Source organism: Paenibacillus humicola, from assembly GCF_028826105.1.
Classification (GTDB): domain Bacteria; phylum Bacillota; class Bacilli; order Paenibacillales; family Paenibacillaceae; genus Paenibacillus_Z; species Paenibacillus_Z humicola.
This window is the reverse complement of the sequence record NZ_JAQGPL010000001.1, coordinates 5207439-5265109: the sequence shown is the minus strand read 5'-3', so window position 1 is coordinate 5265109 and position 57671 is coordinate 5207439. Positions and strand designations below refer to the sequence as shown.

The 57671-nt window shown below is 55.6% G+C and carries 44 protein-coding genes and 1 pseudogene; 36 read left to right on the top strand and 9 right to left on the bottom strand.

What is annotated here, in order from left to right; translation table 11 throughout:
- The first annotated feature begins 41 nt into the window (after nucleotides 1-41).
- From PD282_RS24070 to PD282_RS24045, 6 genes are all read left to right on the top strand, one after another.
- Nucleotides 42-665, top strand: coding sequence for a zf-HC2 domain-containing protein (locus PD282_RS24070; RefSeq protein WP_274653936.1), 624 nt, complete (start codon nucleotides 42-44; stop codon nucleotides 663-665).
- Between the two features lie 136 nt (nucleotides 666-801).
- Complete coding sequence (gene cdaA / locus PD282_RS24065) at nucleotides 802-1641, top strand: diadenylate cyclase CdaA (RefSeq protein ID WP_274653934.1); 840 nt, start codon at nucleotides 802-804, stop codon at nucleotides 1639-1641.
- Complete coding sequence (locus PD282_RS24060) at nucleotides 1634-3196, top strand: CdaR family protein (protein ID WP_274653932.1); 1563 nt, start codon at nucleotides 1634-1636, stop codon at nucleotides 3194-3196. Before cdaA ends, PD282_RS24060 begins: the two co-directional genes overlap by 8 nt.
- A gap of 71 nt (nucleotides 3197-3267) precedes the next feature.
- On the top strand, nucleotides 3268-4617 hold the full coding sequence (gene glmM, locus PD282_RS24055; protein ID WP_274653930.1) for a phosphoglucosamine mutase: 1350 nt from the start codon (nucleotides 3268-3270) through the stop codon (nucleotides 4615-4617).
- 729 nt (nucleotides 4618-5346) lie between these two features.
- Nucleotides 5347-7179, top strand: a complete 1833-nt coding sequence (gene glmS, locus PD282_RS24050) for a glutamine--fructose-6-phosphate transaminase (isomerizing) (protein ID WP_274653928.1) — start codon at nucleotides 5347-5349, stop codon at nucleotides 7177-7179.
- A 442-nt stretch (nucleotides 7180-7621) separates the two neighbouring features.
- Nucleotides 7622-8170 carry a TetR/AcrR family transcriptional regulator C-terminal domain-containing protein gene (locus PD282_RS24045; RefSeq protein WP_274653926.1) on the top strand — a complete coding sequence of 183 codons (549 nt, stop codon included), beginning with the start codon at nucleotides 7622-7624 and terminating at the stop codon, nucleotides 8168-8170.
- A gap of 101 nt (nucleotides 8171-8271) precedes the next feature.
- Here PD282_RS24045 and PD282_RS24040 read toward each other — a convergent pair whose 3' ends face one another.
- Nucleotides 8272-9333 (bottom strand): LacI family DNA-binding transcriptional regulator, encoded by a 1062-nt coding sequence (locus PD282_RS24040; protein ID WP_274653924.1) that lies wholly within the window; start codon nucleotides 9331-9333, stop codon nucleotides 8272-8274.
- Between the two features lie 328 nt (nucleotides 9334-9661).
- Between PD282_RS24040 and PD282_RS24035 the strand changes: the two genes are divergently transcribed.
- From PD282_RS24035 to PD282_RS24005, 7 genes are all read left to right on the top strand, one after another.
- The gene (locus PD282_RS24035) at nucleotides 9662-11017 is read left to right on the top strand and encodes an extracellular solute-binding protein (protein WP_274653922.1); all 1356 of its coding nucleotides are present in this window, start codon (nucleotides 9662-9664) and stop codon (nucleotides 11015-11017) included.
- A 46-nt stretch (nucleotides 11018-11063) separates the two neighbouring features.
- Nucleotides 11064-11939, top strand: a complete 876-nt coding sequence (locus PD282_RS24030) for a carbohydrate ABC transporter permease (RefSeq protein WP_274653920.1) — start codon at nucleotides 11064-11066, stop codon at nucleotides 11937-11939.
- Nucleotides 11926-12765: a carbohydrate ABC transporter permease gene (locus PD282_RS24025; RefSeq protein ID WP_274653918.1), complete on the top strand. Its 840-nt coding sequence runs from the start codon at nucleotides 11926-11928 to the stop codon at nucleotides 12763-12765. The genes PD282_RS24030 and PD282_RS24025 overlap by 14 nt, the downstream gene beginning before the upstream one ends.
- 97 nt (nucleotides 12766-12862) lie before the next feature.
- Complete coding sequence (locus PD282_RS24020) at nucleotides 12863-13759, top strand: MTP-1 family protein (RefSeq protein WP_274655451.1); 897 nt, start codon at nucleotides 12863-12865, stop codon at nucleotides 13757-13759.
- 95 nt (nucleotides 13760-13854) lie between these two features.
- Entirely contained in the window at nucleotides 13855-14916 is a 1062-nt protein-coding gene (locus PD282_RS24015) for a BtaManbiosPhlase (protein ID WP_274653916.1), read from the top strand.
- A gap of 225 nt (nucleotides 14917-15141) precedes the next feature.
- On the top strand, nucleotides 15142-15543 hold the full coding sequence (locus PD282_RS24010) for an Rrf2 family transcriptional regulator (RefSeq protein ID WP_274653915.1): 402 nt from the start codon (nucleotides 15142-15144) through the stop codon (nucleotides 15541-15543).
- Between the two features lie 146 nt (nucleotides 15544-15689).
- Entirely contained in the window at nucleotides 15690-16607 is a 918-nt protein-coding gene (locus tag PD282_RS24005) for an NAD(P)/FAD-dependent oxidoreductase (RefSeq protein WP_274653913.1), read from the top strand.
- 143 nt (nucleotides 16608-16750) lie between these two features.
- On the opposite strand, the gene PD282_RS24000 is transcribed toward PD282_RS24005, so the two are convergent.
- Together PD282_RS24000 and PD282_RS23995 are read right to left on the bottom strand one after the other, a co-directional pair.
- On the bottom strand, nucleotides 16751-17137 hold the full coding sequence (locus tag PD282_RS24000; RefSeq protein WP_274653911.1) for a hypothetical protein: 387 nt from the start codon (nucleotides 17135-17137) through the stop codon (nucleotides 16751-16753).
- 369 nt (nucleotides 17138-17506) lie between these two features.
- Nucleotides 17507-18295, bottom strand: a complete 789-nt coding sequence (locus PD282_RS23995; protein ID WP_274653909.1) for a helix-turn-helix transcriptional regulator — start codon at nucleotides 18293-18295, stop codon at nucleotides 17507-17509.
- A 242-nt stretch (nucleotides 18296-18537) separates the two neighbouring features.
- On the opposite strand from PD282_RS23995, the gene PD282_RS23990 reads away from it, so the two are divergent.
- The 8 genes and pseudogenes from PD282_RS23990 to PD282_RS23955 all read left to right on the top strand — a co-directional run bounded on the left by PD282_RS23990 (nucleotide 18538) and on the right by PD282_RS23955 (nucleotide 33209).
- Complete coding sequence (locus tag PD282_RS23990; RefSeq protein ID WP_274653907.1) at nucleotides 18538-21429, top strand: glucuronyl esterase domain-containing protein; 2892 nt, start codon at nucleotides 18538-18540, stop codon at nucleotides 21427-21429.
- 268 nt (nucleotides 21430-21697) lie between these two features.
- Complete coding sequence (locus PD282_RS23985; RefSeq protein ID WP_274653906.1) at nucleotides 21698-23026, top strand: hypothetical protein; 1329 nt, start codon at nucleotides 21698-21700, stop codon at nucleotides 23024-23026.
- A gap of 229 nt (nucleotides 23027-23255) precedes the next feature.
- Complete coding sequence (locus PD282_RS23980; protein ID WP_274653904.1) at nucleotides 23256-23720, top strand: GNAT family N-acetyltransferase; 465 nt, start codon at nucleotides 23256-23258, stop codon at nucleotides 23718-23720.
- Between the two features lie 59 nt (nucleotides 23721-23779).
- On the top strand, nucleotides 23780-24295 hold the full coding sequence (locus PD282_RS23975; protein WP_274653902.1) for a phage tail protein: 516 nt from the start codon (nucleotides 23780-23782) through the stop codon (nucleotides 24293-24295).
- A gap of 25 nt (nucleotides 24296-24320) precedes the next feature.
- Nucleotides 24321-24821 (top strand): phage tail protein, encoded by a 501-nt coding sequence (locus tag PD282_RS23970; RefSeq protein ID WP_274653900.1) that lies wholly within the window; start codon nucleotides 24321-24323, stop codon nucleotides 24819-24821.
- Nucleotides 24822-24861: 40 nt separating this feature from the next.
- Nucleotides 24862-25377, top strand: coding sequence for a phage tail protein (locus PD282_RS23965; protein ID WP_274653898.1), 516 nt, complete (start codon nucleotides 24862-24864; stop codon nucleotides 25375-25377).
- A 270-nt stretch (nucleotides 25378-25647) separates the two neighbouring features.
- On the top strand, nucleotides 25648-30612 hold the full coding sequence (locus PD282_RS23960; protein WP_274653896.1) for an S-layer homology domain-containing protein: 4965 nt from the start codon (nucleotides 25648-25650) through the stop codon (nucleotides 30610-30612).
- 789 nt (nucleotides 30613-31401) lie between these two features.
- Nucleotides 31402-33209: pseudogene (locus PD282_RS23955) on the top strand (reverse transcriptase/maturase family protein).
- Nucleotides 33210-33545: 336 nt separating this feature from the next.
- Here the strand turns inward: PD282_RS23955 and PD282_RS23950 are convergent.
- The 3 genes from PD282_RS23950 to PD282_RS23940 all read right to left on the bottom strand — a co-directional run bounded on the left by PD282_RS23950 (nucleotide 33546) and on the right by PD282_RS23940 (nucleotide 36601).
- Complete coding sequence (locus tag PD282_RS23950; RefSeq protein WP_274653895.1) at nucleotides 33546-34682, bottom strand: polysaccharide deacetylase family protein; 1137 nt, start codon at nucleotides 34680-34682, stop codon at nucleotides 33546-33548.
- Nucleotides 34683-35084: 402 nt separating this feature from the next.
- Nucleotides 35085-35741 (bottom strand): DUF2306 domain-containing protein, encoded by a 657-nt coding sequence (locus tag PD282_RS23945; protein WP_274653893.1) that lies wholly within the window; start codon nucleotides 35739-35741, stop codon nucleotides 35085-35087.
- A gap of 209 nt (nucleotides 35742-35950) precedes the next feature.
- Nucleotides 35951-36601, bottom strand: a complete 651-nt coding sequence (locus PD282_RS23940) for a peroxiredoxin-like family protein (protein ID WP_274653890.1) — start codon at nucleotides 36599-36601, stop codon at nucleotides 35951-35953.
- Nucleotides 36602-36720: 119 nt separating this feature from the next.
- Between PD282_RS23940 and PD282_RS23935 the strand changes: the two genes are divergently transcribed.
- The 6 genes from PD282_RS23935 (at nucleotide 36721) to PD282_RS23910 (ending at nucleotide 40601) form a co-directional block, all read left to right on the top strand.
- Nucleotides 36721-37338, top strand: a complete 618-nt coding sequence (locus PD282_RS23935; RefSeq protein ID WP_274653888.1) for a TetR/AcrR family transcriptional regulator — start codon at nucleotides 36721-36723, stop codon at nucleotides 37336-37338.
- Nucleotides 37339-37683: 345 nt separating this feature from the next.
- Nucleotides 37684-38112: a MarR family winged helix-turn-helix transcriptional regulator gene (locus PD282_RS23930; RefSeq protein WP_274653886.1), complete on the top strand. Its 429-nt coding sequence runs from the start codon at nucleotides 37684-37686 to the stop codon at nucleotides 38110-38112.
- Between the two features lie 82 nt (nucleotides 38113-38194).
- Nucleotides 38195-39139: a thioredoxin-disulfide reductase gene (gene trxB, locus PD282_RS23925; RefSeq protein ID WP_274653884.1), complete on the top strand. Its 945-nt coding sequence runs from the start codon at nucleotides 38195-38197 to the stop codon at nucleotides 39137-39139.
- Between the two features lie 54 nt (nucleotides 39140-39193).
- Nucleotides 39194-39511: a thioredoxin family protein gene (locus tag PD282_RS23920; protein ID WP_274653882.1), complete on the top strand. Its 318-nt coding sequence runs from the start codon at nucleotides 39194-39196 to the stop codon at nucleotides 39509-39511.
- Nucleotides 39512-39551: 40 nt separating this feature from the next.
- Complete coding sequence (trxA, locus tag PD282_RS23915; RefSeq protein WP_274653881.1) at nucleotides 39552-39878, top strand: thioredoxin; 327 nt, start codon at nucleotides 39552-39554, stop codon at nucleotides 39876-39878.
- 378 nt (nucleotides 39879-40256) lie between these two features.
- Nucleotides 40257-40601: a hypothetical protein gene (locus tag PD282_RS23910; RefSeq protein ID WP_274653879.1), complete on the top strand. Its 345-nt coding sequence runs from the start codon at nucleotides 40257-40259 to the stop codon at nucleotides 40599-40601.
- A 60-nt stretch (nucleotides 40602-40661) separates the two neighbouring features.
- On the opposite strand, the gene mctP is transcribed toward PD282_RS23910, so the two are convergent.
- Together mctP and PD282_RS23900 are read right to left on the bottom strand one after the other, a co-directional pair.
- The gene (gene mctP, locus PD282_RS23905; RefSeq protein ID WP_274653877.1) at nucleotides 40662-42176 is read right to left on the bottom strand and encodes a monocarboxylate uptake permease MctP; all 1515 of its coding nucleotides are present in this window, start codon (nucleotides 42174-42176) and stop codon (nucleotides 40662-40664) included.
- Nucleotides 42177-42287: 111 nt separating this feature from the next.
- Nucleotides 42288-42497: a DUF3311 domain-containing protein gene (locus tag PD282_RS23900; protein WP_274653875.1), complete on the bottom strand. Its 210-nt coding sequence runs from the start codon at nucleotides 42495-42497 to the stop codon at nucleotides 42288-42290.
- A gap of 879 nt (nucleotides 42498-43376) precedes the next feature.
- Here PD282_RS23900 and PD282_RS23895 point away from each other — a divergent pair.
- From PD282_RS23895 to PD282_RS23885, 3 genes are all read left to right on the top strand, one after another.
- A complete protein-coding gene (locus PD282_RS23895; protein ID WP_274653873.1) occupies nucleotides 43377-44354 on the top strand; it encodes an ABC transporter permease in 978 nt (325 codons plus the stop codon).
- Between the two features lie 36 nt (nucleotides 44355-44390).
- Nucleotides 44391-45293 carry a carbohydrate ABC transporter permease gene (locus PD282_RS23890; protein WP_274653871.1) on the top strand — a complete coding sequence of 301 codons (903 nt, stop codon included), beginning with the start codon at nucleotides 44391-44393 and terminating at the stop codon, nucleotides 45291-45293.
- A 144-nt stretch (nucleotides 45294-45437) separates the two neighbouring features.
- The gene (locus PD282_RS23885; protein ID WP_274653869.1) at nucleotides 45438-47171 is read left to right on the top strand and encodes an extracellular solute-binding protein; all 1734 of its coding nucleotides are present in this window, start codon (nucleotides 45438-45440) and stop codon (nucleotides 47169-47171) included.
- Between the two features lie 313 nt (nucleotides 47172-47484).
- Here the strand turns inward: PD282_RS23885 and PD282_RS23880 are convergent, their stop codons facing one another.
- Entirely contained in the window at nucleotides 47485-48111 is a 627-nt protein-coding gene (locus PD282_RS23880) for a hypothetical protein (RefSeq protein WP_274653867.1), read from the bottom strand.
- 199 nt (nucleotides 48112-48310) lie between these two features.
- Between PD282_RS23880 and PD282_RS23875 the strand changes: the two genes are divergently transcribed.
- The 6 genes from PD282_RS23875 (at nucleotide 48311) to PD282_RS23850 (ending at nucleotide 57366) form a co-directional block, all read left to right on the top strand.
- A complete protein-coding gene (locus PD282_RS23875; RefSeq protein WP_274653865.1) occupies nucleotides 48311-50158 on the top strand; it encodes a helix-turn-helix domain-containing protein in 1848 nt (615 codons plus the stop codon).
- A gap of 6 nt (nucleotides 50159-50164) precedes the next feature.
- Nucleotides 50165-51958 (top strand): sensor histidine kinase, encoded by a 1794-nt coding sequence (locus PD282_RS23870; protein WP_274653863.1) that lies wholly within the window; start codon nucleotides 50165-50167, stop codon nucleotides 51956-51958.
- A gap of 5 nt (nucleotides 51959-51963) precedes the next feature.
- Nucleotides 51964-53526, top strand: coding sequence for a response regulator transcription factor (locus PD282_RS23865; RefSeq protein WP_274653860.1), 1563 nt, complete (start codon nucleotides 51964-51966; stop codon nucleotides 53524-53526).
- 105 nt (nucleotides 53527-53631) lie between these two features.
- Nucleotides 53632-55335 (top strand): ABC transporter substrate-binding protein, encoded by a 1704-nt coding sequence (locus PD282_RS23860; protein ID WP_274653842.1) that lies wholly within the window; start codon nucleotides 53632-53634, stop codon nucleotides 55333-55335.
- A gap of 224 nt (nucleotides 55336-55559) precedes the next feature.
- The gene (locus PD282_RS23855) at nucleotides 55560-56450 is read left to right on the top strand and encodes an ABC transporter permease (RefSeq protein ID WP_420832375.1); all 891 of its coding nucleotides are present in this window, start codon (nucleotides 55560-55562) and stop codon (nucleotides 56448-56450) included.
- 13 nt (nucleotides 56451-56463) lie between these two features.
- Nucleotides 56464-57366, top strand: a complete 903-nt coding sequence (locus tag PD282_RS23850) for a carbohydrate ABC transporter permease (RefSeq protein WP_274653839.1) — start codon at nucleotides 56464-56466, stop codon at nucleotides 57364-57366.
- Nucleotides 57367-57671: the final 305 nt, after the last annotated feature.

Sequence of the window (57671 nt, the reverse complement as noted above, 5' to 3'; positions counted from 1 at the left end):
ACTTAAGCCGGCTCCACAAACGTAAGAAAGGATTGGCTGCCATGAATTGCAACGTCGCCATCATTTGGATGCATGAATATTTGGACGGCGATCTGCCCCGGGAGGATGCGGAAGAGCTGAAGGGCCACCTGCAGTCGTGCGCAGACTGCTGCTCCCGCTTCGAACAGCTCGAACGTACCGAGGCGCTGACGCACCAGCTCATGGATGCGAAGAGCCCGCTTGAACCGGAGCAGTCCGCGGCGCTGACCGCCCGCATTATGAACGGACTGCCCCCGCAGCGCAGGAGAGCCGGCTGGATGCGCTGGATCCGCAATCATCCCGCCGTGACCGTAGCGGCCGTATTCGTGCTTGTCATGTTTACCAGCTTTACGGCGATGTGGCAGCAGGACCGTGAGCTGACCGTCCGCGGCACGGATTTGGCGGAGGTTGTCATCAACGGCGATACGGTAACGGTTCCCGAAGGCGCGCGCATAAACGGTGATTTGACGATCGAGAACGGCGAAGCGAAGGTGCTTGGCGACGTCGAAGGCAATGTAACCGTGATTGAAGGCTCCTTGTACCAGGCTTCGACCGCGCATATTTCCGGCCAGGTGAAGACGATCGACCAAGCGCTCGACTGGTTCTGGTATAAAGTGACAACAACATTCAGCAAACTGTCTTATTAATGGAGCGCCTCCCTCGTTCGGGAGGTTTTTTGTTCAAAATAAAGGATTTGCAGCCCCGGTTCTCGAAAATAATACAGTTAAAAACCTGTTATAATGTAGAAGAGATACTTGCAGCGGTTTTTATGGGGGTTCACAAATGAGCTACTTTAGCGACTTGACCTGGCAGGAATGGATCAAAGATATCATCGATATCGCGATCGTCAGCTATATTATATATAAATTGATTTTGCTCGTTCGCGGAACCCGCGCCGTCCAGCTGCTGAAGGGGATCTTCGTGCTTGTCGCGACGTGGGCGGTCAGCACCTGGTTCGACCTGTACACGCTGAAATGGCTCATGAACCAGATGTTCACGTTCGGGGTCGTAACGGTGCTGATCATTTTCCAGCCGGAGCTCAGGCGGGCGTTGGAGCAGCTCGGAAGGGGCAAGCTGTTCAGCCGCACGTCCGTCGTGGAGCGGGATATTAACGAACGAATCGGAGAAATTATTAAAACCGTTAATTATTTGGCCAAGCGGAAAATAGGCGCTTTGATCGTGTTCGAGCGGACGACCGGATTGTCCGACTATATCGAATCCGGGATCCGGATGGAATCGATACTGAGCTCGGAGCTGCTTATCAACATTTTTATTCCGAATACGCCGCTGCACGACGGAGCGGTGATCGTGCGCGGTAACCAAATTATGGCGGCGGGCTGTTATTTGCCGCTGTCGGAGAACCCTTTTATCAGCAAGGAGCTGGGTACGCGCCACCGCGCGGGCATCGGAGTGACCGAGGTGTGCGATGCCGTATCCATTATCGTTTCGGAGGAAACCGGACAGGTGTCGCTTGCGGTCGGCGGCATGATCGTTCGTGACATAAAGGAAGAATCGCTGATTTCGAAGCTCTTCGACGAGCTCAATCCGAATTCGAAGGAGCGGGATCCTCGCGGAACGAAAGCGCCTTTCTGGAAACGATGGGGAGGCAAACAAAATGGATAAATGGCTGAGCCACCCGACCTCGCTCAAAATCATTTCGCTTGTGATCGGCATTCTGCTGTGGGCGGTCGTCCATTTCGACTCGGAGAAATCGCCGAATACGGTCGCGTCGTTGACGGAGACAAAGGTGATCGATGCCGTCAAAGTGGAGGCCACCGGGCTGGACGATAAAAATTACGCGCTGCGGGTGATCGAACCTTCGACAATCCGGCTCACGGTGCGGGGAACGGCTTCGAATCTCGTATTTGCAACCCCGGACGACTTCCAGGTGACGGTCGACGTCAGCGGCGCGAAGGAGGGCCGGCAGGTGCTGCCGGTGACTGTGAGCCTGCCGCGCGGGATTGAGCGGATCGGCGTGGAGCCGAGCGTTGTCACCGTCGAGCTGGAAAAAATGGTGACCAAGGAATTCGAGGTGCAGATCACGACGGAAGGCCAGCCGGCGAACAATTACAAGCTCGGCGAGCCGATCGTGAAGCCGAACAATCGGGTACATATCACGCTTCCCGAAGACCGCATGGACGATGTCGGCTTCGTCGGCGCGAATATTTCGGTCGAAGGCGAAGAGGATACCGTCAACGAGAAGAAGCTGAAGGTAAACGTACTCGACAAGGACGGCAACGAGATGAACGACGCCCAAATCAATCCGAGCGTCGTCGAGGTGGAAGTACCGATTACGAAGCCGTTCAAGAAGCTTCCGCTGCAGTTGGGTCTCACCGGGAAAATGCCCGACGGTCTGGCGATTTCGTCCTTTCAGCCGAGCGTCGATCAGGTTACGATCTATGGGCCGCAGGAGATGCTGGACCGGTATGATTTCTACGACGGACTGAGCATCGACTTGTCGAAATTGAAGCAATCGGGTACGATGGAGCTCAACATCCCTCCCGAGGACGGCATTGCCAGCGTCGATCCGAACAAGGTTACGGTCGATTACACGGTTGTCCCGGCCGCAACGAAGGTGCTGCCGCAGCTGAAGGTCGGCCTGATCGGCCTTTCGGACGGACTGAAGGCAAAGCTCGTTACGCCGGAAAGCGGCATGCTGGATCTGCCCATCCAGGGGGCGCCGAATATGCTGAAGGATGTAGGCGTACAGGACGTTCAATTGATCGCCGATTTGAGCGGACTGGGACCGGGCAGCCACGTGGTGCCGGTGGAAATTCATCTGCCGCGTTTTATCGAGGATCATTTGGACGGCCCGCTCAGCGTCACGGTTGAGATAACGGACGCTTCGCACCCGCCTGACGCAGGGCAGACAACCGGCAAAGCCGATTCCGGGGCCTCGACCGGTGACGCCGCCTCCGGTACCGGCAGCCAGACAGGCGGGGCAGCGCTGTCCGGAGGCGGCGAGACGGCGCAAGGAAACGATCAGCAGCAAGCCGTCCAGCCGGGCGAGCCGAATGAGCAGACCGGACAGGAAACCGTTCCGTCCGGCGGGCCGAATGGGCAGGCAGCGCATACGGATGCTGCCGTCGAAGGGTCGGAGGGGACGGGAGGAATGTCGGCTGATGCCGGTACCGGGACCTCTACAGACGCGGGCGGGAGCACCGCTTCGGGAGGGTAACCCGATGGCCGCGGCACCAATCGGTCCGCAACCGCATACGTTAATCAGAGTAAAAAGGGGATCAGATCACAATGGGAAAATATTTCGGAACCGACGGTGTGCGAGGCGTCGCCAACCGCGAACTGACGCCGGAGCTGGCGTATAAAATCGGCCGCTGCGGCGGTTATGTGCTGGCGGGCAAAGCCGACCGTCCGAAGGTGGTCATCGGCCTCGACACGCGCATATCCGGCCCGATGCTGGAGGCGGCGCTGATCGCCGGGCTGCTCTCGATCGGCGCGAGCGTCGTGCGGCTCGGTGTCGTAACGACGCCGGCCGTCGCGTATTTGACGCGCACCCTGGGAGCGGACGCGGGCGTCATGATTTCCGCTTCGCATAATCCGGTCGAGGATAATGGCATTAAATTTTTCGGCGGGGACGGCTTCAAGCTGTCCGACGACACGGAGCTTGAGATCGAACGGCTGATGGATGCCGAAGCCGATGTGCTTCCGCGTCCGGAAGGCGGCGAGATCGGAACCGTAACCGTCAACGATCACGCAAGCCGTGTTTATCTGGATTTTCTGAAAACAACGGTATCGCATTCGTTCGCCGGGCTAAAAATCGTCCTCGACTGCGCCAATGGGGCGGCCTACGCGCTGGCGCCCGCCGTCTTCCGCGAGCTTGGGGCGGAAGTGATCACGGTCGGGGCGGAGCCGAACGGGCTCAATATCAACGACGGGGTCGGCTCGACGCACCCGGAATATTTGCGCGGGGAAGTGCTGAAGCATGGCGCGGATCTCGGCCTGTCGTTCGACGGCGACGCGGACCGGCTGATCGCGATCGACGAGAACGGAGAAGAGGTCGACGGCGACTTTATTTTGTGCATTTGCGGCGATGCGTTAAAGCGCGAGGGCAAGCTGAAGAGGGATACGGTCGTGACGACCGTCATGAGCAATATCGGCTTCTTCAAAGCGGCCGAGAAGGCTGGGTTGAATACGGCGCAGACGGCCGTAGGCGACCGTTACGTGATGGAGGAAATGAGACGCGGCGGCTACAACCTTGGTGGCGAACAGTCCGGGCATGTTATTTTCCTCGACTACAATACGACGGGCGACGGCATTCTGACCGCGCTGCAGCTGGTGAATACGCTGGTCGGCTCGGGCCGGAAGCTGAGCGAGCTCAGAACCCTGATGAGAAAGTATCCGCAGGTACTGGTTAATGTTCGCGTTGCGGACAAAAGCATGTACAAGGATAACACGGCGATTAATACGGTCATTGCCGAGGTCGAAGCCGAGCTGGGGGACAACGGCCGTGTGCTTGTCCGGCCATCCGGCACGGAATCGCTGATTCGCGTCATGGCCGAAGGACCGGAGAAAGAGCTGGTTGAAGCGTATGTTGCGCGGATCGCCGAGACGGTACGGTCGGAGCTTGGCGGGGTATCCTGATTGCCGCATTAAGTCATGAATCGAGTTGATTATTTACCGAACTCATCTTTAACCTCATTTAATGGATTGGTACGGTTTCCGGCTGCAGCCAGCATGCTGCAGCCTGTTGTTTTTGATGGGCAGCCGGTCCAAGCGGCGGATGAGCCGTGAAAGCGCTAATCAAAAGTTTCGGTTGCACCGCCGCATGAAAATGCATATGATAGGAAGTAATGATTCTGGAAATGAAAGTGAGGGCAGAGGTTACGGCAACATAAGCGCCAGAGCTTGCGCGGGGCCGGTTCATCTATCGCAGTCGATGCGGTTAAGTGATCGGACGGCAAGCTGACGAGGTGGAGGCGTTCGGATTGTTCGGCGGGGACCTCCCGGTTCTGCATTCAAACCGTAAGCCGATTCTGAAAAAGACCGGGCAACCGGTCCGACAAAAGGTCGGTGGAATGCTCCAGACGTTTTATTTCGCGGTTGCTGTGCGGCAAGGAGGCTGCATGGGGACCGCCCGATTTGTATCGATTCGGCAGCAGTGGACACGTTATTGCTGCGCTTGTTTTCGTATTGTCTTTTGCCCGTTTGCTTACGACGCCGGCTGCGTGCGCGGCGCGGGCAGAACGGTTTTCTTCCGGTGAATCTCGACTCGTCACGTGAGCAAACCACATACAGCCTGTGCAGATGCACCGCAGCTTACGGCATCCGTTCAAACGGGTTATCTAACCCATAGCGGAGGTCTGTTCAATTATGTGCGGAATTGTTGGATATATTGGAAAACGTCAGTCGCAGGGCATTTTGATCGAAGGCTTGAAGAAGCTGGAATACCGCGGGTACGACTCGGCCGGCATCGCCGTGTTTACGGAAAGCGGACTTGAAGTGCGCAAATCGAAGGGCCGTCTGGCCGTGCTCGAAGAGAAGCTGGGCGGGGAACCGCTCGTCGGTTCGGTCGGCATCGGTCATACGCGGTGGGCGACACACGGCAAGCCGTCGGATGTCAATTCGCATCCGCATACGGACAACTCGCATAAATTTTCGGTCGTGCATAACGGGATTATCGAGAATTATCTCGACTTGAAGGAAGAGCTGACCGCCAAAGGGCATCGCTTCGTGTCCGAAACCGATACGGAAGTCATTTCCCATTTGGTGGCGGAGGAGTACGACGGCGATATCGTGGCAGCGGTGCAGCGCGCCGTAAAGCGTATGCGCGGGGCTTTCGCGCTCGGCGTCCTGACGGAGTATGAGCCGGACCGCCTCGTAGCGGTACGTTTCGCAAGCCCGCTCGTTATCGGCGTCGGGGACGGCGAGAATTTTATCGGGTCGGATATTCCGGCGATACTCGAGCATACGCGCGACGTGTACATTTTGAATGACGGCGAAATGGCGATTTTGACAAAAAACGGCGTCGAGCTGATGACGATTGACGGCGAAAGTATTTCCAAGGAAATATTTCATGTCGATTGGGACTTGGTCACGGCGGAAAAAGCCGGATTCGATCATTTCATGCTGAAAGAAATTTACGAGCAGCCGAAAGCGTACCGCGATACGATGATGGGCCGCATTGCCGATGACGGACAATCCGTCGTGCTGAAAGAAATCGGCATGACGGCGGAGCAAATCCGCGCAATTCGGAAGGTGCACATCGTCGCTTGCGGCACGGCTTACCACGCGGGATTGGTCGGCAAATCGGTCATCGAGGGACTGGCGCGTATTCCGGTTGAAACGGACGTAGCTTCGGAATACCGTTACCGCTCGCCGATCATTACGCCGGATACGCTCGTTATCGTCGTCAGCCAGTCCGGCGAAACGGCGGATACGCTCGCCGCGCTGCGCGAAGCGAAACGGTGCGGAGCCCGCGTGCTTGCCATTACGAACGTCGTCGGCAGCTCGGTTGCGCGCGAAGCGGACGACGTCATCATTACGCAGGCGGGACCGGAAATTGCGGTTGCCTCGACCAAAGCGTATACGTCGCAGCTGATTGCTTTCTATTTGCTCGGCTTGTTCCTGGCCGATACGGTCGGCACGCGCGACCGCGCTTTTATCGCGGATGTCGTTGCGTCGATGCAGAAGCTGCCGGAGCAGGTGGAGAGCATTTTGGAGCAGGCCAATGTGCTGAAACAGGTAGCGGAATCGGTCGCGAAGCACAGCAACCTGTTCTTCATCGGCCGCGGCGCCGATTTTGCGGTCGCCCAGGAAGGCTCGCTGAAGCTGAAGGAGATCTCGTACATTCATTCCGAAGCGTACGCGGCCGGCGAGCTGAAGCATGGCACATTGGCGCTGATCGAGGAAGGCATCCCGGTAATCGCGCTCATTACGCAGGAGGATTTGTACGAAAAGACGCTCAGCAACATCAAGGAAGTGAAAGCGCGCGGCGCGCACGTGCTCGGCGTCGTCAATAACGGCATCGAAGACGAAGTCGGCAAATCCGTCGACGAGCTGTTCACGATTCCGAAGACGCTGCCGCTCTTGTCGCCGGCTTTGTCCGTCGTCCCGCTGCAGCTGATCGCGTATTACGCTTCTCTCGCGCGGGGCAACGATGTCGATAAGCCTCGGAATTTGGCGAAGAGCGTGACGGTGGAGTAAGGGAGAGTTCGTTGGAATCCGCGTGTAGAGCAAGCAACGCAATAAAATTGTTCCGAGCAAAGAAAAACCTGTAGTGAGTAATGAAAGGTCGTATCAGAGTCGAGCGAATGCAGGATTATTTCCTGACAGCTGCTCGACTTTTCTTTTTTTTCTTAGGCCTTTACCTAGGCTTTTTCTGACCCTCTACCCGATCATGGTTCAACTATGTCATGATGGCATAAAGAAAAACCTGCTCGCAAAAGCAGGTCCGTTCAGTATCAGCAAATAGCAGTTTGTCTTGGTATGAAATCAGAGTTACGTCCTTCCAATGTGACATAACATTTCAGTATCCATTTCACAGATGAAATAATCCGCCGAGTTCGAAATGGAGAAGATGGTTGCTGATGTAAGGGGTACAGCCCCTTTCATTCCGTCGTAAGACGCGCCAGCGGAGGTTATCGAAGTGAAATCGAAGTCCATACATCCAGACGATCTCCTTTCACTGTTCCATAAACTCGCTTCTGTTCAATGCTTTCCATCGAGTACAAACAAATCAACCATGAGCTACTTTCACTATACCGATGCAAACGATTTACTTGAACGGGTGAAAGCGGACCTATGGGCGGGTTTGTCCGAGAGGTTGAACAACCTTAATCCTTACAACTATCTGTCTTACGCTGACAATCATGAGGCCGATCCCGCATTGGTGAAGGTGATCGAATATTATGGCGAGCATGCGGACTTCTTCAAGGTTATCCTGGGCCCTAATGGAGATCCTGCTTTTTCCGTGCGTATCAAACAATTTTTGAAAGAGCATCATCTCTCCAAGATCCTCCATACCCGGCCGGATTTGGCCGAAACGATTATCCCGAAGGACTATATGATTGCTTATCTCGCCGCCTCGAACCTCAGTAGGATGGAAACGGGAATGCAGCAAACTCCACAAACGATTGCGCTTATGATTACCAGTATACTGAGCAGCGGGATGAAGCAATTGTACGACATTTCCTGAGTAATAGGATCTGATGCAGTTGAGCACGTGAGACTTTAATCCAGAACCGGACAAATAAGCCGTTTCCCGCATATCAGGGGGAAACGGCTTTTTCGTTGCGGTTAGGACCGTGGAAGGGATGCACCGGGCAGCTCGCGGCCTGCCGATTTTGGCAGGGACGATGAGCCGCGTACGAGCAGCGTTGTGGGCAGCAGCGTTTCCGTGCACAGCTGGTCCGGCCGGGCGATGCGGCTGAACAGCCGTTCCACCGCATAGACGCCGTACAGGCGCAGATCGATATCCACCGTCGTGATTTGCGGCGTTGACAGCCGCGACAGGTAGCCGTTGTCAAAGCTGACGACGGAGACGTCGTCCGGAACCTTCAGGTCCAGCTGCTGCAGCGCGGAATTGACCATAAAGCCGAGGCCGTCGTTGACGCAGAACCAGGCGGTGGGCCGCTGCTCCAGGCCGGTCAGCCTGTCCAGCACAAAGCCGCTGTCTTCGCGGGCATCGGTCACGAGCCATTCGTCCTTTGTCTGAAGCCCGTACGTTCGGCTCGCCATCCGGAAGCCCTCCAGCCGTTCGTAATAGCTGGGCGAGAAATCGATGTTGCCTATAAAGCCGACTTCGCGGTGTCCGAGCTCGGCCAGATGCTTTACCGCCTCAAAGGCGCTGAACCGGTTGTTGGTCAATATGCAATCGGCCGTTATGGCCGGATCGTGGTGGTCGATCATTACGGCGGGAATGCCGGTGTCGATGACCGCATTTATATAATCGGTCGTAATATGGGACAAAATAAGGATGCCGTCCACCGACCGGTTTTGCAGAAAGGGCGGAAGATTCAGCTCCCGTGCGTCCTCCTGCCCGATCGACTGGATGATGAGCTCGCAGCCGCGGTTCTTGACTTCTTTTTCGATGCTCAAATAGATTTCGCCGAAGAAGCTCTTCATGGAAAAGGCGAAGTCGGACGCGATCAGGGCGATGACGCCGTAACCGGAAGAAGCTTCGCCTGCGGTGCTTTTGCGATTTTTGCCGTATACATAGCCCATCCGTTCGGCGGTTTCGACGACCAGCCGGCGCGTCTCGTCGCTGACGCCGTCCTTGCCGGTAAGCGCTTGGGACACGGAATTTTTGGACAAATTCAGCTTGTCGGCGATATCCTGCATGGTCACTTTATTTTTCATTCACGATCAACCTCCGGTTATTGCAGACGGGCCGCGAGCGGATTGTCTTCATTTTCACCCGTTTCCCTGCCGTTGTCAAGAATTGCCGGCACGATTGTCCGTTTGCATTACTACACCTTATATATTAACATTACAAAATCAGAAATACAAACATATTTGTAATTTCTGCAATCCTCTTAGGTAAAATGTTTTGCTTGACATGTCCGAGTTAAAGAAGGCATAATGGGAAAGCAAAACGCTTACAACGAAATATCCTTGGTTTGTAACGTTATTATTAGTTTTAAGTCAGTTATTTAGGATTACAAAACATTAGGAGGTCATGTTTGAGATGAAGAAAAAGCAACTGGTTTCGCTTCTGCTGACAGGAATGATGACAACCGGCATTCTCTCCGCCTGTTCGACTGGGCAGGACACAACGCAAAACGGCGATACATCGACGAATGCGGGTGGCGGGGCAGGCGGCGGAGGCGTGACGACGATCGAATTTTGGGCGGCGCCGAATCCGACGCAGCAGGCGTTCTGGCAGGAGATGGCCAAAAACTATGAAGCGACTAACCCGAATGTAAAAATCAACGTCAGCGCGATGAAGGAATCGCCGACGTCCGAAGCCGGCATTCAGGCGGCGATCGCGGCGAAGAGTGCGCCGACGATGTCGGAGAACATCAACCGCGGCTTCGCCGCGCAGCTGGCCGATAGCAAAGCGCTCGTGCCGCTCGATACGCTGGACGGCTTCCAGGATATTGTCTCCGAACGCAATATGAGCAGCACGATCGGCCCGTGGAAATTTGCCGACGGCCATCAATACGTACTGCCCATTTACTCCAACGCCATGCTGTTCGGCTGGCGCCTGGATACGCTGAAGGAGCTTGGTTACAGCGAGCCGCCGAAGACGTACGGCGAAATTCTCGAGCTCACCAAGAAGCTGAAGGCTAAATACGGCGACAAGAAATTCCTGTGGGCCAAGGCGGATCTGGCCGATCCGACCGCCTGGAAGCGCTGGTTCGATTTCTACATGCTGTATGACGCCGCTTCGAACGGCAACAAATTTATCGAAGGCGACAAGTTTACGGGCGACGACAAGGCGGGTCAAGAAGTGCTTACCTTCGTCGACGACCTCCGCAAGGAGAAAGGGCTGCTGGCCCGCCAGACGACGGACCCGTTCGAGAACGGAGTCGGAACCTTCGTCGACATCGGCCCTTGGACCTTCACGACGTGGGCGCAAAAGTATCCGAACCTGAAGTACAACGTCAATTACGCGCTGACGATGCCGCCGGTTCCCGACGACGTTGATCCGGCCAAGAGCAAGACGTTTGCGGATACGAAGGGGCTGGTCATCTACGCTTCCGCCACGAAGGCACAGCAGGAAGCCGCTGTCGGCTTTATCAAATGGGTGTACTCGGATGCGAAGAACGATGCTGCCTGGTTCCAACAAACGATGCTGCCTCCGGCGCGCGACGATCTGACGAGCAACGCTGCTTTCAAGACGATTCTCGACCAAAATCCGCAGCTTAAGCCATACGCCGAGAATGTGCCGAACGCGATTCCGCCGATGGACAACGCGAAATACAACGATCTGCAGACGATTATCGGCGAGCAGGCGTTCAATAAGGTCGTCAAGGGCGAAATCTCCCCGGCGGACGGCTGGGCGAATATGAAAAAGGCGATCGAGGACGCTCTGAAATAAGGGAGCTTTTCCCCGGCAATGCACAGCAAGGGAGGCATATCCCCGTATGGATCAAAGAAACAACAGGTTGGGCTGGCTGTTCACCAGCCCTTACCTTATTTATTCGCTGATCTTTTTCTTCGGACCGCTGGTCTGGTCGTTTTTTCTGTCCATCACGGACTGGAATCTGATCGCGCCGACGTTCAATTTCGTCGGTCTCCATAATTTCATGAACGGACTGCGTTCGCCGGGCGTGCATGCGGCATTCTGGGTGACGTACAAATTCATGATGGTGTTCGTCCCGATCGTCACGGTGCTGGCGATCGCCGTGGCGGTGCTTGTTCACGGGCTCACCCGGTTCAAGGGGCTGTTTTTGATCGGCTTTTTCCTGCCTTATTTGTCCTCCGGCGTCGTCTCCTCGCTGATCGTGAAGGGGCTGCTGTCCTATAACAGCCCGATCAACACCTTTCTGCGCGGCGTCGGCATCGACATCGACTGGCTCGGTACGCCGTTGTCGGCATTGTTCATCGTGGGACTGATTTTAGCCTGGAAGTTCACCGGCTACTACGCCCTAATTCTGACCTCGGGGCTGGAGAGCATCGACAAGGAAGTATACGAGGCCGCAGCTATCGACGGGGTCAAGGACAGCCAGCGCTTCTGGCGGATTACCCTGCCGCTGCTCTACCCGGCGCTGTACACGACGCTCATTCTGGCGTTCGGCGTGACGTTCGGCATTTTCACCGAAGTATACCAGCTGACGGGCGGCGGGCCGGATAATGCGACGAATACGTGGCAGATGGAAATTTTCAAACAGGCGTTTACCAATCTGCAGGCGGGCTACGCGTCCGCGGTGGCGCTGCTGGCTTCGGTTGCGACGTTCATCTCGATCTTCGTGATTCGCAAAATACTGGAGATATGGGGGAAGCGCAATGGTTGGGTCTAGACAGAACCGTCGTCTGCGGCTTACAATCCGGTATATTCTGGCTTTCGCGCTGCTTCTCGTAATGGTCTATCCGTATCTGTACATGGTGCTGAACTCGTTCGCGGACTGGACGCAGATCGACAAAAGCTTGTTTCCGACCAGGTTTACGTCCAGATCGTACGAATGGCTATTTACCGGAGGGGAGACCGGAGTGACGAGGCCGTGGCTGCATGCGTTTATGAACAGCATTATCGTTTCGGCGGCCTCGACGGCGCTGATGATGCTGTTCGGCATCATGTCCGCGTATGCACTTTCCAAGTTGAATTTTTTCGGCCGGAACGCGATCAACAATTTCGTGTTGTTCCACATGTTTTTTCCGGCGATCATCCTGCTCATTCCGACGTTTCTGATCATACAGAAAGTTGGGCTGTACGATACGTACCTTGGAATGATCATCCCGAAGGCCGTCAGTCTATGGGCGATCTTCATGTATACGAACTTCTTTAAGGCGGTGCCGTCCGTCTTCATCGAGGCGGCGCGGCTGGACGGTGCGAGCGATCTGAAGATCATGTACCGGATTATGCTGCCGATGTCCAAATCGATTACAACCGTCATCTTCCTGTTTCTGCTGATGGAACGGTGGACGGAGCTGCTGTGGGATATGATCGTGGTCAAAAGCGACAGCATGCTGACGCTGAACGTGCTGCTGTCGCAGATGTTCGGACCGTACGGCTCGTACCCGGGTCCGCTTTATGCGGCTTCTACGATTCTGACGCTGCCGATCATCGTCATGTTCCTCATTTTCAGCAAAAAGTTCCAGGAGGGCATGCAGTTCAGCCTGAAATGACGCTTGAATATGCCGATTCCATTGAAATTTGGAGGAACATCCCGTGAATGGTAAAGATATCGCTCCGCCGGTATGCGCAGAGCTGTTGAACGATTATATGAACCGCGGCGAGCGGGCATCGCATCCGCAGCGGATTGTCTTTTCCGGCGTAGGGGAAAAGGATGTCTACAACATTTCGGCTCCCTTCAAAGATGAAGGCGAATGGATTATTGCAGGGCGCGTGGAATCCCGCGACAGCGAGCATTCCGACGTGATCTTCTTCGTCGAGCGCGACGGCCGGTGGCTGCCGCGGGAAGGGGCGCCGACATTCGAGCTGCAGGACCCGTTCCACTGTATGATCTCCGGCGAGCTCGTTGTAGGCGGCGTGCAGATTTTTCCTCACCCGGAGAAGCTAGGCGGGCTGATGTGGCGCACGGTATTCTACCGCGGCGCAAGACTCTCGGAGCTGCGCCCGTTCTTCTCCGGCCCGGACGGGATGAAGGATCTCCGGCTGGTCGGTCTGGCGGACGGCTCCGTCGGCGTGTTTACCCGCCCGCAGGGAGAGAAGGGCGGCCGCGGAAAAATCGGCTTCACGCGCGTTCCTTCGCTTGATGCGCTGACGATCGAGGCGATCGGGGACGCACCGCTGCTGGACGGCCAGTTTACGGACGAGGAATGGGGCGGCGCGAACGAAGCGCATTTGCTTCGCGACGGACGGATCGGCGTCCTCGGTCACATTGCCTGCTTCGGCAGCCAGGGAGACCGCCATTATTATCCGATGGCTTTTATTTTCGATCCGGAGACCGGCTCGTATTCGCCTGCGGAGCTGCTGGCGGTGCGGGACGATTTTCTTCCCGGTCCGTCCAAACGGCCGGATCTGCAGGATGTCGTATTCAGCGGCGGACTGGTGCGCGGCGGAGACGGCCTGGCGGTGCTTTTTGCCGGAATCAGCGACGCCGACGCGCAGAGGATTACGGTGCGGGATCCTTTTTACGATGCCGAACGAGGAAGCTGAACCGGCTTTTTTGAAAATGAAGGATCGCGTTTTCCGCAGTGCGGCGTGCTTTTGCACGTTTTCATCGTATATAAGTTAAGTTAGGAGCTAATTTCATGAAAATAGAACGCTACGAACAGAATCCGCTCATCACGCCGGCGGACGTGAAGCCTTACCATGACGGATTTGAAGTCATCGGCGCGTTCAACGCCGGCATCGCCGAATATAACGGAGAGGTTCTGATGCTGCTGCGTGTAGCGGAGCGGCCGGTAAGCCCCGATCCGAATATCGTGCTGGCGCCGGTCTACAATGTGGATCATGGCGGATTGGACCTGATTGAAATCCGCAAGGACGACGACAGATACGATCTGTCCGACCCTCGCGTCATTGTAAGGAAAGAAAATGCGCCGGCCTTCGAATACCTGACGAGCCTGTCCTATTTGCGCATTGCGCGCAGCCGCGACGGCCACACGTTCCAGGTGGATGAACAGCCCCTGGTGTATCCGTCGCAAAGTCTGGAAATATTCGGGATTGAAGATCCCCGCATCACGCAGATCGGAGATACGTATTATATTTACTTCTCCGCGGTTTCGCCCGTCGGTATCGGAGAATCGCTGGTCTCGACGAAAGATTTTCGGAATATAACCCATCACGGGATGATATTCGGACCCGACAATAAAGATGTTCTCATCTTCCCGGAGAAAATCGGCGGCAAGTATTACGCGCTGCACCGGCCGACGACGAAGAGCTGCGGCCGTCCGGAAATCTGGCTGGCCGAGTCGGACAATCTGCTCTATTGGGGCAACCACAAGCATCTGCTCGGATTGCGGCCCGGCAATTGGGACGGCGGGCGGATCGGCGGCGGCGCCGTACCGATCAAGACGGAACGCGGCTGGCTGGAGCTGTACCATGGAGCGACCAAGGATCACCGGTACTGCATGGGGGCTGTGCTGCTCGACCTGAACGATCCCTCGAAGGTCATCGCCCGTTCCGACCGCCCGATAATGGAGCCGGAGGCGGATTACGAGCGGCAGGGCTTCTTTGGCGAAGTCGTGTTTTCCTGCGGCGCTCTCGTGCGCGGCGATACGGTAGCGATGTATTACGGCGTATCCGACACTTCGATGGCCTGCGCGGAGCTGAGCCTGCAGGAGATTTTGGACAGCCTGCAGCCGGTGTGAGCGCGGCGGACGCTCCGGGCGTGCAATCCCCCTTGTAAATCCATAGCATGGCGGTACAGGCGCATTCGTCCTATGGCGAATGTGCCTTTTTTTGTTAAACAATGAGCTGGCGCGGTTTAAAGGACGCTGGAGTAGACTTTTTGCATGACTTGACAGGGTCCGGAATTAAGGCTATTGTAGCTATTATAGATAAATAAAGTCCCTGATCGAGGTGAATACTGCGCCATGAAGTTTTCAAAAGCAACAAACTATGCGCTGCATACCATGTTTTTTCTTGCCGCAGCCACCCCGGACAAACATGTCGGCGTTCTGAAGCTGGCGGAGCGGCAGGAAGTTTCCCCGACGTATCTGTCCAAAATATTAACCAAACTCGTCAAGGCGGGTATGATTGAGTCGGCTTCGGGCGCCAACGGGGGGTATCGGTTAAAGCGGAATTGGGAGGACATTTCGTTTTTGGATATCATTCATGCCATCGAAGGCACGGCCTCCTTGTTTGATTGCGACTTCAACCATGGACCGGATTGTTTAATTCAGAAGGTGATGGTATCGGCCGAAGAGGAAATGGAGGCTTATTTGAGCAATCAAAAAATGTCTGAGCTTGCCAGGAACGTTCCGGCTCCTCTGTGAAGAGCGGCCTATTTTTTTGAAAATATTATAGATATAAAGAGTCTTTAAAGTCTTTTAAATGTCGCTGGAGCATGCGCTGTAGAGAGAAGCGCGCGTGGTAGATCATGTCAACCGGTATGGATAACAAAATGGAGGTGTCTCAGGAAATGGAAACTCAGTTTTTCGACGTGTTGATTATTGGCGGCGGTCCGGCGGGACTCAGTGCCGCGCTCGTGCTGGGGCGGTCAAGAAAGCAGGCGGCCGTGATTGATGAAGGCCGTCCCCGCAATGCCGTGACCCGGGAGGCTCACGGATTTCTCACTCGCGACGGAATTAGCCCCGGCGAATTTCGCAGGATCGCGAAGGAACAAATCGGCGTTTATCCGTCCGTATCCATCATGGCGGATACGGCCGTCTCGATTACGGGCGCGGACGGTCATTTTCAAGTCGCGACCGCGCAAGGAAAAACCTTTGCAAGCAAAAAGCTGCTGTTTGCCGTCGGGATGAAGGATCGGCCGCTGGACATTCCGGGGCTGGCGGAGATTTACGGGAAAAGCGCCTTCGTCTGTCCGTATTGCGACGGCTGGGAATTAAGGGATAAGCCGCTTGTCATCATCAATAAAGGAGCCGACGCCATGCACTTCGCTCCGTTGATCTCCGGATGGACGAGCCGTTTTACCATTTGTACGAACGGCCCCGATGGACTGACCGAAGCCGATCGCGAGGAGCTCCGCCGGCATCGCATTCCCGTATTCGACGCGCCGATCCGATCCATCGAGTCGAACGAAGGGAAGGTCCGGCAAGTCGTACTGGAAGACGGGACGACCATTCCTTGCGAGGGGATCTTTTTTAAACCGGAGCTGGTTACGGGTTCGGATCTGCCTCAAGCGATCGGGTGTCAAGTCACGGAAGCGGGAACCGTCGTCGTCGACGGCTTCGGGAAAACGAGCGTTGCGGGCGTTTACAGCGCCGGGGATGCGTCTTCGCGGCAGTATCAGGCGATTGCCGCCGCCTCTGCGGGGGCCTTTACGGCCGCGGCCATCAACAACGAGCTGAATATGGAGGCTTGGAAAAAGATCGGTTAAGCATAGAAAGGAACATTTTTTCCAGGAGAGCGGGCTGGCCGGCAGCGGTCAGCCCGTTCATTGCTTTGCCGCGCATAGACGCCGGCGTCGAACGCCTTATGATAAGCTAATCGAAGGAAGTACAGCAATCCATCCTGTTTCGGTCATGCCGATCCGGGCACGTACGCCCCTACCACTTCGACTTTCACTTCATTGTTCACCGTCATGTATTTCACTTCAATTTGGCTGCCCTTCTGGAAATGGGGGATATGGACGATCGGAATCGCGGTTTCAACGACCGTATGCAGCAATTCGCCTTCGTCTTTCGTTACAGTCAGGTCCAGAAGCACGATCGGCTGACCGCCTAACGTCGCGTACGTCTGCTCGATCGAATTGATAACGGCGGTGGCGGCAATCCCTTCCTTAAGAATCGCCCTTTTCTCGCGAAGCTCGTCCCTGTTGCGCCGAACCGTCCCGATTGCCCGTATCAGGGTAACGGCTGTAGAAACGGTCAATCCCGCAGCGATAAGGATGATGATGGCTGTCTTCATGCAGATCCGCCCCTTTTGAACAACGTGTAATCCGGCTGCAGCGACCGCTGAAGGCTGCAGAGCATAGCGACAGTCATTCGTCGCCCGGTTCACCTTGGATTTTACCGAATCTGTTTCCGAATTTCTACCTTTTATTTCCTGCCGGTCCTTAATAAATGCCATCCCTAATCGTCGATCATGTGTCCTTCCGTACGTTTGAGTTTACCTTCAAGTTTGCGGTCGTCCGTTTGATAGTGGGCAGGAGCACTCATGGGATGGAAGTGGGAGGGAGTGTTGGAGGAATAAACATTAATAATCCATTAATACTATATTTTACCTATTAATTTAAACCGAGCCGACAGCAGCCATACAGGTTCGCTTAAGCAAACGCTAGACCAATTTAACCTTGGACGGTGAATACCCCTTGATTTTTTTGAAAACCTTACTGAAGTAAAAGGGATCCTCAAATCCGCATTTAAGAGCGGCCTCCGCGATCGAAAACTCGCTGCTGGCGAGCATGTTTTCGGCATTGTTAATTCGAATCCGATTTACGTATTCCTTGACGGTAACGCCGGTATGCTTTTTGAACAGGGTGCCGAAGTAAGAAGGATTCAGGTCGATCATGGCGGCCAAGCCCGCGACGTCAATTTGGCAGTCATAACGCTCATGAATAAAGTGAAGCGCTTTTTGGACGTGAGGATTAACCGGATGGGCGGCATCCTTATAAAACAGCAAACTGAAATATTTATGCAGAATCGTCAGGAAGATGGCCCGGACTTTCATCATGTAACCGGGTTTTTTCTGCATCCATTCAATGTTCAGCTCCTGATAGAGAGACAGCAGATCATCACGCAAGCCGATTTTCGAATGGACGGGAAAAGGGAGCGAGACGTCAAGGCCCTCGATATGGTAAATCCGCAAATTGGATGCATAAGCCGCCATGTGATGGTCCGGATCGATATTCGCCTGCCGCAGGCTTTGCTTGGGAATGCAAATGAGGTCTCCTTGCTCCGCTTCATAAGGAACCCCGTTGACGATATAGGTCACTTTGCCTTCGAAAATATAAGTGAGATCGACAAAATCGATGACCTGATTGCGTATGCACCAGCTTGGCGTGCTGTAGCGGCAAATAAAATATCTCATATCGGGGATAATCCCCTCGTAATCATCCGGGATCATGAAGCTCCCTCCAGGAAATCTAGAATTATTGCAGAACCTTTAGTGCTTATCCATGGATTTAATTTTAGCAGAAAAATACAATCTATATGAACGAAAATATGAAAGCGCCTACAAAGAAGAGCGGTCAGGAGGTGGGCCCTGGATCGACCCCGCCGCGCGCTGCGGGGGAACGAACGGAATACGGCAGCGTTCAAGCCTTGGTTTGTGCGAGATTCCAAAAAACTTCTTAGGAGTGAGCCTTTATGAATCGCAAGCGTCTTTTCTCAGCTGTATTGGCTGTTCCCTTGCTGCTGGGCTCGATTCCGGCAGCCGGCTTCGCGGCTTCGTCAGACTCATCGGCACCGGCGAACTCGGCCGACTCGGCCGATATTTGGCCCGGATATCCCGGAGTCGACAAGCTCCCCGCGAGCAAAACCATTCCGGATGTATTCAAGTTCTTTAATGTGAAAAACGATCCGAATGGCGACGGCTACGTTTCGAATCCGTCGGAATGGACGGCCCGCCGCGACGAGATCAAGGAGCTTGTCCAGCACTATTGGCTGGGCTATCGCTGGCCGACGGATCCGCAGGATGTCGCAGGCATGACGGCCGGCTCGACCGATCCGAATACGGTTAACGTCGGGCGGTTCAGCCCTTATAACATTAATCTCAAAGATGCGTTTGATCAATTGACAGCCAAATTATTGGCGGGAAATGTGGACATTCATGAGCTGATTCCCGGTCCCAGCCTGTTCTCCCCTCCCACCGAAGGCGGAGTCAAATACACGATCGAACAGGCCAAGGATCAGGCCGATGCCGAGGCGAAGGCCATTGAGGCATGGAATGACGGCTATTACGTGACCTATACCGCATCCGGCGCGACCAATTATGCAACGCTGGTCAATTATACGGGACCGCTCAGCGCGCCGCCTGCCGCAACCAAAACCTATCAAACGATCACCATTACGAATCCGGATACCGGCGTGAAAGCCAGCTTTAATATCGACGTTCGCATGCCGACGGCCGAGCAGATTAAAAATGCCTGGGGCGATTCGAATACGAAGGTGCCGGTTATCGTCGACATCGGCGGGGCGGTTTCGCAGATCAATACCGTCAACGAACAAGGGTATGCGTATATCGAATTCGATCCCACAGTTATCTATCCGGACGATTCCGATCCTTCCGACGGCATCAACCGGGACGGCGTTTATACGAAGCTTTACCCGTACGATAAAAACGACTACAAGCACGCTTCCGGCGCGCTGATGGCGTGGAGCTGGGGCGCCAGCCAAATTTTGAGCGCTCTTGGCGAGCCGGCGCAGAGCGGCACCGGGACATGGGGCGATCAGCTGGGCATCGATCCTACGAAATCGCTGGTTACGGGGCATTCCCGCTTCGGCAAAGCGGCCATGTTCGCCGGCGCGTTCGACGATCGCTTCAGCATCGTGTTTCCAAGCGAATCCGGCGGCTCGGGCATTCAGGGCTATCGTTATACGGTCGAGGGTAAAATTTTCGGTTTTAATACGAGTACGTATCCTGAGGCCGACAGGGTTTACGGGAAGACGGAAATTCCGACCATCAGCTACGGCAACGGCACCAGCTGGTTCCCGGAAACCGCCGCTAATTTCATCAATAAAGACGATCAGCTTCCGTTCGATGCCGACGACATTATCGCGCTGGTTGCGCCGCGTCCGTTCTTCGCGACATCGGGCATCCATAATCATTGGCTTGGCAACGAGGGCTCGGCTGCGTCCGTTCAGGCCGCGTCGGAGGTATATCGCTATATCGGCAAAAACGATGTCGAGAAGTCGAACATCGCTTTGCGCGCCCGCCAGAGCTTCCATGCCGTCTATAACCGCGACGTCCCGTTCTTCATCTCCATCATGGACCGCGATTTCAAGCAAAAGGGCGATGAGACGCTGCATGTCAAGGATTTGTTCCCGGACGGAGACGGCAGCTTGAACAGCATGTCTTACCCGGCGAAGGACTATCAAGGCGTCAGCGACTTCAATTCTTATCCGTTTGATGTCAACAGCTCCTATCTGCCTTGGTCGCGTCCCGACGAGTACACTTTGTGGACGGCACAAGAGAATACCCTTGTCGGTCGTCCGGTAACGGTAACGGCCCATTCCGACGCGCCGGAGGTTGATCTCCATCTGCCCGACGGGACGAAGGTCGGCGCCGCCAGCCATAAAGGCGATGAATTCGTCTTTAACCTGACAGCCGATCAAGCGCAATACGGCCGCTACGAGCTGCAGACAAGCGGCAGCGGCAAAACGAACAAAAGGGTCTACTTCTCGGCCTTCAGCCTGTCCGATGCGCTGCGCCACGCAACATGGAAGGACGACGAAGGCGAAGAAAACCGCGTCATCGGCTTTGCGAGCAAGCTGGCGAACAACGAGGCCGATCCGCCGCAGGTTTATATTGCAGGCAAGCGGACCGACATGAACTTCACGCCGTCGCGGATGGTGAAAGAAGAAACGAGCATGCTCGGGTACGGGGTGCTGTTCCACGACTCGCTGTTCACGCGGATCGCGAACGAGGGCTGGGACGCGTCGAAGACCTTCGACATCAAGAATCTGAAATTCGACTCGATTCCCAAGTACACCTTCGAGATCTCGTGGGGCAACATTTACGCATCCGCCAAAAATTCCGGCAAAGACGGCGCGGATAAATTCACGCAGCCGATCAGCTGGAACGTGCAGAAATATAACAACGGTCCGGAAGGGGTCGACTGGCCGGCCATCCCGGACACGAAAGCCGAAAAAGGTATCCTTGCGGCAGGCGGAACGGTAACCCGTCCGATCGCTCCCGCGCCGAAACCTACGGCTTTCGACACCAAAATTGTCAGCACCGCCGTACAGCACAAAGGGAACAAGACCAACGTCATTCTTACGTTCAGCAATCCGCTGGACAAGCACGAATTCGGCTTTGGTTTTAATGTGACCGACAAATGGGACACGACGTGGTCGCCGGACGGGAAGCAGGTTACGCTTTCCATGGACTACACGAAGTTCCGCGAAAATTCGTATGCCAACCTGATTATTTTCCGTTTGAAAGACACGAAAGGAAATTTGATTCCGGGTCCGATTACCCTTTCGCTGCATCTTTCACCGGGCAAGTCCGGTCAAAATCCGGGTAAAGGCAAGCATTAACGCCGGCAGCCTCGGACATCGGCCCGACCTTCGCAGGTCCGAAACGGCCGGCATGCTGCCCGAACCGGGTCCATGAAGAATCGGCAAAAAACCATGACACGGAACGTGTCATGGTTTTTTGCATGGATATCGGCGTTATCTCCGCATACGCGTTCGCCGAGATGAAAGAAGCTGTCCCGGATTCCAGGGCAATCTGTTATGATCGAAAGAATAGGGGACTAAAATCTGCCAGGAATAGCAGTGAACGAAAGATGAAGGAGAGGTGGCATTGATGAGATCCTTTGACCGGCGAAGCGGGGAAATGCCGCGCGGCCGCCAAACCGGACCTTCCTCCGAACCGGGGCGCGGGCCGCAGGAGACCGAGTTTTCCGCAAATGCGATGCGGCTTTCGCAAAAGCAAGTTCTTCAGCTGCAGCGATCGGTAGGAAACCGCGCGGCCGGGACCGTTATTCAGCGGATGATAGACGCCTCCAACGGCGACCGGTTTCCGGTGAATTGGGGAAGCTTGAATCCTTGGTCGATCCAGATTTTGATCCAGAAGATCCGCCTGGGCCAATTCATTCTGGAAGAGGGAGAATGGTATCAGCTGAAGGAACGAATAAGGCAGCTGCAGTCGGGCGGGAACGGGACCTCCGAAGAGAAGCATAAGGCGGGGGAGAACGAAGAAGGCGAACCGGAATTCGGGCCGGACAGCGATATCGAGGACGAGCTCGAGGTTGAGGGTGAGGACGAAGGGACGGACGAGGCGGAGGCGGAATTCGGGGAAGATCACATGACCCTCGGAGATCTCTATCACATGGATGTCTCGCAGATGGATGCTGACAACAGCGATTTCAAGCCGGGAGTAAACCCGATCGTGCAGGAATTATACGATACGGTGGAACCGAAATTCAAGCAGGTGGTGGAAAATAAAGGAAGAAAAGTGGCGGGCAAAAAAGCGCAGGGGGATTTCCTGGAGCAGTATGTCACTACCCATGCGAGAGACATGGATACGGCCGAACGGGATGCCAATCAATTTTATATGAACATTCCGGGAATCGACCATATGCTCGACAATTCCTCCCATCCTTTTGTCCAGGATAAAATGCATTTGTCCGCGCACACGGCGAAGATCGAAACCTATCGCGCCCACTATACCAATCGTTTCAAAATGGCGAAAAATTTGTTGACCGCGATGGTCGAAGAAGGAAAACGGGGGACGAGCATCCGCAGCATGTTTGAATCGGTGGTGTCGGATAATACCTGGCTTCATAAGAACGTTGTCCAATCCGTTTTGTCGGCGGTAAACCGGTACCGGTCTGCCTACCAAAAGGCTTTGAATGACGATAAGGCGACGTCGCTGCCGGACATTGGGGAAGACGACGGATTGATTCAACAGGTCGGCAATCAAATCGCGTTTGCCGTTCCCTCCGATATTTGGGAACAGCTTCACCAGGCAAGCGAGCGGGGGATCATCGATCGGACCGAAATGCGTGCGTATATCCGCCTGGATCTGGACACCGCCGATTTTCGGCAGCTGTTCGACCTGCTCAGCCATGTGGCGTCTCCATGGAACGAACGAAAGCCAAAAGAAGAGGACGATGAATACAGGGGATAAGCGGATGAAGAACGTTCCTGATTTCCTTTTCCCGGGACATCCATTCCAGAAATTGGTTTAATCCGACATAATGAACCGTAATTCGACATCATTTTCGTTTGCGGGAGAGAGAAATTTTTACCATACGTCTGTAAAAATAGCAGGATTTCGTTTAGGACCGTAGAATCTAATAGTTGAAATCTGGAAGTTTTGGTTTGAATCAGCGTGTATGCAGGCTAAAGGGGGTAGAATGCTGGAGATCAGACCGGCATCTTCAGAAGACGAAACGTTCCTGTACGAGCTGTATGCGAGTACGCGAGCGGAAGAAATGAAGCTTTGGGCATGGGACGAAAGAACGGCCGAATCGTTTCTTCGCATGCAGTTCGCGGCCCAGTCCCGGTCCTACCGGGAGCAGTACCCGGAATTGCGGCTGCGGATCGTGACCGTAAACGGCGATCGGGCGGGACGCATCTCAACCTGCCGCTTGGAGAAGGCGCTGCTCGTCGTCGATCTGTCGCTGCTGCCGGCTTTTCGCGGACAAGGCATCGGGCAGAGGCTGATGGAGGCGGTTCAGCGGGAAGCGTCCGATCTGCGATTGCCGGTACGGCTCCGCGTTGCGAAAGGAAATCCGGCGAAGCGTCTGTATGAGCGGCTCGGATTTCAAACGACGGCTGACGACGGCGTGTATGAACAGATGGAATGGCATGCATCTTGACTTAGGCATAAGCCGGAAACCTGTCAAGAAAATCAATCGGACGAAAGGAAGGTAATGGAATGAGCGAGCCCTATCTCGGGGAAATCCGACTTTTTGCCGGCACTTACGCGCCGGTAGGCTGGGAGTTTTGCAACGGTCAATTGTTGTCGATTTCCCAAAATGACGCTTTGTTTTCGCTATTGGGCACGACATACGGAGGAGACGGACAGACGACGTTCGGTTTGCCGGATTTGCGAGGCCGGGTGCCGCTGGGTCAAGGTAAAAACCCAACCGGGTCGAGTTATGCCATGGGGCAGCTAGCCGGGACCGAGACGGTCACCTTGACGGTGAACAATTTGCCGGGTCATACGCATGCGGTCATGGCAAACAATACATCCGGTACGACCGGCGATCCGTCGAATGCGTTTTGGGCGCAAAGCACGTCTACGCAGTATGCCACGGCGGCTCCGGATGCCCAAATGAGCGCGCAGTCCATCGCGAGCAGCGGCGGCAGCCAGCCGCACGACAATATGATGCCTACGCTGGCGGTAAGTTATATTATCGCGTTGAACGGCATTTATCCCAGTCAAAACTAAACCGTAGATAAGGGAGGTCATCGACATGTCAGAACCTTTCATTGGCGAGATCCGCCAGTTCGGTTTCGGCTTTGCGCCGAAAGGGTGGCATATTTGCGACGGGTCCATTTTGCCGATTTCGAACAATCAGGCGCTGTTTTCGATTTTAGGCACGACGTATGGCGGTAATGGGACGACGACGTTTGCCCTGCCGGACTTAAGAGGACGAGTTCCGGTCAAGTTCAGCAGCAGCATTGCGCTGGGCGAAATGAGCGGGGAGGAAAACCATACGCTCACCGTTCAAGAAATGCCGGTGCATACGCATGGGGCAATGGCCGACTCGGCCGCTCCTTCAAGCAGAGAAGCGACCGGTAACGCCTGGACCAATACCGGCACGATTATGATGTATCAAAGTGCCGCCAATACGACGATGAACGGCGCCGCGTTGTCCGCTTCGGGCGGCGGACAGCCGCATCCCAATATGCAGCCGTATAACGTCGTGAATTACTGCATCGCGCTGCAGGGCATTTATCCGTCCAGAAACTAGACGCTTGACGGCGTTATCAAGAAGGAGGGGTACGTTAAACATGGATCCGTATGTTGGCGAGATTCGATTATTCGCAGGTAATTTCCCCCCCAAGGATTGGGCGTTTTGCGATGGGAGCTTGCTGCCGATTGCGCAAAATACGGCGCTCTTTTCGATTTTGGGGGTCACTTACGGCGGGGACGGGAAAACAACGTTTGCCCTGCCGAATTTGAACGGTTCAGCGGCTATGCATCAAGGGGCCGGTCCCGGATTGACGCCGCGAACGCTCGGAGAGAGCGTCGGCGAGCCGAATGTTACCTTGCTGCAAACGGAAATGCCGGCGCACACCCATGTGCCGCAAAATCAGACGACGTCGTCCGCGACCAGTCCGGAAGGGGCCGTTTGGGCGAACGTGGCCGGAAGAGCCGCGCCGCTTTACGGGACGGCGCCGAAAACGGCGATGAACGTTCAGGCGGTGGGACCTGCAGGCGGCAGTATGCCGCATAATAATATGCAGCCTTACCTGGGGATGAATTTTATTATTTCGCTTTACGGTGTATATCCTCCCCATTCGTAAATCGGCGTACATGGGCTTGAGCGCTCCTACATACATTTAAAAAGCAGCAAGCCACTCAGATGCTTATTTCAATAATGGGAACTGTGTGGCTTGTTCGTTTTTTGTGCGCCAACGTGTACGTGAAAATTATCGGTAGTGGGGGGCGGCCGATTTTACACGGTAACGGCATTATTCGCAGATTGCAGCGATGAACCCGTGATTTGGTTTGACAGGCGCTGGCGACAGGCGAGCGCATCGGAAAAGAGTTTTTCGATAAGGGAGATCGAATGAGTGATTAGAAAACAAGCCTATGTTTCGTTATTGCTGGCGCTGGTGCTGGCATTCGGCTGTATCTGTCCCGCTGTCGGCCATGCCGATTCATCCATGGATGTCCTGGTAACCGCCGACAATTGTAAAGACAATTCCGGATGGTATCCGGGCGGAACGAATGACGGCTCACCGCTTTACAATGATTATGTGGGGAGTTTCGGAGATACCACCTTTGGTATTTCACGGTGCGAATTGAAATTCGATCTGAGCAGCGTGGTGGGACAGATTACGGGAGTTCAATTGGCTCTTTTCGAGGACACCAGCTATTCATTCGGCTCGCCCGATCTCATAATTGGCGGATCGTATGACGACGCTTGGCCGTTATCCTCCGGTGCAGACGCCTATATTCCTGCTGTGGATGAAACCAATTTGCTGCATGACACCACGATTGATGCAGGGTGGAATCACTTTGAGTCGGCACAACTGACCCAATTTATCGTCAATCAGGCGAATGGGGACAAAACGGCTACCTTAATTTTGGAAGGCTCGGCGACGAGCGGAGATAACTATTTTGGATTTCATTCTACAAACAATGCGGATCAAACGATCTGGCCGAGACTGATCGTAACTTATAATCCGGTCGTTTACGCATACAGCGCCGCTGCGTCTGCAGTAACGACTTCCCCGATAGCGGGAGCGGCGGATGCGATCACGCTGACCGTAAAGGATTCGACAGGCGCTGTGGACACGACGTTCAGCGGTGCGCATAATGTGTCGATTTCGGGCTATGAGCAGGCGCCTGACAACTCATTCGGCAGCTTCGGCGGAACAACGTTAAACGGTTCGTCGACGCCGGTAAGCCTGAACTTTACGAATGGCGTCGCAACGGCGGACTTAAAGCTGAACCAAGCCGATCCGCAAACGATCGCGTTGAGCGTGGCGGATCTGGTCAATCCGGCGGCGAATACGATCGTCATCACGCCGGCGGCGGGCAATACCGCCGGGATGAAGGTGACGACCGATGTAACCGCGCCTGCAGCCAACGGCGGGCCGTTCGCGCAGCAGCCGGTCGTTGCGCTGGTCGATGCCTACGGGAATAAGAACCCCGGCGACAATTCGACTCAAGTGACGGCCTCGAAGCTGGACGGCGGTGCTTGGACGTTGACCGGCACGACGACGGTAACGGCAAATGCGGGCGCCGCCAGCTTCAGCGGCCTTGGCGCGGATAATGACGCGGCGGTAAACGGTGCGAAGCTGGCGTTTAATGGCGGCGGATTGGCGCAAATCACGAGCGCAGCCGTAAATCTGCCGGCGCCGGCGGGGGCGCAGAGCGCGACGGCATCCGCGGCAGCGGCTTCGCCTGTGGCTGGCGCGGCGAACGCCATTACGCTTAACGTACGGGATGCAAAGGGACATCCCGATACAACCTTCAGCGGCGCGCATCAAGTAACCATTTCCGGCTACGGGCAAGCGCCGGGCGGTTCGTACGGCAGCTTTGGCGGGACGGCGTTAACCGCAGGCTCGACAACGGTAAGTCTGAACTTTACGAGCGGTACGGCATCGGCGGACCTGGCGCTAAACAAGGCCGGTTTGCAAACGATCGCGTGGAGCGTGGCGGGAGTTGCGGCCCCGGATACGAACACGGTCGATATCACCCCGGCGGCGGGTACTACCGCTGCGATGAACGTAACGACGCAGCCGGCAGCACCGGCGGCTAACGGCGGGCCATTTGCCCAGCAGCCGGTCATTACGCTTGTTGACGCGTTCGGTAACACGAATTCTAGCGACAATGCGACGCAAGTAACGGCCTCGGAAGCGGGCGGCGGCGGATGGACCTTGACCGGCACTTCGACGGCGACGGCGAACGCGGGCGTCGTGAGCTTCAGCGATCTGGGAGCGGCGAACGACGCGGCCGTGACCGGCGCGCAGGTAGCCTTTGACGCAGCCGGACTGGTGCAGGCAGCAAGCTTACCTCTGAATCTTCCGGGGCCGGCGGGGGCGCAGTCGGTCGCGGTTTCGGCTCAGACGGTTACGCCCGCCAAAGGCGAAGCGAATACGATTACGTTAACGGTGAAGGATTCGCTCGGACATACGGATACAAGCTTCAGCGGCGCTCATAGCATCACGATTTCGGGATACGCGCAGGCTCCGGACGGCACATACGGCAGCTTCGGGGGAACGACGTTGAACGGTTCGTCAACCGCCGTCAGTCTGACGTTCACGAGCGGAACGGCATCGGCTCCGTTGAAGCTGAACAAGGCTGGCGGCCAAACGATTTCGTTTAGCGTAACCGGCGTCCAAAATCCGGCGGTCTCGATCGTCATCACGCCGAAGAACGACGCGCCTGCGGCGGCCGTTGACGGTCCGTATGTGACGAACCAGTCGACGCCGTTAACGGTGGCGGCGGCCGATGGCGTACTCCGTAACGACACCGATGCCGACAGCGACAATTTAACCGCTGTACTCGTCACCGATCCATCGCATGGATCGTTGGTGCTGAATCCGGACGGTTCGTTTACCTATTCGCCGGACGCGGGGTATTATGGAACGGACCAATTCACCTACAAAGCAAACGACGGCCAAGCCGACTCGAATCCGGCTGCCGTCTCGATCCAGATAAACGATACGATACCTCCGGACAGCCCGGGCATTACGTTGAACCCGTCCGGCTGGACGAACGGGACGGTAACCGCTACCGTTTACGGCGAGCCTGGCGGTTCGTTCGAATATCGGATCGGCTCCGATCCCGGCTGGACGGCTTACACGGGACCGGTAAGCCTGACAGCGGAAGGCGAATATCCGATCGAAGCGCGCCAAACCGACGCCGCGGGCAATGTGAGCGGTATCGGGCAGGCGGCGGTGCGCATCGATAAAACGGCTCCCGTCATTACGCTGAACGGCGACGATCAGATGTCGGTCTATTTGAACGAGACCTTCACGGACCCTGGCGCGGCCGTAACCGATAATCTGTCGACGGGTCTGCAGGCGACGGCCGTCGGCAGCGTAGATACGCATACGCTCGGCAATTACGTGATTCATTATCAGGCTGCGGATTTGGCCGGCAACGCAGCGGCCGAGAAAACCCGGACGGTCCATGTCATTGCCAAGCCGCTCGGGCTGAGCTTCAACGCAACGGAATATACCGTTCAGCTCCATCAGACGATCCCGTTCTCGGTTGCGATGAATTATTCGGACGGCAGCTCGGTCGACGTCACGGCAAGCAGCAGCTATACGTTTAATCCCGAAGGGATAGCAAGCATCCCGTCGGTTGGAGTACTGTCCGGCGAACAAGCCGGCAGTACCGTCGTGAAAGCCGTTTACGGAACGGACAGCGCAACCGTTAACGTCGTTGTCAATCCGCTGAGCGCGAATGCGGACTTAAGCTCGCTAACGCTCTCTTCCGGCACGTTAAGTCCGGCCTTTTCGCCGTCCGTTACCGGATACGACGTAACGGTTAAAAACTCCGTGTCGTCCGTAACGGTGACGGCGGCAGCGGATGACCATGCATCGACGGTCAGCATTAACGGCGCGGCAGCTCAGGCCGGACAGCAGACGGAAGACGTTCCGCTTCATGTCGGCCGAAATAAATTGAATGTCATTGTCACCTCGCCGAGCGGCGGTACGAAAACCTACAGTCTGGACATTTGGCGGAACAACCCGTCCGGCAACACGCCGGGCGGGCCGAACAGCCCCAGCACTCCGAGCACTCCAAGCAATCCGAATCCGCCCGGCTCCAGTGTCGATATCGTGGTGAACGGACAGGTTGAGGGGCAAATCGGTACGGCTGTACAGGACACGGCGCCGAACGGTCAAACGCGGATTACCTATACGCTTGACGAAGGCAAGCTGAGCGAAAAGCTGGATCAAGAAGGGCCGAATGCGGTTGTAACGATTCCCGTGGACGATCCGTTCGGTCAAATTATCGCTTCGGTGAACGGACAAATCGTCAGCAAAATGGGGCTGCAGGGTGCCGTTCTGCGCATCCAGACGAAGTCTGTCACGTACACGCTTCCGATCCGGCAGCTGAATCTGGATCGTGTGATGCATCAGCTTGGCATAGACGGCTCGCCGAACAAAATGAACGTTTTCGTCAATATCGCGAATTTGACGGACGGAGAGGCGAAGCTTGAAGCGGAGCAGGAGACGAAAGCGCATCTTGCCCAGGTCGCGCCGCCGATAACTTTTTCAATTACGGCGACGAACGGGGACAAAACGATCGAAATTGACCGCTTTGACGCTTATGTAAGCCGGACCTTTATCATCCCGGGCGATGTCGATCCGGCAAAAATCACGACGGGCGTCGTCTGGACGCAGGACGGAACGTTCCATCACGTCCCTACTAAAGTGACGGCCGTCGACGGGCATTACGAAGCGGAAATTCACAGCTTGACGAACAGTACCTATGCAGTTGTCTATCACGCGGCGGCATTTCCCGATGTGGAACGTCACTGGTCCAAGGATGCGGTGAACAATATGGCCTCGCGGCTGATTATCAGCGGTAAGGACGATACGCATTTCGATCCGGACGGCACCGTCACCCGTTCGGAATTCATCGCGATCCTCGCCAGGGCGATGGGGCTTGCCAGCTATACGAATACGCCGGACTTCACGGATGTCGTCAAATCCGCCTGGTATTACGATTCCGTCGCAGTGGGCCTTGAATACGAGCTGATTTCGGGTTATGCCGACCATACGTTCAAACCGAACGAAGCCGTTACGCGCGAAGAGGCCATGCTGATGATGGCGCGTGCGGCAAAGCTGGCCGGACAGCCGGTCTCGTTATCGGCCGCTCAGCAGCAGCAGCTTCTCGGCCCGTTTAAGGACGCTTCGCACGTCGGTTCCTGGGCGAGGGAAGCGGCGGCCTATTGCGTGCAAGAGGGCATCGTCTTGGGCAGCGGGCAGCTCCTCCATCCGCAGGCCAATCTGACCCGGGCGGAAGCGGCGGCCATGACGCTGCGCCTGCTCACTGCGGCCGATCTCATTTAAAGCAGTTACAGCCTTAAAACAAGCAAGCCGGTTCCCTCGGGAGCCGGCTTGCTTTTTGGTTCAGGGTGCGCTTGGTTCAGGTTCTTACGCTACTACACGGTGTTTGTGCGCCCGTAAGGTGCTATAAAGTTCGCGCATTGGCAAGCGCTAGGGGTGATTGCCACTTATCCCTTATAAACCAACCACCTTATCCTGAAGGGAAACCAGAGGGGGAGTGCAGCATGGTGGTAACGCCGTAAGTTGAGTAACCGCTAACTCACGACTGAACGGCAAGGTAAACGTCATAGACAAGGTTGAAGGTTGGATTACTTGAATGTCAGCCCGAGCCGAGATAGTGTACTCCTTCACGTAAAGTGGTTATAAACCGTGATGCTACTCGTGAGAGAATATCATCAATCACGGTATCCTCTAAAGAGCATGGAATGAATTGAAAAGCTTCATGCTCAGGCAGTCCAAGGGTAGGGCGCTTCGATCAGAAGTTAAAGGGTGAACGACACAGCCGACACTATGACAGGCCAACTTTTTTGCGCTAAACGGGGATTGCCTAAGTTAGGATGCCTAGACAATGTAAAGCTATGAGGGAAAATCGGGAAACTGATATGGCCTCTGAATACCTGATATGGCAACGGAGTCCTCATAGTAGTCCGAGATGGTAGGGTGGAATAAGGTCTCTATGGCGACATAACAGATACCACCCGAAGGGGCGGCGGCCCCAAGGGAAAGCCCATCACATGGCGAAGGAGGACAGCTTACCAAAGCTTATACAAAACAAGGAAGGAGCGGAGGCTCTTGAGAAATCCAAGTGATGTATTAGGCAATCTAGCTTCCAAGGCAAAGGATGCAGGGTACAAATTCCAGAGACTGTACAGGAATCTTTACAATCCCCAATTTTACCTAGGTGCATATGCCAATATCTATGCCAAAGAAGGAAATATGACACCGGGTACTGATGGAGAAACAATTGACGGAATGAGTCTCGAGAAATTAAGGGAATCATTAATTCACTCAAGAACGAAACGTATCAACCCAAACCAGCAAGAAGGAAATACATCCCAAAAAAGAACGGGAAATTAAGACCTCTTGGCATCCCGGCAGTCAACGACAAACTTGTCCAAGAAGCTGTGAGAAGTATCCTAGAAGCAATATACGAGCCTGTCTTTTCTGATCAATCACATGGATTCAGACCCCATAGAAGCTGTCATACTGCGATAATGGAAATAAAAGGTAGGTTTAAAGGGTCGAGATGGTTCATTGAAGGTGACATTTCTAGCTTCTTCGACAAAATAAACCACCAGGTACTAATTAACATACTCAGAAGAAGGATCGAAGACGAGAAGTTCATTAGACTCATCTGGAAGTTTCTAAAAGCAGGGTATTTGGAGGATTGGAAATTCCACAACACATACAGCGGAACACCACAAGGTGGGATTGTTAGCCCTATACTCGCCAACATATACCTAAATGAATTCGATCGGTACATGAATAAGTATCAAGAAGAATTCAACAAGGGCAATACAAGAGGACGTGGAAAGGAATACAACAATACCCTTTATCTAATCAAGAAAGTCAAAAATCAACTTAAAGATGAGAACTTAACTGATGAACAGAAAAAGAATTACATCAGGGAATATAAGGGGAAAATCAAACTTCTAAGAGAGCTTCCGACCTTCGATCCTATGGACGAGAATTATAAAAGGCTGGTGTATGTTAGATATGCTGATGATTTCATTATAGGCATCATCGGTAGCAAACAGGATGCCTTAAAAGTCAAAGCAGACATTGGAAAATTCCTAACCGATAAGCTAAGCCTGGAATTGTCGGAAGAGAAGACACTTATCACCAGCGGAAAAGACAAAGTGAAATTTCTAGGGTATGAAATGACAGTGGGCTGGAACTCAAGAATTTATGAGGACAAATTCGGGATCAAGAGAAGAACTGCAAATGGACACATCAGGTTATTCGTTCCTAAAGAAACATGGGTTGATAAAGTAAAGAATCTCGGAGCGTTAAAGATCGACAACAACGGAAAATGGAAAATACTTCACAGAGGCCTACAGCCATTAGACGATCTAGAAATCCTGTCGATCTACAACGCGGAAATAAGAGGCCTTTACAACTACTATATGCTTGCAAATAACGTCTCTGTACTTAGCAAGTTTCACTACATTATGAGCTTCAGTATGTATAAGACATTTGCAAGCAAATATAGAACCTCCGTCAATAAGATTCTAAACAAGTGCAAAGTCAATGGTGTCTTCACGATCAATTACCGAACCAAAAAAGGAGTAAAGGCCTCCACACTCTATGACCAAGGTTTTCGACAGAATTTGAATAATGTTCAAAAAGACTTGGCCGTAGATTATGTAGCAAATACATGGGCATTTAAAGGAAAAAGCAGCATCATCAGCAGATTGGTTGCCGAAACCTGTGAATGGTGTGGAAACTCCGGGTTGCCTTTGGAGATGCATCACGTAAGGAAACTGAAGGATTTAAAAGGCAAAAATAATTGGGAACGGAAAATGATCGAAAGAAGACGAAAAACAATGGCCCTATGCATCAATTGCCATGATGATCTTCACGCAGGAAGATTAGATTAGGTAGGTGGAGAGCCGGATACGCTGAGAGGTGTACGTCCGGTTCGGGGGGGGGGGGAGTGTTTGGAAACCTTCCATAAAAATATGGAAAGGCGCCGGGCGCTTACCCTACGATATTAACATGCAATGCGAGGGGTTACAAAGCAAGCGGAGCGATCAAACGTTTGAACATGACCCCATCGAGGAGGCCGGGCACATCTGTCAAGCATACAAGGACGCGCCGCTTGTTGATATCGCTTCCGGCTGGGCCTACTATAGCCCGTCCACGGATCGGAACAGCGTTGGGTAGCAGCAGAGGCAACGTTCACCGGCCCTTCAGTTGCTGGTACAAAAGGTTCGTTACTTATATTGCCGCCAATACATCGCTGGACGATTCTCTTTATCCAAAACATACCCGGCATCAAACAGATCGCGCACCGTTTTCGGCTGTTGAATAATCGCGATTCCGTCCATGTGTCGGCGATCCATCGTATATGCACCATCGATCACCTTCGTATACGAGGTCGGACCGACGGCCGAAATGACTTTGTAGCCACTGTTCACGAGAAAGTTGAACTTGGCGCTTCCGTAATCCACCCTTGAACCGTACGGATAAAAATACAGAGGTGTCGGACCGATTAAAGGTTCAACTTCTCTCTTCCATCGGGCGGTATCCTGCTTTAGCTTGTTCAGGGTCACTGAACTGACATCGATATGACCATAACTGTGAGAGCCGAACGTCCATCCGGTTTCTTTAAGTCTGTTCACAACCTTAAGTGCTTCGATCTTTTCAGTTTCACGGTTCGGCGAACCCGATTGTGTGCGGTAACCAAGGATGCCCTCGTAGCCCGTTAATGCAATGACTCCTTTTGCCCCATCCAGCGAAAAGTCGGGATGAGATTCCACAAACCGGTCCAGGATCGGAATGATTTCGTTGTCTCTGGATACGATTTCCTCCCCCTGCGGGTTTTTGGAGTAGGATGCGACGTTGCTTTCGGAATCAAGAACCAACTTGTATACATTACCGTTTTCAATCATATACGAATAGTAGTTCAAGTCGTCGATGGAGATCACGAGCGGTTTCTTTCCTTTTGGGAGCATAAGGTTTTTTTTAATCATGATTTTCTTACCATCAACCGTCTTCTCCTCATAGACATCTTCCAAATGAATCAGGATGAAGTCATTTTTGTAAAGCGATCCGAGAATACGTTTAAATTCGGGAATGGTAGTAAACCAGTCGTTATACCCTTTCGACAGCGAATCATTATCGAAGGCAAGCTGTGGATAGGCGATGAGCGGATGGAAAAATATATGCTCGACAATACCATTGTAAGCGACTAATCTGGCGGTTGACGATTTCTTCGGACTCTGATACGGCTTTGGTTCTAACTTACCCGTTTTGACGGCGCTCTTTTCTAAGGTACCAGTATCTTTGTGCTTGATGACCGTATGAGAATCAGATTCACCGCTTTTGTTTAAAGAATCTGCGGTCTCCACCTGATCACATCCGGCTGTGATTAGTATAAGGATAAGACACAAAATAAGACTCGATAGGATCGATCGGTTATATAGACGAATTGAAAACACCTGCTTCCGTGACAAACAATTATCAATTGTTGTTTGAGGTCTTTAAATCACAAGATTAATACAACTGGTTTGTTTTCTGTAACTACACTATTAGCTTAAAGGATGAAGAAGTAAAGAACTTTTTTCTTAATACTGAAAGTTACCCGCATAATGCCAGGTAAAAGGGCCACCCTAAGTCTTTTGGACTGCGGGTGACCCAAAGTCGTTCCATCTTTTGCTGTTAAATAAACCGTATCTCCTTCGACTTTATCGACAGTAACTTCTCCGTTCTGACGGGGTGTATTAATTTCAGTAAGACTCAACTTTTTAGTTTTATCCACACTTTTCGCCGTTTTTTCTAAACAACACCCATTCCACGATTATAAAATCAGCCGCAAGCCCGGCCCATATATTGACTGTCAGGACCGAATCGATCATCCCGGCTCGCCCGTCCGGCAGGGTAAAACGGTTGAGGGCCAGATAGAGCAGGATCAAGAGCGGAACGAGCGCGCGTGCGCTGACGGCAACCAGGGTCATGCCGAAGCTGCGGATCATCCATACGCGATGGGCCCGGAAGTTGCGGCCGGCCGCCGCGCGGCAGCCTTTCCACGTCGTGAACAGCCACAGCGCGTCGAGCGTGAGAAACGAACAGGCACGAACGAACTGCTGTTCATACGCCAGCAGCGCGATCGCAAGAAAGCCGCTTATGCCGACGCTTCCCGCATAGACGTATCCGATTAACCGATGAAGGCGCGGCCTTGCGGTGCGAACAGGCGCGTAAAACTGCGGGAATCCGGCTGCCAGCGCGAGCAAAGCGGTTCCGATATGCGCGACGAGCAGCAGGAACTGAATCTGCGAAGCGATCGGCAGGCGGCTGGCATCAGGGTTTAACGTCAAATACGGAACGGAGAACGGGATCATGATGCCGAGCGACAGAATGGCTAAAATTGTGAGCGACCGGCCGGGTTTGATCGCTTTTGTTCGTTTCATTGCGCTTCCCTCCCGGAGCAGATCGGGCGGTGAATGCCCGATATTCACTTTAACGCCGAAAGATGAACCGCATCTAAACAAACGCGAAACATTTTCTAAATTATCGGCCGGTACGTTTCCTTCTTGTCCGCACCGAAAAAAGACCGAACATCACGAGCGTGACGTTCGGCCAATCTCCGTTTTAAAGCCGTACACAAATCAGTTTGCGATCAGGCTTGCAGCGATTTCAGCTCATGAACAATTTCCTGCGGGTCCAAGCGGACCGTGAAGTCCGGATCGACGTGCGCGCGGCGGACGATGCCGTCCCGGCCGATAATGAACGTTGCCGGAATCGGCAGCACCCAGCGGTTGGAGGCGTTAAACACGGTTAAATCGAGGCCTAAAGTACCGCTGAAAATTTGCTGAAGCGATTCGGGCAGTTCGTACAAGACGCCGAAGTTTTCCGCCGTTTGCCCGTTCGGGTCGCTCAGCACCTGGAAGGTCAGCTCCTCCTTTTCCTGTTGAGACAGCGAGTTGTCGGGGCTTTGCGGCGAAACGGCGATCAATCGGCCGCCGAGCTTCTCGATCTCCGGAAGTAGCTGCTGGTAACTGCGGAGCTGCAGGCTGCAGAAGGGACACCAGCCGCCGCGGTAGAAGGTTAAAACTACAGGTCCTTTCGAAAGCTCGTCGTACAAGGTTACCGGCTTGCCGAGCGGGTTGGCCAGCGTAAAGTCCGGGGCTTTGTCGCCTGCCTTCAGCCCGAAGGGGATACCCGACTCCTGCTGTTCCCGAATCAGCCGAAACACTTCCGTTTGGGCTTCCTCCGGCGCAGAAGCAATAAACGACTCTTTCACTTTATCCAACTGTTCTTTTAAAGACATAATCAATCGCTCCTTATATTTTGGATTGAACACTCCATAATTGGTCGTGAATTCATGATACCGATAAATTTATGGATTGTCAACTCCATTTTTGTTATACTAGAAATATGAATACGACGATGGATACCAACAAACAAGAGCAGCGGCTGACGAAAAAAGGTAAAGAGACGCGCGCGCGAATCGTCGCCGCCGCGGCCAAACTGATGTTTGAACGCGGCGTTGCGGGCACGAGCGTGGACGATGTGCAGCGGGAGGCCAAAGTAAGCGCATCGCAGCTGTACCATTATTTTAAGGAAAAGCGGGAGCTCGTTCTGGCGGTGATTGTATATCAAACCGACCAAGTGCTAAGCGCCCAGGAGCCTCTGCTGAGTCATTTGGACAGCATGGAGGCGCTGCAAACATGGCGCGACGCGATCGTGCAGCTTCAGATCGAGCGGCAATGCCATGGGGGGTGTCCGATCGGCTCGCTCGGCAGCGAGCTGGCGGACACGGAGCCGGCGGCTCGTCTCGAGCTCGAGAACGGGTTTTTGAGATGGGAAACCGCGATCCGCAATGGGCTGCGCGCCATGAAGGAGCGCGGCGAGCTGAAGGCCGATGCCGATCCGGACCGCCTCGCGCTGGCGCTGCTGACCGCTCTTCAAGGCGGCCTGCTTCTCACGCAGGTGCGCAAAGAAACGAGTCCGCTCGAATCCGTGATGGATGCGATGCTCGCCCATATTCGCACATTCCTGGTCTGAAGTGCCGCCAGATCACGAAGCGGATCATGGTTTGCGGCCTGCGGCCGGCATTGGTCATAAGAACCGATACTGCCTGCAGATGCCACATAAGAACAACGGATAAGGTACGGGAGGGATTGTTCAGTTAAACTTTCGTCCCTGAATGGTGCAAGCCCAAAGAAGGCGCTGCGCGATCCAGGGGCGATTTTTTTTTGTAAGGCACGTTTTTCCCTTTATGGAACGACAAACGGAACATGGAAAAAACAGTTGACATCCCTGAAATGATTGTGTATATTTAGATTGTGAACAACGCAATTACCTAAAATTAAGTTTGAAACAAGTTGGACACGTGGGAGGAGGAGGGCGATGGACCCGAAAAATTATCTCTGTTTTTCGCTGTATGCCTGCTCCAGGGCGATCTCCCGCATGTACCGTCCGTTACTCGAAAACATGGGTATTACATACCCGCAATATTTGGTCCTGATGGTGCTGTGGGAGCATGGCGAGAGTACGGTGAAGGAACTGGGGGAAGCGCTCGATCTGGATTCCGGAACGCTCACTCCGCTGCTGAAACGTATGGAAGCGAATAAGCTGATCGTTCGGGAGCGCTCGAAGGAAGACGAACGCGTCGTGGTCGTCAAGCTGGCGGAGACGGGCGCGGCATTGAAGGAGGAAGCGGATTGCATCCCCATGTCGCTTCTGACCGCCAGCGGAATGACAACCGAGGAAATCGTGCGGCTGACCGAATCGATTAACGATTTATCGGAAAAGGTCGTTCGTGCCATCGGCAAATAAGAGAGGCTTGCAGAGCAAATTTTTTTCGGCAAATTGATTGTGAACAATTTTATTTTAATCAATATTTAAGGAGATGTTTAACATGAACAAAACGATCGTAATCGGAACCGGACCTGCCGGGTTGACAGCGGCTATTTATTTGGCTCGCGCGAATCTGGAGCCGCTTGTCATCGAAGGAACGCAGCCCGGCGGGCAGTTGACGACGACAACGGAGGTGGAGAATTTCCCCGGCTTCCCGGACGGAATTCTTGGCACGGAGCTGATGGACAATATGCGGAAGCAGGCGGAGCGCTTCGGCGCCCGGTTCAAAACCGGCCGGGTAACGGAGGTCGATCTTCACAACCGTCCGTTCACCCTGCATCTCGAGGGAGGCGAAACGCTGCAGGCCGAGAGTGTCATTATTTCGACGGGCGCCACCGCCAAGCTGCTCAACATTCCGCACGAGCATGAGAATATCGGCCGGGGCGTCAGCACCTGCGCCACCTGCGACGGCTTTTTCTTCCGCGGCAAAAAGATTATCGTGGTCGGCGGCGGCGACTCGGCTATGGAGGAAGCCCACTTTCTGACGAAATTCGCTTCGGAGGTGCGGGTCGTCCACCGCCGCGGTCAGCTGAAGGCATCGCAAATCATGCAGGACCGCGCCCGCCATAACGACAAAATCGTGTGGGGCCTGAACCGGACGCCGCTGGAGATTATTGCGGACGACAAAGGCGTTACCGGCCTGAAGACGCTGAACAATGAGACCGGCGCGGAGGAAATTTTCGAAGCGGACGGCATCTTCGTAGCCATCGGCCATCATCCGAACACCGAGTTTCTGGGCGGACAGCTGCTGACGGATGAGCAGGGGTACCTGATCGTCACGCCGGGCAAATCGACAACGAGCATCCCGGGGGTCTTCGCCTGCGGCGATGTCCAGGATCCGCACTACCGCCAAGCGATCACATCGGCAGGCAGCGGAGCGATTGCCGCGCTGGACGCGGAACGTTTTTTGGAGGAGCATCCGGTCGCCGATTTGCTGAATGTTTAAAACTACATGGCAGAACGTTTTAAATTCACATAAATGAGAAGGAGCGGATTTCGCATGGAACGCATTCTACAGGAAACTCAATTTCAAGAGCTGATTAACCGGGACCAGTACACGGTCATCAAATTTGACGCCACGTGGTGTCCCGACTGCAAAAACTTGGACCGGTTTATCGGGCCCGTCATCGACGAGAACCCGGATAAACAATTTTATGCCCTCGATGTGGAGCAGCTTCCCGATATTGCGGAAGCGAACGAGGTTCGCGGAATACCGAGTCTCTTGGTTTACAAGAACGGCGTCAAGCTCGGGCATTTGCACAGCCGGTTTGCGAAGACGCCCGCACAGGTGCGCGAGTATCTCGACTCGGTTGAATAAAGCTGCCGGCTGCAGCGAAATATAAGAGGAGGAATTGAATATGGCGATTACACACGTGACGGATCAAACGTTCGGGACTTCGGTAAAAGGACAGGAAGGAACCGTGCTGGTCGACTTTTGGGCGCCTTGGTGCGGTCCTTGTAAAGCGCTCGCCCCGATCCTGGATGAGCTTGAAGCCGAGTCGGAGAGCCGGTATCGGGTGGCAAAGGTCAATGTCGACGATAATCCGCAAACGGCCGAGCAGCTCGGCATCATGAGCATTCCGACGCTTGTCTTATTCCGGGACGGCGCCGCTGTCGATAAAACGGTCGGCTTCCGTTCGAAAGCCGAGCTTAAAGCGTGGATCGACAGCCGGGCCGAAGCGTAACCAAGAGACGAGAGAGACAGCATGTGCCCGTTCATCCGAGAAGCAGCCGCTTCATCATCGTCCTGTACCGCGCCGGTCCGGCGGGCGTATAGGACGATTATTTATGGAGATCCTCCGGCTATCTGCGGGGCAAACGAAGAAAAAACGGGTCCGCATACCGCAGGCAGTGCCCGTTATACCGTACGCTGGAGCGGCACAAAGCGGAGAAATTCCGCTTAAAGTGTTTCATCCGGCTTCGCCTGGTGTTAAATAGGATTAACGGGCGCCCCGTGGTCGCAAGCGCCTGTCATACGGAACAATTCGATCTGCCAATTCATGCGCCATAGTAGGATCAGAAAATCCAAACGAAAAGCAAATTCTGTAAAGGAGTGTTGCTTCATGAATGGTTTTCCGATCATTGTCATCGGTGTCGTCGTTGTGCTGCTGGTGGGCTTCTTGCTCTGGAGACGCAAACAGCAGGCCTGGTCAGTCGTGTACGAAGGCCCGGAGCTGACGGAGAAGGCATCCGACCAGCTCGCCATTTTGCAGGATAACGGAATCCGCTGCCGCGTGCGCAATAAGCCGATGCATTCGGGCGCGAACTCCGGCATTGCGAATACGGCTATCGCCGAACCCGTCGACGTCAGGATTATCATCGAAATTCATCAGGACGACATCAGTAAAGCGAGACGCCTGCTGGAACAGCGGGTCAGCGGCCGATTTGAATTTCATTTAAGCAGTTAAAAGCGAAATCCCCGATGCCTATCCGCATCGGGGATTTTTTTTCGATGTAAGAGGGGCCTGCTATTCGTTTGCTCCTTCAAAATGATAATCGTCCGGCGACGTTTCGTCCCTGCCGTTCTTGATCCCCGCCGCGCGAAAAATCAGGGTCAGCACGATGGCAACCAGGAAGTTGAGCGCGAGCGCATATAAGGCGGAATAAACCGTCGAACCGCCCGAGAGCCCGAAAGGCAGCGGATACTGGTTGCCGTACCCGGTGGAGGCGGCCATATAGGTGCCGTATACCATGCCGACCAGCCATCCGACGAACAGCGCCCAGCGGTTCAGCCAGGTCGTATACAGACCGACGATGACCGCCGGCAGCGTCTGCAAAATCCAGATCCCGCCGAGCAGCTGCAAATTGATCGCATCCTGTTTGTTCATCAGAAACACGAACAGCAGCGCGCCGACCTTGACGATCAGGGAAATCCACTTGGCGACCTTGGACTGCTGGGCATCGGTCGCATTCCGGTTGATATATTCCTTATAAATATTGCGCGAAAACAGGTTGGCGGCGGCAATCGACATGATCGCGGCCGGTACGAGCGCGCCGACGCCGATGGCGGCGAAGGCGAAGCCCGCAAACCAGTCCGGGAACATCCGCAGGAACAGCTCCGGTATCGCGGCGTTGCCGTCCTTGGTCGTAATGCCGGCTGCGATCGCCATGAAGCCGAGCAGGGCGATAATGCCGAGCACGAACGAGTAAGCCGGCAGCAGCGCGGAATTTCGCCGGATAACCGCCCGGCTGCTGGAGCTGAATATCCCGATCAGCGAATGCGGATACAGGAACAAGGCGAGCGCGGAGCCCAGCGCCAGCGTTGCATACGGAGCATAGCCGTTCGGGCCGGGCACGATGGTCGTTTTCTTCGCCGCGGCGTCGAAAATCGGGCCGAAGCCGCCGAGTTTATACGGGATATAGAACACGGCGGCGATGACGGTTATGTAGATCATCAAATCCTTGACGATCGCGATGGCCGCCGGTGCGCGCAGGCCGCTGTTGTAGGTGTAAAGCGCAAGCACCAGAAAGGCGATGATGAGCGGTACGTCGTGCATAAAGCCCGTACCCGTGAAGCCCATCGAGTCAAGAACCGCCTGCATGCCGACCAGCTGGAGCGCAATGTAGGGCATCGTGGCCAGAATGCCGGTCACGGCAATGGCCAAGGCAAGCGTTCCGCTGCCGAAACGGCCGCGCACGAAATCCGATGCGGTGATGTAGCCGTGCTTTTTGGCGACCGACCACAGGCGGGGCATGACGACGAAGACGAACGGATAAATAATGATCGTATACGGCACCGCGAAGAAGCCGAGCGCGCCTTTTCCGTACATGGACGCCGGCACGGCGATAAACGTATAGGCCGTATACAGGTCGCCGCCCAGAAGGAACCACGTAATCAGCGTCCCGAAGCGGCGCCCGCCGAGCCCCCACTCGTCCAGCAGCTCCAGATTGCCCCTGCGCCAGCGCGCCGAATAGAAGCCGATAACCGTAACGAGCAGGAAAAAGAACAGAAACACGGCAAAAGCGGACCAATTTACATTCATAATGTACTCCTTTTGGTCAATGGGATGAGATCGTAAGCGTAAGGCGCAAACTCGGCTCTAATGTCCTCCTTTCCGATGCACCGGTCAGGTACGGCCGCCCGGACGGCGGCTTCACTTGCGCTTGGTCGCGACATACACGACGGCGGTCAGCACGGCGCTGATAATGACCCACAGAAACTGATACCAGTAAAAAAAAGGGATGCCGGCCAATCTCGGTTCGTCGTACGAATAGAAAGCCGGCCACAGCGTCCCAACGAACGGCGCAAGCAGAAGAATGTACCACCAGCTGCTTGCTTTTTTGCTTTTTTGCTCACCGGTCATGACGGGCTGGATCGCTCCTTTCGACAAATCCTTCAACTTATTATGAGAGATTTTCCCATATGGAAGCGTTTTCGTCAACATGGAAATCCGGCTGCGTTTCCGTATAGGAGGACAAAATTCGAGCCTATGCTTCGCCTTCCTTTCGCGTGGTCCGGTTGTCGAAGGCAAAGGATGCAGAATGAACCTTTGGACCCGGAAGACGCTGAAGCCGAGGGACTGCTTCGAGCAGGTTTGCCGGAAGCGGGCCGGAGCGCACCTTTCCGGTCTATTTTGCCTGATGACTGAACAGTTAAAAATGTTGTTATTTTGCCCTTATCATGCTTTCGGGAAAAGAATCTTTACTCGTTTGAGACCGTCTGCAGTTCTTCGTAAAGGTAAGCAACTAACCGGATAAGTATTGACATCAAGCGGCTGCCTTGTTATTTTAGAGTTATCCGCAGCCTTTCCGGATCGTATAATTTTTTTGATATTCGGTATCATAATTTTGACATCGTATACAGCTGAGAGGCGACGACTTCATTGCCGAAAAACGGATCGTTAGAAGGCGCTGTTGAATACGCTTACCGCCTGCCGCGCGGGTGTGCAAGGAAGACAGCCGGCCGATTCGGGGACGACTAGAACGGGCCAAAGGGGGAGGGGCAAGCGAAAATCGGTTGGAATCGGGCAAACGAACGCTTTTCCCTTCGAAAACAGCTCTTGAAATCATTTTCGAAACCGATTTCGGAAAAACAGCTTAATAGAAGAAGACGAAAGCCGGCCGTTCAGGGCCGGCGCTGCTTCCGGCTGCGAATTCCGTGCGCATTTTGTCAAAAAAATGCGTCGGCGAGCGCGAACGAGGCGAGATTATGTCAAATGCGAGGATAGGTGAGATCAAAAGCTATGGCGGATTCCGTTCAAGTAAACGATAGTTCGAAAACGATTTCGATTCTGCAGGCGCAGGAGAAGAAAAAAGCCGGTTTACCGGGCAAATACAAGCTTTTTCTGATGGCGCTTCCTTTTTTGATTCTGGTGTTCCTGTTTTCCTATATCCCGCTGTACGGCTGGATTTACTCGTTCTACAATTTCCGGCCGGGCATTCCGCTGTCCGAAACCGAGTTCGTCGGGCTGCAGTGGTTCAAATCGATCTTCAGCAACCCGACGCAGACGGCGGAGGTCATCCGGGTTATGCGCAATACGATCGCGATGAGCTCGCTCGGCATCGTCACCTCGGTGCTGCCGGTCATTTTCGCGGTGTTTCTGTCCGAGATGCGTTCGGACCGGTTCAAGCGGATCGTCCAGGTACTGACGACGCTGCCGAACTTCATCAGCTGGGTGCTCGTATATTCGTTTGCGTTCATGTTGTTCTCCGTCGATAACGGGCTTATCAATCACCTGCTGATGAATCTCGGGCTGATCGACCGGGGGGTCAACTTTCTCGCGTCGGACGATCATACGTGGCTGACGATGACAGTTTGGGGCGTCTGGAAAGGACTCGGCTGGGGAGCGATCATGTACATCGCGGCGATCACCGGCATCGACCAGGAGCTGTACGAGGCGGCCCGGGTCGACGGGGCGGGACGGTTCCGCACGATGTGGAGCATAACGGTGCCGGGCATCATGCCGACTTACTTCGTCCTGCTGCTGCTGACGATCGCAAACTTCATCAACAACGGGCTGGACCAGTATTTCGTTTTCCAGAACGCAATCAACAAGGACCATATTGAGGTGCTGGACCTGTATGTATACAACATCGGACTGCTGGGTTCCAACTTCTCCTTCGCCACGGCGATCAGCATGCTCAAATCGGTCGTCAGCGTGTTCCTGCTGTTCGTCGCGAACGGCCTGTCCAAAACGATCCGCGGCGAAAGTATCGTTTAATTCGCAAGCACGTCAAAATCAAGGAGGAGCACCTTCATGCCACTTAAAAAAATGCGTTCGGGCGACATCGCGTTTCACACGGTCAATTATGTCGTATTCGCCCTGTTCACGCTGATTTGCCTGTTTCCGTTCTATTATCTGCTGATCAACACGATCAGCAACAACGACCTCAGCAGCCGGGGAATGATCACGTTTTTGCCGAGAGGGATTCATTTCGACAACTACGTGAAGGTGCTGACCCTTCCGGGGCTGGCGCAAGCGGCGTTAATTTCGGTCCTGCGCACCGTGCTCGGCACCGCCCTGACAGTCGCCGGCTCCGCTCTGCTCGGCTTCCTGTTTACGAAGCAGGAGATGTGGGGACGCAGGTTCTGGTACCGGTTCGTCGTTATCACGATGTATTTCAACGCCGGCATCATTCCGTGGTATATCACGATGATGAACCTGCACCTGACGAACAATTTCGCCGCATACGTCCTGCCGGCGATCGTTTCGCCGTTTTTCGTCATCCTGGTCAAGACGTTTGTCGAATCGCTTCCGGGCGTGCTGCAGGAATCGGCACAGATCGACGGCGCGGGCTACTGGATCATTTTCACCCGCATCGTCCTGCCGCTTATTACGCCGATTCTCGCGACGATCGCGATTTTTTCGGCAGTCGGCCAGTGGAACACCTTTACGGATACGCTGTTTCTGATGTCCAATCCGAATCTCTATACCCTGCAGTTTGTGCTGTGGAAATACATGAACGAGGCCAACTCGCTGGCTGCGATCATTCGCAACTCGCAGGGCGGTACGCAGGCGATCGACCTGTCCAAGGTGCAGACGCCGACTTCGATCCGGACGACGGTCACGATGATCGTCGTGTTCCCGATTTTGCTCGTGTACCCGTATTTCCAGCGCTTCTTCGTCAAGGGGATCATGATCGGGGCGGTCAAAGGGTAACGGCATTCGGCCGGAGGCCGTTCGCAACTGAAAGGAGATGATGCGGCAACGGCAGCGCGATTAATGCGAAAACCGCGGCAACCGATAGCATGACGTAAACGTCAACGAAATCATTTCACATTTTTAAGGGAGGTCAAGGCAAGCATGAAAAGCATATTCAAAAAAGCGCCGGCGGTCGTAATGTCGTCGGTCCTGCTGGCCGGACTGGCGGCCTGCTCCGGCGGCGGCAGCACGGCGGACGGCACGGGCTCTGGGGCAAAGGACGATTCCAAGGACGTCTACAAAATCGACGTCTATTCCCAGCTCGCGAATTTTTCCGGCAAGCAGGGCGGCTGGTTCGCCAAGGTCATCAAGGACAAATTCGGGATCGAAATGAACATTATTTCGCAAAACCTGGAGGGCGGGGCGAACAAGTACGCGACGCAGATGGCGTCCGGCAACCTCGGCGACCTCGTCGTATTCGGCACGGACGGCCAGGATTATCTCGACGCGATCAAGGCCGGCGCGCTGCTGGATTGGACCAAGGACGGACTGCTGGATAAATACGGGCAGGATATTGTGAAGACGCTGCCGCAAGCGATCGATAAGCAGAAGAAATTTTACGGCGACGGCAAATCCGTCTACGGCATCGGCTTCGATGCGGCGGCGAACGGCGCATCCGGTCCGTCGGAAGGCAACACGATGACCTATCAGCTCGACATGCGCTGGGACCTGTACCAGAAGATGGGCAGCCCGAAAATCAAGACGATGGAGGATATTTTGCCGGTCCTGAAAAAAATGCAGGAGCTCGAGCCGAAAAGCGACAGCGGCCGGCCGACGTACGGATTCTCGCTCTGGTCCGATTGGGACGGCAACATGATGACGCTGGCGAAGCAGTTCGCCTGCATGTACGGCTACGATGAGAGCAACATGCTGCTCGTCTCGGCCGACCAGGATAAATACCAGGGGCTGCTGGACGCGGACGGCTTTTATTTGCGGACGCTGAAGCTGTATTACGACGCGAACCAGATGGGGCTCGTCGATCCGGACTCCCTGACGCAGAAATTTGACGACGTCAGCAACAAATACCGCGACGGCCAGGTGCTGTTCTCCTGGTTCCCGTGGCTGGACAGCGCGTACAACACGCCGAACCATACCGATCAGGGCAAAGGCTTCGAAATGGTCGGCTTCGACCAGCAGCGCATTTATTCCTACGGGCAGAACCCGTACGGCGGCAACCGCATCTGGTCGATCGGCTCGAAGGCGAAGCATCCGGAGAAGCTGATGCAGCTGATCGACTGGCTGTATACGCCCGAAGGCGTCATGACGATGACGAACGGGCCGGAAGGGCTGACGTGGGAGATGAAGGACGGCAAGGCCGTGCTGACCGATTTCGGCAAGAAGGCGCTCCGGGACGGTACGACGCAGGTGCCCGATCAATGGGGCGGCGGCCAGTACAAGGACGGCACGAACCAGATCAACAACACGACGCTCAAAATCAGCAATATCAACCCGAACACGGGCGAGCCGTATGACTGGAACAGCTGGTCGTCGGTCCTGAAGGATAACCCGAACCCGGTCGACAAATCGTGGCGCGAAACGACAGGCGCACTGACGCCGCACGAGCTGCTGCAGAAAAACAACCAGCTTGCGATCAACAAGGCGCTTCCCGAGCCGGCGGCGGTGATGGATCAGACGCTGAACCAGAAGCTGAACCAGGTGGCCACGGTCATCAAGCAGTACTCCTGGAAAATGGTTTTCGCGAAAAACGATAGCGAGTTCAACCAGCTGAAAGACGAAATGATTTCGAAAGCGAAAGGTCTCGGCTACGACGATCTCGTCAAATGGCAGGCGGAGCAGACGCAGAAGGTGTTCGCGCAGCGTAAGCAAGGCTCGTAAGACAAAACTGTAGAGAACCCGGAAAAGCTTGACCCGCAAAGCAAATCCTGTAAAGCAAAGATTATCATGCAAAGCTTGTCAGGCCAAAGCTAAACAAAACCAAAGCTCGTAAGGCAAAGCAAAGCTCGTAAAACAAAATGATATCCGGAAGCGGGGCTGTCCTTGGAGGCGGCCCCGCTTTGCTGCGTATTACCGTTTTTGCGAGGGGGCATTGCAGCCGGCGATGGCGATCCGATCGCGACCCGAGGACAGGGCTCTGGCGATCTGAGTGTTCCGGGCCGGGGCGCGCGTTTGTTGAACCGGGGACCTCTCGTTAAAGACCGGCTCCGGAGCCGTTTCGCGCCTTGTCCAGCAGCCGGCGGCCGATCATCCAAACCGACGCTCCCGTTCCCCACAGGATGATGGCTGAGCCGAAGCCGACGACGACCGATCGCATTTCGATCTGATGCTGGCCGAGAACCGTGTCGTACGGAACGAGAAGCAGGCCGACGACGGCGAGGAGACACAGGAGCGTGCCGGCGATATAGTGGACCTTGACACGGAACAGATACGCCAGCGGAAAGAAATGCGCGCCGACAATGATCGCCATCACGGAGAAAAACAGATCAAAGCGATTTGCAGCGTTGCAAATTGCACCTGCTGCGCCGATGAATACGCCTTCGAGACCGAATATGATGCCGAATAACCTCCAAGTCCGCTCCCTTCGGGCGTCCTCCTCCGTCATTTCGTTCGACAGCCCGCGGGCGGCCCGGATCAGCAACAATCCGGCTAGCAGCAGCGCAACCCCGATCAGCAGAGATAGCGTGAGCAGCCAAGCGAATCCCCAGCCCTCCAGCCCGCCGACTCCGATTCCCGCCCACAACGTGCCGAAAAACGCCATGAAGAGAACGCCCGTTGCCGTGCCCTGCACGGCGGCTCGGGGAATGATGGTTTGTGACATAGACAGGAGCCTCCCTTTTGCTACTATAATCCATATTACCACAAATTGGGTGACGGCCTCGCAAAAAAACGGGTTCGGCAAACATCGCATTGAATTCCGGCCCCGTCCAGCGCCCGAGGCTTTCGGCCGGGCGGTATTGTCGTTTTTTCGAACCAATGCCATACTTGTACATAAAAACTTGATTCGGCGGGAGGATCGAATGTATAAAGTGCTTGTAGTGGACGACGAGCCGTTTATGCTGGAAGGCTGGAAAACGATGGTCGACTGGGCGGCTTACGGATTCGAGCTGAGCGGTACGGCAACGGATGGCGAAGAGGCGCTTGCGCAGGTCCGGCAGGATATGCCCGATCTTGTCGTAACCGATATCCGGATGCCCGTGCTGGACGGGATCGGGCTGATCCGGGCGATGAACGAGCAGCTCGGCGCGGTTCCCCTCACGGTTATTGTGAGCGCTTACTCGGAATTCAGCTATGCCCGGCAGGCGCTTCACTACCGGGTGAAGCATTATGTGCTGAAGCCGCTCATGGCGGAGGAGATTCACCGGCTGCTGGCGGAGCTGAGCGAAACGCTGGACGAACGGCGGCTGGAGGAAGCGCAGGCCGGCCGGGACCGCGAAGCCGCTGCGGCCGCCGCGATCGTCGAGGCGCTGAAGGACGGGGGACAGGCGGCGGCCGCGAAAGCTGCCCGCATGCTCGGCGCGGACGGGGAAGCGCGCTGCCGGCTGCTGCTGGCCGAGCCGCTCCCGGGCGGGGCGGCGCCCGCCGGCATTGACGCTGCCGCCGCCTCGGCATCGGCGGCTATCGGCGAGACCGTCGGCTCGGTAGCGGCGGGGGCAATCAGCCCAACGCGCTCGCCGGCTGCTGCAATTGGCCCAGCGTGCCCGACGGCCGCAGCAAACGGCCTGGCCGACCCGGCATCGGCGGCAAACAGACCAGCCGGCCCGGCGGCGGGAGAAATCGGCCTAGCCGGCTCGGCAGCGGCGGGAGCCGCCGCAATCGGCCCAACCGGCCTGGCGGCGGCCGCTGCAATTGGCCCGGCCGGCCCGGCTGCTGCCGCTTTCGGCTGCGGCTCCGCGAAGCTGCGTGCGGTCGTCGAGGCCGCCTTCGGGAACCGGCTGCGCTGCTGCCCGTTCGAGGAAGCGCCGGGCCGCGCCGGCCTGCTCGTCTGGGGCGAGGAAGCCGGCGGCGCCGAATTCGAAGCCCGGCTGACGGAAGCAGCCGGGCGGCCGGACTGGCCGCTGCAGGGGCAGGCGATTTATTGCAGCGGCAGCGGCTGCGGGTTCTCGTCCCTGCCGGAGCTGTACCGGCAGGCGATGGCGGCACGCAGCCGGGCACTGCTCGGCCGACGGGCCGGTATTTATGCGTACCGCCAGGCGGAGCCCGCTGCGCCGTGCCGGCTGGAGGATGTGACGGACAGCGCGGGCAAGCTGCTCCTGGCGATCGAGACGGGCGGCGCGGACGGCATCCGCGAAGCGGCCCGCGGCCTGCTCGTCCTGCTTGCCCGGGCGGACGCACAGGAGGAATGGGCGCAGTTCGCCGCCAGATATATTCGCGGCGAGCTGCTGCGCAAATTCGCAGCGCCTGCCGAGAGAGGCGCAGCCGGTCTCGAGGAGCTGCTGCGCGAGGACGGCCTGACGGACGCGGCGAGCTGGACGGCCGGAACGCTCGCCCGTCAGTGCGTGCGGGCCGCCGAGCTGCTGGCGCAGCGGAAAGCGGCGCGTACCGGCAATCCGGCCGTGACCGGAGCGGTCTTGTACCTGAAGCGTCATTTTCGCGATAAAATCCAGCTGCAGGAGCTTGCCGAACGATTCGGCTTCAATCCCGTCTATTTCGGCCAGCAGTTCAAACGGGAAACGGGGCTCCCCTTTAACGATTACCTCCACCGTCTCCGGATCGAGGAGGCGAAGAAGCTGCTCCGCCGTACGGACATGAAGGTATCCGCGATCGCCCGGACGCTCGGCTACCACGATGCCGAATATTTTACCGCAAAATTTAAAGCGCTTACGGGACAGCTGCCGTCGGCCTACAAAAAACAAACGCAAGGGTGATCGGATATGCGGACCGGAAGGCCGTTTTTTCACCATGTGAACGATATTCCGCTGAAATACAAATTTCTCCTGATTTATTTTTTGTGCGTGCTGCTGCCGATCATGACGATCAACCTGTTCTTCTACCAGCAAAATTCGGCCAACATCCGCATCCGCGAGCAGGACAACCTGCGCAAATCGATCGAGCGCGCCTCCGGCGAGCTGCTCGGCATGATCGACGAAAGCGTTGCGCTCAGCCATTCGATCGCAAGCGACGATTCGCTCTACGAAGCGCTCGACCGCCAGTACGGCTCGCCGGTCGAATACTACGACGAGTATTACAGCTATTTGCGGGACAAGCTGAAGCGCTATATGGGCGCATACCCGAATATTTTGGAAATCCGCATTTATACGGACAACCCGACGATCCAGACGGGCGCGAGCTACCACGTGATCGGCAGCGTCTCCCGCGACCTGCCCTGGCTCGGGCAGCTGCAGCAGTCGGACGACAACATCATGGTCGTGGCCTACGAGGAGGAAAGCGGTTTCAACCCCGGCAAGCGGATCAGCGTCGTGAGCAAAATGAAGAGCTATTCGTCGTACGCGACCTACCAGAAATATTTGCGCATCGACCTGAACGTCGGCAAAATTTACGGCATCCTGAACCGCGAAATCGACAGCCTGCAGCTGCGCCTCGTCGACGGGCAGAACCGGCTCGTGGCGACCGGCGACGGGGCCGAGCAGCAGAACGCGCCGATCGTGCCGAATCCGCCCGCGACGGCAAAGCCGGATACCGTCATGGAGCGCACAATCGGGAATCTCAGCTACGTCAAGGGCTGGAAGCTGATCGGGACCGCGGATACCCGGCGCGTCGACGGCATGCTGGACGATGCGCGCCGCTCCATTATTTGGCTGGCGGTCGTCAGCACGGTCATTCCGTCGCTGCTCATTTTTGTTATTTTGCGCTCGTATCATTACCGGGTGAAGAAGCTGTCGCGGCATATGCAGAAGGTACGCAACGAGCGCTTCGACCCGATCGACCTGCAGGAGGGGCGGGACGAGATCGGCGGCCTGATCCGCACCTTCAATATGATGACCGGGAAAATCACCTCCCTGATCAACGACGTCTACAAGCTGGAAATCCGGCAGAAAAGCCTGGAGCTGGAGCGGGTTCGCACCGAGCTCTCGATGCTGCAGAGCCAGATGAATCCGCATTTTCTGTTCAATACGCTGAACGCGCTGCTCGTGGTCTGCACGAAGAACGGCTATTCGGACGTCACGGAGATTATCAAGAACCTGTCGCTGCTCATGCGGCAGCTGCTCAGCCGGGCGGACGGCCTCGTGCCGCTGAAGGAGGAGCTGCAGTTCACGTCGATGTATTTGCAGATCGAGAAATTCCGCTTCGGCAGCCTGTTCGATTTTGCATTCGACGTCGACCCGGCGGCGCTCCCGCTGCGCATTCCGCGCATGAGCATCCAGCCGCTTGTCGAGAACGCCTGCAAGCATGGGCTGCAGGCGCGCAAAGGGGACCGCTTGATCCGCGTTTCGGCGAAGCTGACGGAGCGCGCCCTTGAAATCGGCGTCGTCGATAACGGCGTCGGCATGGACGGGGAAACGCTCAGGAGGATTATGTCGGACGCCCGTTCCGAGCGGGAAACAGAGGGCCATGTCGGCATTCGCAACGTATACCGGCGGCTGGAGCTGTTTTACGAAGGCAACGTCCGTTTTCTGCTGAGCAGCGAGCCGGGTGCAGGGACGGAGGCGGGCTTTCAAATCCCGCTCTCCCGGCTGGAATCGAACGAATGGAAAAGGGAGGCGTAAAGGCGATGTACAACGTGCTGCTTGTCGACGACGAGCCGCTTGCGCTCGAAGGGCTGGAGCTGATGATCGACTGGGGGAAGCGGGGGTTCCGCATCGACGGACGCTGCGGAAGCGGCGAGGAGGCGGTCGGGCGCATTCGCCTCTCTCCGCCCGATCTCGTCGTCACCGATATCCGGATGCCGGTGCTGGACGGGCTCGGCTTGATCGAGGAAACGCGCCGGCTCGGCAATCGCTCCACGCTGTTCGTTATTGCGAGCGGTTATCACGATTTCGAATACGCCCGGCGTGCGATGCGGCTCGGCGTGCGGCATTATTTAACCAAGCCGGTCGTGAGCGGGGAGGCTGACGAGCTGCTCGCCCGCCTGCAGCGGGAGCTGCGCGAGCGGGAGCGGCAGCAGGCGATCCGCGTCAGCGCAAGGCGATACGCCGTCCGGCACGCCCTTTCGGTGCTCTTGTTCGGCGGGGAGGAGGCCGGGAAGCGGGAGGCGCTGCGCGCACTGTCTCACCTGCCTTTGCAGCGATGGGTTTATATTCACATCGAGACGGACCCGCAGGAGACGGAACGTGCGCGCGCAGCGGCCGAGCGGCTGGCCGATTCGTTCGCCTTTTGCTGCCTGATCGATTGCGGCCGGGGAACGTTCGGGCTCGTTTACGGCGGTGACTTTGAATCCGGGGACGGCGGCCTGCGCGGTTTTGCCCAGCGCCTGTATGAGACGGCCGCGGGCGCGGCAGCCGGCCGGGCCGGCATCGCCGTCGGCTGCGTAACGGACCTCGGCGGTCTGGACCGCTCCTTCCGCTGCGCGGAGAAGGCCGGACGGTTTCTCTTTTTCAGCGGGGGGAGCGGCATCGTCCATTACGAAGACGTAAAGGACAGGACGCTTTCGTGCGATACGTCCGCGCTGCAGGCGGCGGATGCGATTACCGCCGCGATGGAGGGCGGCGACCCGGACCGGCTTGCTTCGGCCGTCGGCGCGGCGTTCCGCGCGTTCGAAGCCCGCATGACCGTGCCGGAGCTGGTCGACAGCTTCGCGACCGAAACGCTGCTTCGCTGCGTTTCGGTATATAAGGAGCTCGGCGGCGACCCCGATGCGCTGCTAACGGAAGCGGATTTCCTTGTAAGCGGGGGACGAAGGAGCCTGCGGGCCATCGAAGCCGGTCTGGCCGCCTTCTGCCGGAAATGCCAGGACGCATCGTTAGCGCTGCAGATGAAGCATACTGGCGGCACGGCGGCGAAGGTCGCGGAATTTCTGCGGGAGCATTACCGCGAAACGGTCACGATCAAGGAGATCGCCGAGCGCTTTTACATGAATCCCGTCTATATGGGGCAGCTGTTCGCCCGCAAATACGGCATGGGGATGCTCGACTTCGTTCACGACCTGCGCATCGAAGAAGCGAGGCGACTCCTGCTGCAAACCGGCCTGCCCTCGGGAACGGTCGCCGAATCGCTCGGCTACCGGAACTACCAGCATTTCCTGAAGCAGTTCGAGCGGCGGCTCGGGATGAAGCCGGCGGATTACAAGCAGGCGGGCGGGAAGCTTCCTTCTGCGGAACGGGATGGCCGACCTTAAATTAAGGGGGCACAATGCTTTAATCTGATTATGTTGGAAACGCATACAAACCGGCATAATGAGAGCAGAGCCAGCACATTCATTTCAAAAGGAGGAACATTTCCAATGGGGGTAACATCAAAAAAGAAGCTCTGGGCTTCGTTCTCGCTCATCCTGGCCCTCTGCCTCGCGATCGTCGGCTGCAGCGGCGGCAATAACGGCAAAGGAACCGCGGACCAGAGCGATTCGTCCGCAGGCAGCGGAAGCGGCGCCTCGGCATCGGACGATACGAAACCGATTACGATTTCGGCCTTTATCAGCACGCCGAACCAGCAGCCGACGCCGGACAACCGGATTTACAAGAAGATCAAGGACGAGCTCGGCGTCACGCTGAATATGGAATTTCTCGTCGGCGATCTGCAGCAGAAGCTCGGCGTCATGATCGCCGGCGGCGATTATCCGGACCTGATCACGGCCGATCCGAAGCTGGTGTCGGCAGGAGCGGTCATTCCGCTCGAGGATCTGATCGACAAATACGCGCCGCACCTGAAGGAGCATTACGCAAAATATTGGAACCGGATGAAGGACCCGAGCGACGCCCACATTTACTGGCTGCCGAATTACGGCGCCTATACCGGCGACGTACATATCAACTACTACTCCGGCCCGGCCTTCTGGATTCAGAAGGACGTGCTGAAGGAAGCCGGCTATCCGACGCCGAAGACGCTCGACGATTATATCAAGCTGATCAGCGACTATGCGGCGAAGCATCCGACGACGCCGGACGGCCAGCCGACGATCGGCTTTACGACGCTGGCGTACGACTGGCGGACGTTCCCGCTGCTCAATGCGCCGGAGCATCTGACCGGCCATCCGAACGACGGCGGCGTCGTCGTGGACAACGGCGTGGCATCGGTGTTTGCGGACAAAGACATCGCCAAGCGGTATTACAAGGTGCTTAACGGCCTGTATAACAACGGGCTGATGGACAAGGAAGCGTTCGTGCAAAACTACGACCAGTATTTGGCGAAAATCTCGTCCGGCCGCGTGCTCGGCATGTTCGACCAGCACTGGAACTTCCAGCCGGCGGAGGACACGCTCATCTCCCAGAACAAAATCGGCCAGACCTACGTCGGCTTCCCGCTGACGTACGATTCGAGCATCAAGGATTATTACCTCGACCGGCCGGTCATTAACCTGAACAACGGCTTCGGCATCAGCGTCGACGCCAAGGATCCGGTGCGCATCATCAAATTCCTGGACGCGCTGATGGACGAGAAATACCAGAAGCTGCTGAGCTGGGGCGAGGAAGGCGTCGACTACGAGGTCGGCAAGGACGGCAAGTTTTACCGGACGCCGGAGCAGCGCAAGCAGCAGGAGGATCCGACCTGGAAGCTGGCCAACCGCGCGGACGGCTTCTATGGAGCGGCGCCGAAGATGGAGGGCACCTACAGCGACGGCAACGCGACCGATCCGGGCAGCCAGCCGGAGGAGTTCTACGAATCGCTCAAGCCGCAGGACAAGGAGCTGCTGGCGGCTTACAAGCACAAGACGTGGACGGATTTCTTCTCGCCGCCGCCTGAAAACCCGGTTTATTATCCGGCCTGGCAGGTCGACCTGATCGACGGCTCCGACGCCTCGGTTGCCAGCAAAAAGATGAACGACGCGTCGCTCAAATTTTTGCCGAAAGCGGTCATGTCGAAGCCGGACCAGTTCGACTCCGTTTGGAACGAATACGTCGACGCGTACGGCAAAATCGACGTGAAGGCTTATGAGGACCGCATTAACGACCAAATCCAGTGGCGGATCAAGAACTGGTCGAACAACTAAGCGTCTCGGCTCGCAATCGGCGGAAAGCAATCGGCGGAGCGGATTTGAATCGCCGCCGCAGGCTTTCCGCCGCTCGCGCTGCAACGTGCGCTTAGACGGAGGATCGGAGGAGAGAAATCATGGCAGGCGCTTCGAAAGCCGCACGGCGGACGGGGCAGACGGCACAGACGGCGCAGATCGGGGCCGAGCTCGCGGCCGTTCCCAAAACGTCCCTATTCAGGCGGATGCGGGGACAGAAGCAGCTGATGCTGATGTCGCTGCCCATCCTGATATATGTCGCTTTATTTTCCTACTATCCCATTTGGGGCTGGACGATGGCGTTTCAGAACTACAAGCCGGCGCGAAGCTTCGCGCAGCAGGAATGGGTCGGCTTCAAGCAGTTCAAGTTTCTGTTCAGCGACGATACGTTCCTCGGCGTGCTGCGCAATACGATCGGAATGAGCCTGATCAACATGGTGTCCGGCTTCGTGACGGCGATCGTGTTCGCCATTCTGCTGAACGAAATCAAGCATAAGCTGTACAAGCGCTCGATCCAGACGATTTCGTACCTGCCGCACTTTCTGTCGTGGATTATCGTGACGGGCATCGTCGCGAATTCGCTGTCCGTGGACGACGGCATCGTGAACACGGTGCTCATGAAGCTGGGGCTGATCCATTCCCCTGTCCTGTGGCTCAGCGAGCCGCATTATTTCTGGGGCATCGTCGGCGCGTCCCATGTCTGGAAGGAAATCGGCTGGAATGCGATCATTTATTTGGCCGCCATTACGTCGATCGACCCCTCGCTGTACGAGGCGGCGGAAATCGACGGGGCGAACCGGTATCATAAAATGCTCTACATCACCCTGCCCGGCATCCGCTCGATCGTCGTCATTTTGCTGATCATGAACCTCGGCTGGATTCTCGAAGCGGGCTTCGAGGTGCAGTATTTGCTCGGCAACGGCGTCGTGATCGACTGGTCGCAGACGATCGATATTTTCGTGCTGAAATACGGGCTGCAGGTCGGCAACTACTCGCTTGCTACCGCCGCCGGCATTTTCAAAACGGTCGTCAGCATCACCCTCATCGTGGCGGCCAACACAATCGCCAAGCGGTTCGGGGAAGACAGGCTGATATGAAGGAGGGCTATGGATGAGAACGAGAACGTATCGCCTGGAGCCGATCGCCTTCAATACGTTCAACGCGATCGTCATGATCGCGCTGGCCGTCGTTACGCTGTACCCGTTTCTCAATACGCTGGCCATTTCGCTCAACGCCGGCAACGATACGATCCGCGGGGGCATTTATTTATGGCCGAGAATTTGGACCAGTCAGAACTACCGGGCGGTATTTGCGACAGGGACGGTGTTCCACGCCTTCTGGGTGTCGGTTGCGCGTACGGTGCTGTCGACCGTGCTCAGCGTCTTTCTGACGGCGATGCTCGCCTACACGGTCAGCCGGAAAGAATACGTCTTCCGCAAGCCGGTCACGATCCTGATCGTGCTGACAATGTATTTTAATGCGGGGCTCATTCCGTTTTATTTTCTGATCAAGGATTTGCATCTGCTGAACCATTTTCTTGTCTATGTCGTCCCCGGCCTGATCAGTGCCTTCAACATGATCGTCATCCGCACCTATATGCAGACGCTGCCGGAAGGGCTGATCGAATCGGCCAAGGTGGACGGCGCAGGCGATTTCCGCACGTTCGTTTCGGTTATCCTGCCGCTCTGCCAGCCGGTGCTGGCCACCGTGGCGCTGTTCGTCGCGGTCGGACAGTGGAACTCCTGGTTCGATACGTTCCTGTTCGCTTCGTCCAAGCAAAACCTGAGCACGCTGCAATACGAGCTGATGAAGCTGATTTCGTCGTCGATGAACTCGAACAGCAGCGCAGCGGTGACGAACGGAGCCGATCCGGGAGCGGCGCGCAACCTGGTCACGCCGATGTCGATCCGGGCGTCGATCACGATTGTGGCGTCCGTGCCGATTCTCGTCGTGTACCCGTTTCTGCAAAAATATTTCGTGCACGGCCTGCAGCTCGGCAGTGTGAAAGAGTAGCGCGGACCGCTCGAAAGCGTCCTGGAAAAAAGAACCGATGCGATTGGATGGGATGAAGCCGTCTCTCAAAAAAAGCCGGGAACGAGCGCAAAAGAACGCACATCTTCGAAAAGGTGCGGTCCTTCTGCGCTCGTTTTTCTTGTATTGGGCAGTAAAAACATTTACCGATGCCTTCGAATTTCCTTTTTATGCGAATCGTACGATACCGGGGCGGGGAATGCGGTCGGGGGCAAAGTCGTTTCTTCATTAAAAGCTGCCATCGAGCAGCACCAGGAGGAAGGCGAACGAACGCTGTTCAAGCAGCC

Bases quoted from the DNA above. Each gene is read 5' to 3' on its own strand.
- PD282_RS23935 (WP_274653888.1), top strand. From the start codon at position 36,721: ATGGATACCAACAAACAAGAGCAGCGGCTGACGAAAAAAGGTAAAGAG.
- glmS (WP_274653928.1), top strand. From the start codon at position 5,347: ATGTGCGGAATTGTTGGATATATTGGAAAACGTCAGTCGCAGGGCATT.
- PD282_RS23965 (WP_274653898.1), top strand. From the start codon at position 24,862: ATGGATCCGTATGTTGGCGAGATTCGATTATTCGCAGGTAATTTCCCC.
- PD282_RS24060 (WP_274653932.1), top strand. From the start codon at position 1,634: ATGGATAAATGGCTGAGCCACCCGACCTCGCTCAAAATCATTTCGCTT.
- PD282_RS24035 (WP_274653922.1), top strand. From the start codon at position 9,662: ATGAAGAAAAAGCAACTGGTTTCGCTTCTGCTGACAGGAATGATGACA.
- PD282_RS23980 (WP_274653904.1), top strand. From the start codon at position 23,256: ATGCTGGAGATCAGACCGGCATCTTCAGAAGACGAAACGTTCCTGTAC.
- PD282_RS24020 (WP_274655451.1), top strand. From the start codon at position 12,863: ATGAACCGCGGCGAGCGGGCATCGCATCCGCAGCGGATTGTCTTTTCC.
- PD282_RS23890 (WP_274653871.1), top strand. From the start codon at position 44,391: ATGCCACTTAAAAAAATGCGTTCGGGCGACATCGCGTTTCACACGGTC.
- PD282_RS24005 (WP_274653913.1), top strand. From the start codon at position 15,690: ATGGAAACTCAGTTTTTCGACGTGTTGATTATTGGCGGCGGTCCGGCG.
- PD282_RS23870 (WP_274653863.1), top strand. From the start codon at position 50,165: ATGCGGACCGGAAGGCCGTTTTTTCACCATGTGAACGATATTCCGCTG.
- PD282_RS23995 (WP_274653909.1), bottom strand. From the start codon at position 18,295: ATGATCCCGGATGATTACGAGGGGATTATCCCCGATATGAGATATTTT.
- PD282_RS24040 (WP_274653924.1), bottom strand. From the start codon at position 9,333: ATGAAAAATAAAGTGACCATGCAGGATATCGCCGACAAGCTGAATTTG.
- PD282_RS23865 (WP_274653860.1), top strand. From the start codon at position 51,964: ATGTACAACGTGCTGCTTGTCGACGACGAGCCGCTTGCGCTCGAAGGG.
- PD282_RS23885 (WP_274653869.1), top strand. From the start codon at position 45,438: ATGAAAAGCATATTCAAAAAAGCGCCGGCGGTCGTAATGTCGTCGGTC.
- PD282_RS23930 (WP_274653886.1), top strand. From the start codon at position 37,684: ATGGACCCGAAAAATTATCTCTGTTTTTCGCTGTATGCCTGCTCCAGG.
- PD282_RS23920 (WP_274653882.1), top strand. From the start codon at position 39,194: ATGGAACGCATTCTACAGGAAACTCAATTTCAAGAGCTGATTAACCGG.
- PD282_RS24025 (WP_274653918.1), top strand. From the start codon at position 11,926: ATGGTTGGGTCTAGACAGAACCGTCGTCTGCGGCTTACAATCCGGTAT.
- PD282_RS24030 (WP_274653920.1), top strand. From the start codon at position 11,064: ATGGATCAAAGAAACAACAGGTTGGGCTGGCTGTTCACCAGCCCTTAC.
- trxA (WP_274653881.1), top strand. From the start codon at position 39,552: ATGGCGATTACACACGTGACGGATCAAACGTTCGGGACTTCGGTAAAA.
- PD282_RS23990 (WP_274653907.1), top strand. From the start codon at position 18,538: ATGAATCGCAAGCGTCTTTTCTCAGCTGTATTGGCTGTTCCCTTGCTG.
- PD282_RS23900 (WP_274653875.1), bottom strand. From the start codon at position 42,497: ATGACCGGTGAGCAAAAAAGCAAAAAAGCAAGCAGCTGGTGGTACATT.
- PD282_RS23850 (WP_274653839.1), top strand. From the start codon at position 56,464: ATGAGAACGAGAACGTATCGCCTGGAGCCGATCGCCTTCAATACGTTC.
- PD282_RS23860 (WP_274653842.1), top strand. From the start codon at position 53,632: ATGGGGGTAACATCAAAAAAGAAGCTCTGGGCTTCGTTCTCGCTCATC.
- PD282_RS23940 (WP_274653890.1), bottom strand. From the start codon at position 36,601: ATGTCTTTAAAAGAACAGTTGGATAAAGTGAAAGAGTCGTTTATTGCT.
- glmM (WP_274653930.1), top strand. From the start codon at position 3,268: ATGGGAAAATATTTCGGAACCGACGGTGTGCGAGGCGTCGCCAACCGC.
- PD282_RS23895 (WP_274653873.1), top strand. From the start codon at position 43,377: ATGGCGGATTCCGTTCAAGTAAACGATAGTTCGAAAACGATTTCGATT.
- PD282_RS24000 (WP_274653911.1), bottom strand. From the start codon at position 17,137: ATGAAGACAGCCATCATCATCCTTATCGCTGCGGGATTGACCGTTTCT.
- cdaA (WP_274653934.1), top strand. From the start codon at position 802: ATGAGCTACTTTAGCGACTTGACCTGGCAGGAATGGATCAAAGATATC.
- PD282_RS23970 (WP_274653900.1), top strand. From the start codon at position 24,321: ATGTCAGAACCTTTCATTGGCGAGATCCGCCAGTTCGGTTTCGGCTTT.
- mctP (WP_274653877.1), bottom strand. From the start codon at position 42,176: ATGAATGTAAATTGGTCCGCTTTTGCCGTGTTTCTGTTCTTTTTCCTG.
- PD282_RS24070 (WP_274653936.1), top strand. From the start codon at position 42: ATGAATTGCAACGTCGCCATCATTTGGATGCATGAATATTTGGACGGC.
- PD282_RS23880 (WP_274653867.1), bottom strand. From the start codon at position 48,111: ATGTCACAAACCATCATTCCCCGAGCCGCCGTGCAGGGCACGGCAACG.
- PD282_RS23975 (WP_274653902.1), top strand. From the start codon at position 23,780: ATGAGCGAGCCCTATCTCGGGGAAATCCGACTTTTTGCCGGCACTTAC.
- trxB (WP_274653884.1), top strand. From the start codon at position 38,195: ATGAACAAAACGATCGTAATCGGAACCGGACCTGCCGGGTTGACAGCG.
- PD282_RS23910 (WP_274653879.1), top strand. From the start codon at position 40,257: ATGAATGGTTTTCCGATCATTGTCATCGGTGTCGTCGTTGTGCTGCTG.
- PD282_RS23855 (WP_420832375.1), top strand. From the start codon at position 55,560: ATGCGGGGACAGAAGCAGCTGATGCTGATGTCGCTGCCCATCCTGATA.
- PD282_RS23945 (WP_274653893.1), bottom strand. From the start codon at position 35,741: ATGAAACGAACAAAAGCGATCAAACCCGGCCGGTCGCTCACAATTTTA.
- PD282_RS24015 (WP_274653916.1), top strand. From the start codon at position 13,855: ATGAAAATAGAACGCTACGAACAGAATCCGCTCATCACGCCGGCGGAC.
- PD282_RS24010 (WP_274653915.1), top strand. From the start codon at position 15,142: ATGAAGTTTTCAAAAGCAACAAACTATGCGCTGCATACCATGTTTTTT.
- PD282_RS23875 (WP_274653865.1), top strand. From the start codon at position 48,311: ATGTATAAAGTGCTTGTAGTGGACGACGAGCCGTTTATGCTGGAAGGC.